This window comes from Pseudomonas sp. NS1(2017), from assembly GCF_002269425.1.
Lineage (GTDB): Bacteria > Pseudomonadota > Gammaproteobacteria > Pseudomonadales > Pseudomonadaceae > Aquipseudomonas > Aquipseudomonas reactans.
In genome coordinates, this window is sequence record NZ_CP022960.1 from 1330110 (window position 1) to 1386548 (window position 56439).

The window sequence follows — 56439 nt, forward strand, 5'->3', positions numbered from 1 at the left end:
GAGTTCGAGTTTGACCTGGGTCAGGAAACGGGTTTTCTTGCCGTTGCTGTCCAGGCAGGTCACTTGGGACTCGGGAAACAGGATGGCCAGGGGAATCCCCGGCATGCCACCGCCACTGCCGACGTCGAGCCAGCGACCGTTTTCGATAAAGGGCATCACGCTCAAGCTGTCGAGCAAGTGACGGGACACCATTTCGTCGGGATCACGCACCGCGGTCAGGTTGTAAGCCTTGTTCCATTTGATCAACAACGCCAAATACCCCAACAGCAGCTCGTGCTGGGTTTCGGTCAAGTCGACGCCCAACTGGCGTGCGCCTGTGGATAACTCTTCTGCGTGTTGCGAGGTGACCAACGAACTCAAGCGCTTTGCTCCAACTGACGGCCCGCGCCGCGTTTTTTCAAATGAATCATCAACAGCGAAATGGCTGCCGGGGTTACGCCCGGGATACGTGAAGCCTGGCCCAATGTCTCGGGACGAGTTATCCCCAGCTTGCTTTGGATTTCTTTCGACAAGCCGGAAATACCGGTGTAGTCGATATCCACAGGCAGCTTGGTGTCTTCACTGGCGCGCAGGCGAGCGATCTCGTCCTGTTGGCGGTCAATGTAACCGGCGTATTTGGTCTTGATTTCGACCTGCTCGGCGACCTGTGGATCTTCCGCGCCCTGGCCGGTCACTTCGACCAGACCAGCGTAGTCGATTTCCGGACGGGACAGCAGGTTGAGCAAGTTGTACTCGTGGGTCAGCGGCGTGCCGAATTTTTCAGCGATCGCGTCGCCTTGTTCAGTGCCAGGGCGAACCCAAGTGCTTTTCAGGCGCTGTTCTTCCAATGCAATGCTTTCGCGTTTTTTGCAGAAGGCTTCCCAACGCACATCATCGACCAGTCCGAGTTCGCGACCTTTTTCGGTCAGGCGCAGGTCCGCGTTGTCTTCACGCAGGATCAAACGGTATTCCGCCCGGGAAGTGAACATCCGGTACGGTTCCTGGGTGCCCAGGGTAATCAGGTCATCGACCAGTACGCCGATATACGCTTCGTCGCGACGCGGGCACCAGCTGTCTTTGCCTTGCGCACGCAATGCTGCGTTGGTCCCGGCCAGCAAACCTTGGGCGCCGGCCTCTTCGTAACCGGTGGTGCCGTTGATTTGGCCTGCGAAGAACAGACCGCCAATCACTTTGGTTTCCAGGCTGTACTTCAGGTCGCGCGGGTCGAAGTAGTCGTATTCGATGGCGTAGCCCGGACGCACGATGTGTGCGTTTTCCATGCCACGGATCGATTGCACTATCTGGATTTGCACGTCGAACGGCAGGGAAGTGGAAATCCCGTTCGGGTACAGCTCATGAGTGGTCAAGCCTTCGGGCTCGATGAAGACTTGGTGGCTTTCCTTGTCGGCAAAGCGGTGGATCTTGTCTTCGATCGACGGGCAATAACGTGGGCCGATGCCTTCGATTACCCCGGAGTACATCGGCGAACGATCGAGGTTCGCGGCGATGATTTCGTGGGTGCGGGCATTGGTGTGGGTAATCCAGCAGCTCACCTGTTTCGGGTGCTGTTCTTTGGAGCCCATGAACGACATGACCGGGATCGGCGTGTCGCCGGCTTGTTCGGTCATCACCGAGAAATCCACAGAACGCCCATCGATACGCGGCGGAGTCCCGGTTTTCAGGCGGCCTACACGCAGCGGTAATTCACGCAGGCGTTTTGCAAGGGCAATCGACGGCGGATCACCAGCGCGACCGCCGGAATAGTTCTGCATACCGATGTGGATAAGTCCGCCGAGGAACGTGCCGGTGGTCAACACCACGGATTCTGCGAAGAAACGCAGGCCCATTTGGGTGACAACACCGCGCACCTGGTCTTGTTCGACGATCAGGTCATCTGCGGCTTGCTGAAATATCCACAGGTTCGGTTGGTTTTCCAGGGTTTCGCGCACAGCAGCCTTGTACAGGATGCGGTCGGCTTGAGCCCGGGTAGCCCTTACGGCTGGGCCTTTGCGGCTGTTGAGCACACGAAACTGAATACCACCCTTATCGGTAGCCATGGCCATCACGCCGCCAAGGGCATCGATTTCCTTGACCAAATGGCTTTTGCCGATCCCACCAATGGCGGGGTTGCAACTCATGGCGCCGAGGGTTTCCACGTTATGCGTCAACAACAGGGTTTTTACCCCCATGCGTGCTGACGCCAGTGCTGCCTCGGTACCGGCATGACCGCCGCCGATGACGATCACTTCAAAACGGGAAGGGAAATCCACCACGCACCTCGTGCCTGCTTATGTAGGTAATCAGGAATTGTCTGTTGAAAGAGTTTTAGAGCTTTGGCGGCAAGTATAGGGACTTAGCCCTTCCTAAAGAACCCTTTGCACAAAATTTAACCAGCTGTGGATGAATCACAGACAATAGAAATTAAAAAGAGAGAAATTTATTAGATCTTTGTTTTTATGTTTATTTCTACGTAGCTATCTTTCTGTGGATAGATCTCTATAGGCCTTTGTTTACGTTGTGTACAGCGATTCAAAAGTCTGTGGTCATGTGCCAATGAGGGGCTTGGATAAGTGCTTTAAGCCTGTGGATTAAACAGGTGCTTATCCACAGGCGGTTTTTTACTCAGGTTTCAGGCCCTGTTATCAACTGGGCACAGAGGCGGTTATTCACAGGGCTTAATCCACAGAAAAGTGCCAACAGACCAAATAACGCCCACGCAAAAGCCGCCACAACCTGGGTGGTCATTCAAAAAATGGATTGGAATGCCCCGAAGTGGGCGAAATAGACAGGCGCGAATGGCCTGTCTATGGGAAACGAGGTGCTATTTACCGATGCAGAAGCTGGAAAAGATCCGCCCAAGCAAATCATCGGAGCTGAATGCACCGGTGATTTCACCCAATAGCTGCTGTGCCTGACGTAAATCTTCAGCCAGCAGTTCCCCTGCGCCCGCCAAAGTCAGCTGTGCCCGGCCGTGCTCCAACGCTGCGCTCGCATGACGCAACGCCTCCAGGTGCCTGCGGCGCGCGCTGAAGCTGCTTTCCGAGGTCTGCTCGTAGCCCATGCAGGCTTTGAGGTGCTCGCGCAGCAGTTCCAGGCCATCCCCCGCTGCTTTAGCGCTCAGGCTGATGGTGACATGGCCATCAGTGCTGGTTTCCATGGCGATGGCTTCACCGGTCAGGTCGGCCTTGTTACGGATCAAGGTGACTTTGGCCGGGTCCGGCCGTTGCTCAAGGAATTCCGGCCACAGTGCAAAAGGATCCACAGCCTCAGGCGCGGTGGCATCGACCACCAACAGCACCCGATCCGCTTCACTGATGGCTTTGAGCGCTCGTTCTACGCCAATCTTTTCTACCTGGTCATCGGTATCGCGCAAGCCAGCGGTGTCGACCACGTGCAGGGGCATACCGTCGATGTGGATATGTTCACGCAAGATATCCCGCGTCGTGCCAGCGATCTCGGTCACGATCGCCGCTTCACGCCCCGCCAGGGCGTTGAGCAGGCTGGATTTGCCGGCATTGGGCCGACCGGCAATTACCACGGTCATGCCATCGCGCAACAAAGCGCCCTGCCCGGCTTCACGCAGTACTGTGGATAACTCATCTCGGACTTTATCCAGCATCGCCAAGACGTGGCCATCGGCGAGAAAGTCGATTTCTTCCTCCGGGAAATCAATCGCCGCCTCCACGTAGATACGCAGGCTGATCAACTGCTCGGTCAAGTTATGCACACGCAGAGAAAATGCGCCCTGCAGCGAGCGCAGTGCGTTGCGTGCCGCCTGTGCAGAACTGGCTTCGATCAAGTCAGCGATGGCTTCGGCCTGGGCCAGGTCGAGTTTGTCGTTCAGGAAGGCGCGTTCACTGAACTCTCCTGGCCGGGCCAAACGACAGCCCAATTGCAAGCAGCGCTGCAGCAACATATCCAGTACAACCGGGCCGCCGTGTCCCTGCAATTCCAGGACATCTTCGCCGGTGAATGAGTTTGGCCCCGGAAAGTAAATCGCCAGCCCCTCATCCAACACACTTTTGTCGGCATCGAGGAAGGGTCCGTAATGGGCATATCGCGGCTTCAACTCGCGGCCGCTGATAGCCTCGGCCGCCTTACCGGCGAGCGGTCCGGAGATACGAACGATACCGACACCGCCGCGACCTTGAGCGGTAGCGACAGCAGCGATGGTTTCACGAGGAGCGCTCATCAGCAGGTTCCAGAACTAAAGTGACGGAAAGCAAAACGCCCCACTAGGGGGCGTCTTGAGTGGTTATCCACAGAGTAAATTATGCAGAGGCTTTTGCGGTAGCCGCTTCGATTTTACGTGTGATGTACCACTGTTGAGAGATCGACAACACGTTGTTGACTACCCAGTACAGCACCAGACCAGCAGGGAACCACAGGAAGAAGAAGGTGAAGATGATTGGCATCATTTTCATTACCTTGGCCTGCATCGGATCCGGCGGAGTCGGGTTCAAACGCTGCTGGATGAACATGGTCGCGCCCATGATGATCGGCAGGATAAAGAACGGGTCTTTGATCGACAGGTCAGTTATCCACAGCATGAACGGTGCCTGGCGCATTTCCACGCTTTCCAGGAGAACCCAGTACAGCGACAGGAACACCGGCATTTGCACAAGAATCGGCAAGCATCCACCCAGCGGGTTGATCTTCTCTTTCTTGTACAGCTCCATCATGGCCTGCGACATTTTCTGCCGATCATCGCCATGTTGTTCTTTCAGCGCCGCCAGTTTCGGTGCTACGGCACGCATGCGCGCCATCGACTTGTAGCTGGCTGCCGACAGTGGGAAGAAGATCCCCTTGATCAGCATGGTCAGGAAGATGATCGAGAAGCCCCAGTTACCCACAATGCTGTGGATATGTTGCAGCAACCAGAAAATCGGCTGGGCGATGAACCACAGGAAGCCGTAATCCACAGTCAGTTCCAGACCTGGGGACAACTCTTTCAGCACAGCCTGGCTTTTTGGGCCGGCGTACAGGGTAGCGCTGGTTTCTGCCTTGGCACCGGGTGCTACGGTCAACGCCGGGCCAGTGAAGCCAATGATGTAGTTGCCTTGGCTGTCCTTGCGGGTTTGAACCAGGTTCGCGTCGCCCTTGCTCGGGATCCAGGCGGTCACAAAGTAGTGTTGCAGCCAGGCTACCCAACCACCTTGAACAGTTTCTTTCAGCGAGCCCTTGTCGATATCTTTCATCGACACTTTTTTGTACGGCTCGTTACTTGTCCACAGGGCGGCGCCCAGGTAAGTCGCGGTGCCGGTGGCAGTGCTGGAAGAAGGATCGGAACTGGCGTCACGCTTGAGCTGGGCAAACAGGTTGCCGCTCCATGGTTTGTCGCTTTCGTTGTCGATCAGGTAAGTGACCTTCAAGTCGTACAGACCACGGGTAAAGCTGAAACGCTTGATGTAGTTGACGCCGTCGAGGCTGAATTTCAGGTCAACGTTCAACTGGTTCTGGCCATCAGCCAGTTGATAAGTCTTCTGTTCGGTCGAATAAACCGGACGACCGGTAGCACGCGCATCCGGACCGTTGGTGCCGGTCAGGCCACTTTGCGCCAGATAAGTACGTTCACCACCGTTATCGAACAGTTGGAACGGAACATCCGGATGGTCTTGGCGACGTGGATACAGCGGCAGTTTCAACTGCGCGATATCACCACCTTGTGGGTCGATAGCCAGGTCGAGCACATCCGTTTTGACATGGATGAGGTCTTTATTGGTGACCACTGGCGTTTCTAAAGGGGCGCTTGTCTCGCCATTCGCGCTGGGAACATCGGCACTCGCGGACGCATTGTTACCCAGCGGGGTGTCCGGAATAGCCGGCGCAGCCTGATTGGTAGCAACATTCTGAGTCGGCAGGGCAGCTTGGCCATAGTCCTGGTTCCACTGAAGAACCATGACGTAGGACACGATTGCCAGGGCGACGATCAGGATCGTGCGTTTAATATCCATGATTACTCGGCCATCGAAGAAGAACGGGAGGTAGGGATAGGTGGAACCGGGTCATAACCACCGGGATTCCACGGATGACAGCGACCTAAACGACGAAAGGTCAGCCAGCCACCGCGCAGAAGACCATGATTTTCTATGGCCTCTAACGCGTAGCAGGAACAACTGGGGTAGAAACGACAGTGGTTGGCCATCAGAGGACTAATGGCATAGCGATAAAACTGGATCGGAACGAGGGCCAGTTTACGCATCGGTACTGTCTACCCCTACAGTTTCGGTGTTGGTCACTGGAGCTGGTTTGTTGGTACGCGCCAGACGTTTCCAGAGCTTGCCGAAATGCTGAATCAATTCGGGGTTTTCTACATCACCCAAGCCTTTGCGCGCGACGATAACAATATCCCAACCAACCAGAGTGTCCTGGTGGAGGCGAAACGATTCGCGCATCAGACGCTTGAGGCGATTGCGCTCAACGGAGAGCTTTACGCTCTTCTTGCCGATCACCAACCCGAGACGGGGGTGATCAAGATCGTTGTTACGCGCAAGGAGCAGGAGATTTTTCCCCGGAACCTTGCCGGTGGGGGAGTCAAAGACTGCCTTGAAATGCCGGGGGGTTAGCAGACGCTTTTCCCGACTGAAGTCCTGACTCACCACCAGTACCGGATTATCAAACTGCCAGACGCGCACGACCTTTGGCGCGGCGACGCGACAGGACAGCACGGCCGTTCTTGGTGGCCATGCGAGCACGGAAGCCGTGGGTACGGGCGCGTTTGATGGTGCTTGGTTGGAAAGTACGTTTCATGGCGTTGTTACCTGGTTCGTCCACAACGGGCCGGAATGGCCCCCGTTTTAAGAGACCGGCGATTCTAGAGAAAGCAAGCCTCTAGGTCAATTTCCAACCAGCTTTTCCTTTAATTAGATATCTACCGCCCATCTGCCTCTTCTATCCGCTCGGCTTTCCCAAGTCAGGGCATAAATATAAAAATAAAGAAGGAAGTTATTTAAAGCTTTTCTGTAAAGCTTATAAAAGCTAGGCAGGCCTTCCTCTGTGGATAACTACCTTGAGGCCTTATTCCACCTGATGTACAGAGAATGACAACACGGGGGAGAAACGGTGCTCTGCCTGTGCTGCGCTGTCGGATAAGCTGTGGGCGAAAGGGGTTGTTATCCACAGGCCAGTTACCCACAGACTTTCGACCCCACTTGTACAACGACCTTAGGTAGGCTTATCCACAGAGCTTATGCACAGACCATTGGTCGCCTTTATTACCGTTAAGACGTTGATTTTGGCCGGCCTGTGATCAAGCTACATGTGGATAAGTGGGCGGCTCGCCGCTACAATGGCGGCTGTTTTTGCCTCACCGGCTTTCAACTTAGGGGATATCCGTGTCAGTGGAACTTTGGCAGCAGTGCGTGGAGCTTTTGCGCGAAGAGCTGCCTGCCCAGCAATTCAACACCTGGATCCGTCCGCTACAGGTCGAAGCCGAAGGCGACGAGTTGCGTGTCTACGCGCCCAATCGTTTTGTTCTCGACTGGGTCAACGAGAAGTACCTGAGCCGCGTTCTCGAATTGCTCGATGAACATGGCAACGGCCTTGCGCCCGTGCTCTCCTTATTAATAGGCAGCAAACGTAGCTCGGCGCCTCGCGCTGCGCCGAATGCGCCACTGGCTGCGGCTGCGTCGCAAGCCCAGGCTACGGCGGCACCTGCTGTCAGTGCGCCGGCGCCTGCACCCTCTAAATCATCTGCGCAAAAAAACGCAGCAGAGAGTGAAGAGCCGTCCCGCGACAGCTTTGACCCGATGGCAGGCGCAGCCTCCCAGCAAGCCCCGGTCCGCGCTGAACAGCGCACCGTGCAGGTCGAAGGCGCGCTCAAGCACACCAGCTACCTGAACCGCACGTTTACCTTCGAGAACTTCGTCGAAGGTAAGTCCAACCAGCTGGCTCGCGCCGCCGCCTGGCAGGTTGCTGACAACCCCAAGCACGGTTACAACCCGCTCTTCCTTTATGGCGGTGTTGGCTTGGGTAAAACTCACTTGATGCATGCTGTGGGTAACCACCTATTAAAGAAGAACCCGAATGCCAAGGTCGTGTACCTGCACTCGGAGCGTTTCGTGGCTGACATGGTCAAGGCCTTGCAGCTCAACGCCATCAACGAGTTCAAGCGGTTCTACCGCTCGGTTGATGCGTTGCTGATCGATGACATTCAATTCTTTGCCCGCAAAGAGCGTTCCCAGGAAGAGTTCTTCCACACCTTTAACGCCCTGCTCGAAGGTGGCCAACAGGTCATCTTGACCAGTGACCGTTATCCGAAAGAAATCGAAGGCCTGGAAGAACGTCTGAAATCTCGCTTCGGCTGGGGCCTGACCGTTGCGGTAGAGCCACCGGAGCTGGAAACCCGCGTTGCAATCCTGATGAAAAAAGCCGACCAGGCCAAGGTGGACTTGCCCCACGATGCGGCGTTCTTCATCGCTCAACGCATCCGCTCCAACGTGCGTGAGTTGGAAGGCGCGCTCAAGCGGGTCATCGCACACTCTCACTTCATGGGCCGCGACATCACCATCGAGCTGATTCGCGAATCCCTGAAGGACTTGCTGGCACTGCAGGACAAACTGGTGAGTGTGGATAACATCCAGCGCACCGTGGCCGAGTACTACAAGATCAAGATTTCCGACTTGCTGTCCAAGCGCCGTTCGCGCTCGGTGGCACGTCCTCGGCAGGTGGCCATGGCGCTCTCCAAAGAGCTGACCAACCACAGCCTGCCGGAAATCGGTGATGTGTTTGGCGGACGCGACCACACTACGGTCTTGCACGCGTGCCGCAAGATCAACGAACTTAAGGAATCCGACGCGGATATTCGCGAGGACTACAAGAACCTGCTGCGTACACTGACCACTTGATGACACCAGCGCAGCTTATTAAGGCAAGGGACTAGACCATGCATTTCACCATTCAACGCGAAGCCCTGTTGAAACCCCTGCAACTGGTCGCAGGCGTCGTCGAGCGCCGACAGACCTTGCCGGTGCTTTCCAACGTATTGCTGGTAGTCGAAGGCCAGCAATTGTCCTTGACCGGTACTGACCTGGAGGTCGAGCTGGTCGGTCGTGTGCAGCTGGAAGAGCCTGCCGAGCCGGGCGAGATCACCGTACCGGCGCGCAAGCTGATGGACATCTGCAAAAGCCTGCCGAACGATGCGCTGATCGACATCAAGGTCGATGATGCGAAGTTGGTGGTCAAGGCCGGCCGCAGCCGTTTCACCCTGTCCACGTTGCCGGCGAATGATTTCCCGACCGTTGAAGAAGGCCCAGGCTCGCTGACCTGCAGCCTGGAGCAGAGCAAACTGCGTCGTTTGATCGAGCGCACCAGCTTCGCCATGGCCCAGCAGGACGTGCGTTACTACCTCAACGGCATGCTGTTGGAAGTGTCGGAAGGCATCATCCGCGCTGTGGCTACCGATGGTCACCGTCTGGCCATGTGCTCGATGCGCGCCGATATCGGTCAACCAGACCGTCACCAGGTCATTGTGCCGCGCAAAGGTATCCTTGAACTGGCACGTCTGCTCACTGAGCCGGAAGGCAACGTCAGCATCGTGTTGGGTCAGCACCACATTCGTGCGACCACCGGCGAGTTCACCTTCACTTCCAAGCTGGTTGACGGCAAGTTCCCGGATTACGAGCGCGTGCTGCCTAAAGGTGGCGACAAGCTGGTACTGGGTGATCGTCAGGCCCTGCGTGAAGCGTTCAGCCGTACCGCGATTCTTTCCAACGAGAAGTACCGTGGTATCCGCCTGCAACTGGCCAACGGTCAGCTGAAAATCCAGGCGAACAACCCGGAGCAGGAAGAAGCGGAAGAAGAAGTGGGCGTCGACTACAACGGCGGCTCCCTGGAAATCGGCTTTAACGTGAGCTACCTTTTGGACGTACTGGGTGTGATGACCACTGAACAGGTTCGCCTGATTCTGTCGGACTCCAACAGCAGCGCCCTGGTGCAGGAATCTGACAACGACGACTCGGCTTACGTTGTCATGCCGATGCGCCTGTAATCATGTTCAGCAGAAGCTAGATGTCCCTCAGTCGCGTCTCGGTCACCGCGGTGCGCAATCTGCACCCGGTGACCTTCTCCCCCTCCCCCCGCATCAATATCCTCCACGGCGCCAACGGCAGTGGCAAAACCAGCGTGCTGGAAGCCATTCACCTGCTGGGGCTCGCCCGATCCTTTCGCAGCGCTCGCTTGTTACCGGTGATTCAGTACGAGCAATTGGCGTGCACTGTGTTTGGCCAAGTCGAACTCGCTGAAGGTGGGCACAGCAGTCTGGGGATATCCCGTGATCGCGGCGGAGAGTTCCAGATTCGCATTGACGGGCAAAATGCACGCAGTGCTGCGCAGTTGGCAGAGATCCTGCCGCTGCAATTGATCAACCCCGACAGTTTCCGTCTGTTGGAAGGTGCACCAAAAATCCGCAGGCAATTCCTCGATTGGGGAGTGTTCCACGTGGAACCGCGTTTCATGGCCACTTGGCAGCGCCTGCAGAAGGCCCTGCGGCAGCGGAACTCATGGCTGCGGCATGGTACACTTGACGCCGCTTCGCAAGCGGCCTGGGACCGGGAACTGTGCCTGGCCAGCGACGAAATAGATGAATACCGCCGTGCCTATATCAAAGCCTTGAAACCAGTCTTTGAGCAGACCTTGAGTGAGTTGCTGGATCTCGAGGGGCTGACGCTGAGTTACTACCGTGGTTGGGATAAAGAACGTGAGCTGAGTGCAGTGCTCGCGACATCCCTGCAGCGTGATCAGCAAATTGGCCATACCCAGGCCGGACCTCAACGGGCTGATTTGCGTCTTAGGTTAGGCGCTCACAATGCCGCGGACATCTTGTCCCGTGGCCAGCAGAAGTTGGTGGTGTGTGCGCTGCGTATCGCCCAGGGCCATCTGGTTAGCCAGGCCCGACGCGGACAATGTATTTATCTGGTGGATGACTTGCCGTCGGAACTCGACGAGCAACACCGCCGCGCGCTATGCCGCTTGTTGGAAGAATTACGCTGCCAGGTGTTTATCACCTGTGTAGACCACGAATTATTGAGGGAAGGCTGGCAGATGGAAACGCCAGTCGCTTTGTTCCACGTGGAACAAGGCCGTATCACCCAGACCCACGACCATCGGGAGTGAAGGCATGAGCGAAGAAAACACGTACGACTCGACCAGCATTAAAGTGCTGAAAGGTTTGGATGCCGTACGCAAACGTCCCGGTATGTACATTGGCGACACTGATGACGGTAGCGGTCTGCACCACATGGTGTTCGAGGTGGTCGACAACTCCATCGACGAAGCTCTGGCCGGTCACTGCGACGACATCAGCATCATCATCCACCCGGATGAATCGATTACCGTGCGCGACAACGGTCGCGGCATCCCGGTAGACGTGCACAAAGAAGAAGGCGTTTCGGCAGCAGAGGTCATTATGACCGTGCTCCACGCCGGCGGTAAGTTCGACGACAACTCCTATAAAGTTTCCGGCGGTTTGCACGGTGTAGGTGTGTCGGTAGTAAACGCCCTTTCCGAAGAGCTGATCCTGACCGTTCGCCGCAGCGGCAAGATCTGGGAACAGACGTACATCCACGGTGTTCCGAAAGAGCCGATGAAAATCGTCGGTGACAGTGAAACCACCGGTACTCAGATTCACTTCAAACCATCGGCTGAAACCTTCAAGAATATCCACTTCAGCTGGGACATCCTGGCCAAGCGGATTCGTGAACTGTCCTTCCTGAACTCCGGCGTGGGTATCGTCCTCAAGGACGAACGCAGCGGCAAGGAAGAGCTGTTCAAATACGAAGGCGGCCTGCGTGCGTTCGTTGAATACCTGAACACCAACAAGACTGCGGTCAACCAGGTGTTCCACTTCAACATTCAGCGTGAAGACGGCATCGGCGTGGAAATCGCCCTGCAGTGGAACGACAGCTTCAACGAGAACCTGTTGTGCTTCACCAATAACATTCCTCAGCGCGACGGTGGTACTCACTTGGTGGGTTTCCGTTCCGCACTGACGCGTAACCTGAACACCTACATCGAAGCCGAAGGCTTGGCCAAGAAGCACAAAGTCGCCACCACCGGTGACGATGCGCGTGAAGGCCTGACCGCGATTATCTCGGTAAAAGTGCCGGATCCCAAGTTCAGCTCCCAGACCAAAGACAAGCTGGTGTCTTCCGAAGTGAAGACTGCCGTGGAACAGGAGATGGGCAAATACTTCTCCGACTTCCTGCTGGAGAACCCGAACGAAGCCAAGCTGGTCGTCGGCAAGATGATCGACGCCGCACGTGCCCGTGAAGCGGCGCGTAAGGCCCGTGAGATGACCCGCCGTAAAGGTGCATTGGACATCGCTGGCCTGCCAGGCAAACTGGCTGACTGTCAGGAGAAGGACCCTGCCCTCTCCGAACTGTACCTGGTGGAAGGTGACTCTGCTGGCGGTTCCGCCAAGCAGGGTCGTAACCGTCGCACCCAGGCCATCCTGCCGTTGAAAGGTAAGATCCTCAACGTCGAGAAGGCTCGCTTCGACAAGATGATTTCTTCCCAGGAAGTCGGCACCTTGATCACGGCATTGGGCTGCGGTATTGGCCGTGACGAGTACAACATCGACAAACTGCGTTACCACAACATCATCATCATGACCGATGCTGACGTCGACGGTTCGCACATCCGTACCCTGCTGCTGACCTTCTTCTTCCGTCAGTTGCCGGAGCTGATCGAGCGTGGCTACATCTACATCGCTCAGCCGCCGTTGTACAAAGTGAAAAAGGGCAAGCAAGAGCAGTACATCAAAGACGACGACGCCATGGAAGAGTACATGACGCAGTCGGCCCTTGAAGATGCCAGCCTGCACTTGAACGACGAAGCGCCGGGTATCTCCGGTGAGTCGCTGGAACGTCTGGTAAACGACTTCCGCATGGTGATGAAGACCCTCAAGCGTCTGTCGCGCCTGTACCCTCAGGAACTGACCGAGCACTTCATCTACCTGCCGGCCGTCAGCCTGGAACAGTTGGGTGATCATGCAGCAATGCAGGATTGGCTGGCTCAGTACGAAGTGCGCCTGCGTACTGTCGAGAAGTCTGGCCTAGTGTACAAAGCCAGCCTGCGTGAAGACCGTGAACGTAACGTCTGGCTGCCAGAGGTCGAGCTGATCTCCCATGGCCTGTCGAACTACGTCACCTTCAACCGCGACTTCTTCGGCAGCAACGATTACAAAACCGTGGTGACCCTGGGCGCACAACTGAGCACCCTGTTGGACGACGGCGCTTATATTCAGCGTGGCGAACGCAAGAAGCAGGTCAAGGAATTCAAGGAAGCCCTTGATTGGCTGATGGCGGAAAGCACCAAGCGCCACACCATCCAGCGATACAAAGGTCTGGGTGAAATGAACCCGGATCAACTGTGGGAAACCACCATGGACCCAGCCCAGCGTCGCATGCTGCGCGTGACCATCGAAGACGCCATTGGCGCGGACCAGATCTTCAACACTCTGATGGGTGATGCGGTCGAGCCTCGTCGTGACTTCATCGAAAGCAATGCCCTGGCGGTTTCCAACCTGGACTTCTGATCCCGGTAAGCCTGCCAAACTAAAAAGGCCAACGCTTAGCGTTGGCCTTTTTTATTGGGTGAAAATCAGCGAATTTGAAAATGCTCCACGTGGAACATCAGCGTAATCAGCCTTGAGAAGCTGCCGCTACACTCTCCAATCGATACCCATACCCATAGATCGTCAGCAACTGCCAACCCCGATCCGCTGTCAGCCCCAGCTTGTTTCGTAGCCGGTAGATATGCGTATCCAGCGGCCGTGAAGACACCATTTCTTCATGGGTCCAGAACCGCTCGTAGAGGTATTCGCGAGAAAGGGGGCGTGCCAGGTTGGCAAACAGACAGCTAGCCAAACGGTACTCACGCTCCGTGAGGTTGATCGGTTTACCCGCGCGGGTCACGGTCAATTCAGCATCATCAAAGGTCAAGTCATTGAAACTCTGCACTTCGTGGGTGGCAGACTTTTGCAGTCCATGCCGACGCAGAACCGCCGTGACCCGTGCTTTCAGTTCATTAGGACGGAAAGGTTTGCTGACGTAATCATCGGCGCCACTGTTGAGCGCGGTGACGATGTCGCTCTCGGCATCACGGCTGGTGAGCATGATGACGGCGGGCGGCGACTCCATGTGTTCGCGGGTCCATCGCAGCAATGCGATCCCTGTGATGTCCGGCAATTGCCAGTCGAGTATCAGCAGGTCGAAGGTTTCCCGGCGCAGTTGGCGGAGCAGGTCTTCTCCACGTTCGAAGCAATGCAGGGACCAGGGCTGTTCGGTGGTGCTGGGGATTTGTCGCAGTGTCTGTTCCACCCGGCGCAGTTCGGCGGGCTCGTCATCCAGTATTGCGACACGCATGGGTGGGTCCTTTCATTTGAAGAGAGCGGCAGCCGTCGGCCAGTGTTTGAATCTGAAGAATTGTGCGCAGATTCATCGACCCCTCGGATCTCTCTATACGCTGGGATCAATGAGCGATTAACCCATTGAAAGTCCTCGATACCAATGTGGGAAAGATACCGGCTCCTGACGCTGAGGAAAAGGATCAGCCGACGCATGCGCTGCCGTAAACTCTTGTGCACTGATGTCCGATACCCGCTGGGATTGGCGGCGCCCCCACCGACAGAGCCTTTATGAACATCCAGCAGAAAACTTTTCCAGCATGCCGAAAATGAGCTTCACTGGGCTCAAAGCCTCGTTCTTCACGTGCGCTTGTCGGCTTACGACGAAAACGGCCTTGAGGGAGAAACCGGGGTCTATGACATCTTCTACTACCCACCCACTGCTCAGGTGCGTTGACCGATGATGCTCTGGGGCAAGGCCGAGAAACGCCAACCCACCCATGCTCAGCGCTTGTTCCACGGACTGGTGCGCGAGTGGTTGTGGATAGGTTTGCTGCTGCTGCCTATCACCGCCTACCTGTCGCTGAGCCCTGGCCTTGCCTTGAATAATCCGTTGTACGACAGCCTGCGTCGCCTCACGCCACTGCCAGTCGATCCGCGTGTCTTGCTGGTGACGATAGATGACTCCAGCCTGAAAAAGCTCGGCCGATGGCCTTGGCCACGCAGCGTGCACGCCGACCTGATCGACCGCCTGAGCGCCGCGCAACCCGCAGGCATTTTGTTCGATGTGATCTTCAGTGAGCCTGGAGATCCTGCCAATGACAAACGCCTGGCCGAGTCGGTCTGTAACGCTGGCAATGTCTTGCTGCCTCTGGTGCGTGAAGGGGCTGCGAACTATAGCCAGCCGGACACGCAGGTGATGCCCCTGCTCAAATGCGCCAAAGGCTTGGGCCACATCAATGTTGAAGCGGACAGCGATGGCGTGGTCCGCAGCCTCTACCTGCGTGAAGGTCCGGCCGAGGCCACGGCGCCGCAATTGGCCTGGTTGGCCTATGAGATGAGTGGCGAGTTGTCTGAAATGCCGGGCGAGCCTCTGCAATCGCTCACTGAACACTGGCATCGGGAACACGCTATTCGCATCCCGTTTATTGCCACCCATACCCATTTTCCCAGCGTGTCCTACGCCAGCGTACTGCGCGGTGAAGTCGCTCCCGAGCAATTGCGTGGTCGTCTGATTCTAGTGGGGTCGACTGCATCCGGTATGGGCGATCGTTTCGTCACACCTGTGTCTTCGACGATTGGCACCACGGCAGGCGTAGAGATCCAGGCCAACGTGCTGAATGGCTTGCTTCAAGGCCGCAGCATCGTTGATCTGCCGGGCTGGCTCGCGGCCTTGATGGCGACCTCGTTGGTGGCATTGCTACTGGGCCTGCTGCTCTATCGCCCACGCTATGCGTTATGGATGACGTTGGGATGCATGGCCGTCGCATTACTCGGTTCCCTGGCCCTGTTGCGCCTGGGGCACTGGTGGTCGCCTGCGGCCTGCCTGATTGGCTTGCTGCTCAGTTACCTGATCTGGAACTGGCGCCGCCTCAGTGTGATCCTCGCCTACTTCGGCTGGGAACTGGCACGTCTGGACAACGAACCCAAAGTCCTGCCCGAACGCCGCCGTGCACCCGCCAGTAAAGGCGACGTGCTGCAGGCGCGTATCTTTGCCCTGGAGCAAGCTGTAAGCCGTACGCGTGACACACGGCGCTTTATGGCCGATGGCCTGGAGTGCCTGCCGGTGGCGACGCTGATTACCGATCCCAAGGGCAATATCCTGCTGGCCAACCGCATTGCGCGGGAAGTGTTCGGTAATGAGCTGGTTACCCATAACCTGCTGGAGCAGCTGGCCGATCTGGGCTACCCGCCGCTGCACAATGGCGTGCGCCCTGCCCTATCAGTGCTGGAGCTTGTGGAATTCCGAGACATCCACCAACGCAGCCTGCGCATGGAGCTTGCGCCCCTGCTGCCGGCTGAAGGCGACGTCGCCCTTGGTTGGTTGCTGAGCCTGACGGATTTGAGTAAGGAGCGCGAAGCGCAGCAACACCGCGAGACGATGTTGCGGTTCCTCTCTCACGACCTGCGCGCCCCCCATTCAGCGATCCTTGCGCTGCTGGATGTGCATAACGGTGAATCCCCGGTTTTTGCCCAGATCGAACAGCAGGTTCGCCGGGCCTTGGGCCTCACCGAATCCTTCGTGCAACTGGCGAAAGCCGAGGCTGACGGTTACCAGTTCCAGCCGACGCTGTTTGCCATGCTGGTCATGGATGCCTTTGACCAAGTGGCGCTGATTGCCCAGCTCAAGGGGATTCATCTGGTTCACGACTTGGACGAGGCCGATGAAGGCATGGTGTCGGCTGATCAGTCACTGCTCACACGGGCGTTGTTCAATGTGCTGGAGAACGCCATCAAGTATTCACCTTCCGGGACGACCGTGAGGTTGAGGCACAGCAGCGCAGAAGGCTGGTTGGAATGCCGTATCAGTGACCAGGGCCCGGGGATTGCTGCAGAGGACCTGCCGGAGCTGTTCAGCCAGTACCGTCGCTTCGACTCGGCTCAAGGCAGCGAAGGCCTGGGGTTGGGGCTGACGATGGTCAAGGCCGTGGTAGAGCGTCACGGTGGTCACATCGGTTGCGAAAGTGTGGTGGGTAAAGGCACCACATTCAGCATTCGACTGCCGTTGCTGGAAGACTGAAAAACGTACTTTATGCTGTGCATAAAAAACCGGTCGCAAGGACCGGTTTTTTTATGCGGAAAAAACTTATGCACCTTTTTCGCGATTTTATGAGTTTGGGAAATATGTAGGTAAATCAGCTTCTTATAAGACAAAAAAGCTGATTCGCCAACAAACCGTACACAGGTTATCCACAGATGCTCAGATGACCGGCGTGTCGACTACAACCGGCTCCGGCGGCAGCGAACCCATGGCCCGTTGCTGGGCTTCATTCCACGCCTGGGCACGGTCATTCAACGCGGCGATGGCGCGGGGTCCTTCACCTTCAGCGTACATCGGTTCGCCAATCACCACGGTAATGGTGCCTTCGCGTTTAGCCCAGCCGGTCTTTGGCCAGAACTTGCCGGCGTTATGCGCAATTGGCAGCACCGGCAGATGCGCGTTGACCGCCAATGCCGTACCACCGCGTGAGAATTTACCTACCGTGCCGTAGGGCACACGTGTGCCTTCGGGGAAGATCAGCACCCAAACACCATCCTTGAGCAGCTCGTCGCCCTTCTTGGCCACGTGCTTGAGCGCGGCCTTGGGGTTATCACGGTCGATGGCGATCGGACGCAGCATGGCCATGGCCCAGCCGAAGAACGGCACGTACAACAGCTCACGCTTGAGCACCTGGCTCAGCGGCGAGAAGTACGCCGACAGGAAGAACGTCTCCCAGGTGCTCTGGTGGTTCGACAGAATCACGCAAGGCTGGTCCGGGACATTTTCCGCACCCTTGACCTCGAAACGGATGTTCAGGAACACCTTGGTCAGCCACAACGCGCAGCGGCACCAATAGACGTTGATAAAGCGATAGCGCGCCTTGAATGGCAAAAAGGGCGCAATAAAAAAGCTCAGGGTGCACCAGAGAAACGAACTGGTGCCCAGCAGCAGGTAAAAGAAAAAGGTTCTGATGGCCTGCAAAATCGACATGGCGGCATTTACCGTTGCGGGACACGGCCCGCCTGCTAAAAGCGCACTCCCGAGCAATCCTTGTTCAGGAAGTCGAGGGTGGCTAGTTGTTGATAAGTTCTGCGGCAACGGCCGCCAGATCGTCAAAAATCAAGGTGCCTACCGGCAGGTTTTTCGCCTGGGTCTTTTCGCCTTTTCCGGTCTTAACCAAAACTGGCTGAGAGTCGACGGCTTTGGCCGCCTCCAGGTCACCGAGGCTGTCCCCGACGAACCATATCCCAGCTAACGGCACCTTGTAATGTTCTGCAATGGTTTTCAACATGCCCGGCTTGGGTTTGCGGCAATCGCAACCCTCATCCGGCCCGTGGGGGCAATACACCACCAACCCCACCTCACCGCCCTGCCCGGCCACCAACGTGCGCAAGCGCGCGTGCATGGCGTCCAGGGTGTCGATGTCGTAGTAACCACGGGCGATGCCGGACTGGTTGGTGGCGATGGCCACCGTCCAGCCGGCTTTGCTCAACTGCGCGATGGCCTCGATCGAGCCGGGCAGTGGAATCCACTCCTCGACCGACTTGATGTAAGCGTCGGAGTCGTAATTGATCACCCCGTCCCGATCGAGAATCAGCAGTTTCAACATGGTCAGCTCAGCGTCGAAATGTCAGCGATATTGACGAACAGACCGCGCAGGCGCGCCAGCATGGCGTAGCGGTTTTTGCGCACGCCAGCATCTTCGGCATTGATCATCACGGCTTCGAAGAACGCATCCACCGGGTCACGCAAGGTGGCCAGGCGCGCGAGCGCTTCGGCGTAGTTGCGCTCGGCGATCAGCGGTTTCACTGCCGTCTCCGCTTTGGCAATGGCCGAGTTCAGCGAGAACTCCTTGGCATCGGCAAACAGACCAGGGTCGACGTCAGCATTGCCAAGGCCTTCGGCCTTGCTCAGCAGGTTCGACACACGCTTGTTCACGGCGGCCAGGGCGTCGGCTTCCGGCAGTTTGCGGAAGGCCTGCACGGCTTGTACGCGCTGGTCGAAGTCCAGCGCCGAACCCGGTTGCAGGGCACGTACCGCGAGGTACACCGACACGTCCACGCCTTCGTCTTCGTAACGCGCACGCAGGCGGTCGAACACGAACTCCAGCACTTGCTCGGCCAGGCCGGCTTGCTTGACCTTGGCACCGAACTGGCCGACGGCAAACACCACGGCCTGGGTCAGGTCGAGGTCCAGCTTCTTGTCGATCAGGATACGCAGCACACCCAGGGCCGCACGGCGCAGGGCATAGGGGTCTTTGCTGCCGGTGGGCAACATGCCGATACCGAAGATACCCACAAGGGTATCCAGCTTGTCGGCGATGGCCACGGCTGCACCGGTCAGGGTGGTCGGCAGTTCAGCGCCGGCACCGCGTGGCATGTACTGCTCGTTCAGCGCCAAGGCAACATCGTCTGGCTCGCCGTCGTTGAGGGCGTAGTAGTAGCCGGCAACACCTTGCATCTCCGGGAACTCGCCGACCATCTCGGTCGCCAGGTCGCACTTGGACAGCAGGCCCGCACGCGCAGCCCAGGCCGAATCGCCACCAATGCGTGGCGCAATGTAGGCGGCCAGTTTGGAAACACGTACGGCTTTGTCGTAGACGCTGCCGAGTTTTTCCTGGAACACCACGTTCTGCAGGCGCAGGTTGAAGTCTTCCAGCTTCTGCTTCTTGTCTTGCTTGAAGAAGAACTCGGCGTCAGTCAGGCGCGGGCGAACGACTTTCTCGTTACCGGCGATGATCTGCTGCGGGTCCTTGCTTTCGATGTTGGCCACGGTGATGAAACGCGGCAGCAACTTGCCGTCCACGTCCAGCAGGCAGAAATACTTCTGGTTGTCCTGCATGGTGGTGATCAGCGCTTCTTGCGGCACGTCGAGGAAGCGCTCTTCGAACGAACACACCAACGGCACCGGCCATTCAACCAGCGCGGTCACTTCGTCGAGCAGGCTTGGCGGCACGATGGCAGTGCCTTCCTGCAGGCGGGCCAGCTCTTCGGTACGCTTGCTGATCAGCTCGCGACGCTCGTTGGCATCGGCCAGCACGTAAGCAGCACGCAGGTCGGCGGCGTAGTTGGCCGGCGAGGTGATGCGTACAGCTTCAGGGTGATGGAAGCGGTGACCACGGGAATCACGACCGGCTTTCTGGGCAAGGAGGGTGCAATCGATGACTTGGTCACCGAGCAGCATCACCAGCCATTGGGTCGGACGTACGAACTCTTCCTTGCGAGCGCCCCAGCGCATGCGCTTCGGGATCGGCAGGTCGTTCAACGAGTCTTCAACGATGGTCGGCAACAGGCTGGCGGTCGGCTTGCCGGTGATGACCTGGCTGAAACGCAGTTTCGGGCCGCTCTGGTCGATCTCGCTCAGCTCGACGCCACACTTCTTGGCAAAACCAAGGGCGGCTTGAGTCGGATTGCCTTCGGCATCGAAAGCGGCCTGGCGCGGTGGGCCGTCGAGGTTGATGTTGCGATCCGGCTGCTGGGTTTCCAGCGCGGTCAGCAACACGGCCAGGCGACGCGGCGCGGCGTAGACTTTTTTCGCGGCGAATTTCAGGCCAGCGCTGTGCAGGCCTTTTTCGATACCAGCCAGGAACGCATCGGCCAGGGTGTTCAGTGCCTTGGGTGGCAGCTCTTCGGTGCCCAGTTCAACCAGGAAATCTTGAGCACTCATTGTGCAGCCTCCAGCTTAGCCAACACTTCATCACGCAGGTCCGGGGTTGCCATCGGGAAGCCCAGCTTGGCGCGAGCCAGCAGGTAGGCTTGGGCGACGGAACGCGCCAGGGTGCGTACACGCAGGATGTATTGCTGGCGCGCGGTGACCGAGATGGCACGGCGGGCATCCAGCAGGTTGAAGGTATGGGAGGCCTTCAACACCATTTCGTAGCTTGGCAACGGCAGCGGCTGGTCGAGTTCGATCAGGCGCTTGGCTTCGCTTTCATAGAAGTCGAACAGTTCGAACAGCTTGTCGACGTTGGCGTGTTCGAAGTTGTAGGTGGACTGCTCCACCTCGTTCTGGTGGAACACGTCGCCGTAGGTCACTTTGCCGAACGGGCCGTCAGCCCACACCAGGTCGTAGACCGAGTCAACGCCTTGCAGGTACATGGCCAGGCGCTCGAGGCCGTAGGTGATTTCGCCGGTGACCGGGTAGCACTCGATGCCGCCCGCTTGCTGGAAGTAAGTGAACTGCGTGACTTCCATGCCGTTGAGCCAGACTTCCCAGCCCAGGCCCCAGGCGCCTAGCGTTGGCGATTCCCAGTTGTCTTCGACAAAACGGATGTCATGGACCAGTGGGTCCAGGCCAACATGCTTGAGCGAGCCCAGGTACAGTTCCTGGAAGTTGTCCGGGTTCGGCTTCAGTACCACCTGGAACTGGTAGTAGTGCTGCAGACGGTTCGGGTTTTCGCCGTAGCGGCCGTCAGTCGGGCGACGACTGGGCTGCACATAAGCGGCGTTCCAGGTTTCCGGGCCAATGGCCCGCAGGAATGTAGCGGTGTGGAAAGTGCCGGCGCCTACTTCCATATCGTAGGGCTGAAGTACCACACAACCTTGCTCGGCCCAGTATTGCTGGAGGGCGAGGATCAAGTCTTGGAAGGTACGCACGGCTGGCGTAGGCTGGCTCACGAAATTCACCTGTTACTTGGGCTGCGATTTAAAGAGCGGGAGTATACCCGATTCGGCCGCGCCACCATCCCCTGGAGCCTTATGCCACGCTGCTTTTGGTGTTCTGAAGATCCGCTGTACATGGCATATCACGATCAGGAGTGGGGAACGCCGCTGCGCGATGCGCAGGGCTTGTTCGAGTTGCTTTTGCTCGAAGGGTTCCAGGCGGGCCTTTCCTGGATCACCGTTTTACGCAAACGCGAGCATTATCGAAAGGTCTTGTTTGGTTTTGATGCTCAGCGGTTGGCGCGGTTGACCGATGCTGAGATCGAAGCGCTGATGCAGGATCCGGGCATTGTGCGCAATCGCCTGAAGCTCAACGCCACCCGCCGCAATGCCGCTGCCTGGCTGGCGCTAGAGGATCCGGTGGAGTTGCTCTGGTCCTTTGTGGGCGGCACACCCAAGGTCAATCATTTCAAGGGCCGCAGCGAAGTGCCGGCGATTACACCCGAGGCTGAAGCCATGAGCAAAGCCCTGAAGAAAGCCGGTTTCACCTTTGTCGGGCCGACCATTTGCTACGCGTTCATGCAGGCCTCGGGCATGGTCATGGACCACACTCAAGACTGCGACCGTTACGCGGACTTGGTCAACGCCGGTTAGAATGCCGGCTTTGCGCACCACACACGATCAGGAGTGACCTGTGGAAAAGTTGAAAGGCGCCTTGCTGGTAGGCGCTCTCCGGTTGTTTGCCCTGCTGCCCTGGCGCGCTGTCCAGGCCGTCGGCACGGCAATTGGCTGGATCATGTGGAAAACCCCCAACCGCTCCCGCGACACGGTGCGGATCAACCTGTCCAAATGCTTTCCGGATATGAACCCAGCCGAGCGCGAAGCGCTGGTCGGGCGCAGCCTGATGGACATCGGCAAGTCCCTGACCGAAAGCGCCTGCGCCTGGATCTGGCCGGCCCAGCGTTCCATTGATCTGGTGCGAGAAGTCGAAGGCCTGGAAGTGCTGCACGAAGCCCTGGCCTCGGGCAAAGGCGTGGTCGGCATCACCAGCCACCTGGGCAACTGGGAAGTGCTGAACCACTTCTATTGCAGCCAATGCAAACCGATCATTTTCTACCGCCCGCCCAAACTCAAGGCGGTGGACGAATTGCTGCGCAAGCAGCGCGTGCAACTGGGCAACCGCGTGGCGGCGTCGACCAAGGAAGGCATCCTCAGCGTGATCAAGGAAGTGCGCAAGGGCGGCCAGGTGGGCATCCCGGCGGATCCTGAGCCGGCGGAATCCGCAGGGATCTTCGTGCCGTTCTTTGCCACCCAGGCGCTGACCAGCAAGTTCGTGCCGAACATGCTCGCGGGCCACAAGGCCGTCGGCGTGTTCCTGCATGCGCTGCGGCTGCCGGATGGTTCGGGTTACAAAGTGATCCTGGAAGCGGCGCCGGAAGACATGTACAGCACCGACACTGCTACGTCCTGTGCGGCGATGAGCAAGGTGGTGGAGCGGTATGTTGGTGCTTATCCGAGCCAGTACATGTGGAGCATGAAGCGCTTCAAGAAACGCCCGCCGGGTGAAGCGCGGTGGTACTGACGGCTACCCGCACACTGTAGGAGCGAGCTTGCTCGCGAAGATCTCTAACGATAACGCGTACACGCATGAATGCTCGCGGTGCTTTTGAGTTCTTCGCGAGCAAGCTCGCTCCTACAGTTGTTTTTCCAACTTCTTGAGAAATACGGTCATCTCTTTTTCGGCCTGTTTGTCGCCATGGGCCTTGGCCGCTTCGATGCCCTTCTCCCACGCCAGCCGCGCAGCCGCACGATCTTCCAGCCCCAACTGTGCCTTACCCAACAACTTCCACGCCGCCGAATACTTCGGATCGAACTCGACGCACTTCTGCAGATGCTCCGCCGCCTTGGCGTTGTCCTTCAAGTCCAGGTAACCCTTGCCTAAACCAAAGCGCAGCAGGGAGTTATCCACACCCTTGGCGAGCATTTTTTCCAGGGATTCGAGCATGCAGGCGTACTCCGCGTAATCAGAAAAAGCTCAGGCCCACGTGGAACAACTTCTCCACATCGCGGATATGTTTCTTGTCCACCAGAAACAGAATCACATGGTCCCCGGTTTCGATCACCGTATCGTCGTGGGCAATGATCACCTCTTCGTCACGAATGATCGCACCAATGGTGGTGCCAGGCGGCAAGCCGATATCGCGGATGGCCTTGCCGATCACTTTGCTCGACTTCGAGTCGCCATGGGCAATCGCCTCGATAGCCTCCGCCGCACCCCGGCGCAGGGAGTGCACGCTGACGATATCGCCACGACGCACGTGGGCCAGCAAGGTGCCGATGGTCGCCAACTGCGGGCTGATGGCGATGTCGATATCGCCACCCTGGATCAGGTCCACATAAGCCGGGTTGTTGATGATGGTCATCACCTTCTTCGCGCCCAGCCGCTTGGCCAGCAACGACGACATGATGTTGGCTTCATCATCGTTGGTCAGGGCCAGGAAGATATCCGCGTCGGCGATGTTCTCTTCCATCAGCAGGTCGCGGTCCGAGGCACTGCCTTGCAGTACGACGGTGCTGTCGAGGGTGTCGGACAAATGCCGGCAACGTGCCGGGCTCATCTCGATGATCTTCACCTGATAGCGGCTTTCGATGGCTTCGGCCAAACGTTCGCCGATCTGCCCGCCGCCGGCGATGACGATGCGTTTGTAGGTCTCGTCTAGGCGGCGCATTTCGCTCATGACGGCACGAATATTCGCTTTGGCGGCGATGAAAAACACTTCGTCGTCGGCCTCGATCACGGTATCGCCCTGGGGCAGTATCGGGCGGTCGCGCCGGAAAATCGCCGCGACGCGGGTTTCCACATTGGGCATGTGCTCACGCAACTGACGCAGTTGCTGGCCCACCAGCGGGCCGCCGTAATAGGCCTTTACCGCGACCAGTTGCGCCTTGCCGCCGGCAAAGTCGATCACCTGCAAGGCGCCCGGAATTTCGATCAGGCGCTTGATGTAGTGGGTCACCACTTGTTCCGGGCTGATCAGCACGTCGACGGGAATCGCGTCGTTGTCGAACAGACCGGCGCGGGTCAGGTAGGCCGCTTCGCGTACACGGGCGATCTTGGTCGGGGTATGGAACAGGGTGTGGGCGACCTGGCAGGCGACCATGTTGGTTTCGTCGCTGTTGGTCACGGCCACCAGCATATCGGCATCGTCGGCTCCCGCCTGGCGCAGCACTGTCGGGAACGACGCGCGGCCCTGCACCGTGCGGATGTCCAGGCGGTCGCCGAGGTTGCGCAGGCGCTCGCTGTCGGTGTCGACCACAGTGATGTCGTTGGCTTCGCTGGCCAAATGTTCGGCCAGCGTACCGCCCACCTGCCCTGCTCCAAGGATGATGATTTTCATCCAGTCACTCCCATAAACCCATTCAGCCGCGCGCGGCGGCGATCTTGATCAGTTTGGCGTAGTAGAAGCCATCGTGTCCGCCTTCTTGCGCGAGCAACTGGCGACCGTGGGGCTGCTTGATGCCGGCCGTGGTGGCGAGGTCCAGCTCCCGGGCGCCGCTGGTGCGGGCGAGGAAGGCTTCGATCACCTCGGTGTTTTCCGTCGGCAAGGTGGAACAGGTGGCGTAGAGCAGGATGCCGCCGACGTCCAGGGTCGGCCACAGCGCGTCGAGCAGCTCGCCTTGCAGCACGGCCAGGGCGGCGATGTCGTCGGGTTGGCGAGTGAGCTTGATGTCCGGGTGGCGGCGGATCACGCCGGTGGCGGAACAGGGTGCATCGAGCAGGATGCGCTGGAACGGCTTGCCGTCCCACCAGGTGGCGGTGTCACGGCCGTCGGCGGCGATCAGCTCGGCGCTGAGGCCCAGACGAGCAAGGTTCTCCCGCACGCGCACCAGACGCTTGGCCTCCAGGTCGACAGCGACGACACCGGCCAGGTCTTTTTCGACTTCCAGGATGTGACAGGTCTTACCGCCTGGCGCGCAGCACGCGTCGAGCACGCGCTGGCCCGGCGCCAGGTCGAGCAGGTCGGCGGCCAGTTGAGCGGCTTCATCCTGCACGCTGATCCAGCCTTCGGCAAAGCCCGGCAGGCTGCGCACATCAATGGCGGCTTCAAGCACGATGCCGTCGACGCTGTACACACATGGCGTGGCGTTGATGCCGGCGTCGGTGAGCAATTGCAGGTAGGCGTCACGGCTGCGATGACGACGGTTGACCCGCAGGATCATCGGCGGGTGCGCATTGTTCGCTGCGCAGATGGCTTCCCATTGCTCCGGCCAGAAGGCTTTCAGGGACTTTTGCAGCCAGCGCGGGTGGGCGGTGCGCACCACCGGGTCATGTTCCAGCTCGGCCAGCAGCGCTTCGCTTTCGCGCTGGGCGCGGCGCAGCACGGCGTTGAGCAGCGCCTTGGCCCAAGGTTTTTTCAGCTTGTCGGCGCAACCGACCGTTTCGCCGATAGCAGCGTGGGCGGGCACGCGGGTGTAGAGCAGTTGATAGAGGCCCACCAGCAGCAGCGCCTCGACATCCGCATCGGCCGCCTTGAACGGCTTTTGCAGTAGTTTGGTTGCCAGTGCCGACAAACGCGGCTGCCAGCGTGCTGTGCCAAAGGCCAGGTCCTGGGTGAAACCGCGATCGCGGTCTTCGACCTTGTCCAACTGAGTCGGCAACGAACTGTTCAGCGAAGCCTTGCCTTGGAGGACGGCAGCGAGAGCCTTGGCGGCGGCCAGACGTGGGTTCATTGGGCAGCCCCGAGGAGAGTACCCACGGCAAATTTCTCACGACGGCTGTTGAACAAATCGCTGAAATTCAGCGCCTTGCCACCGGGCAATTGCAGGCGAGTCAGGCACAGTGCCTGTTCACCGCAGGCGACCAACAGGCCGTCCTTGCTGGCGCCGATGATCTCACCGGGAGCGCCTTTGCCCTCGGCCAAGGTGGCAGCCAACACTTTCAAGGCTTCGCCGTTGAGCGTGCTATGGCAGATCGGCCACGGGTTGAAGGCGCGCACCAGGCGCTCCAGCTCCACGGCCGGGCGGCTCCAGTCGATGCGCGCTTCGTCTTTGTTGAGTTTGTGGGCATAGGTGGCGAGGCTGTCGTCCTGCACTTCGCCTTCCAGGGTGCCGGCAGCCAGGCCGGCGATGGCCTGGATCACGGCGGGCGGGCCCAGTTCGGCAAGGCGGTCGTGCAGGCTGCCACCGGTGTCTTCGCCGGTGATCGGGGTGGTGACCTTGAGCAGCATCGGGCCGGTGTCCAGCCCTGCTTCCATGCGCATCACGGTCACGCCGCTTTCGCTGTCACCGGCTTCCACGGCGCGCTGGATCGGCGCCGCACCCCGCCAGCGTGGCAGCAACGAGGCATGGCTGTTGATGCAACCCAGGCGCGGAATATCCAGCACCGCTTGCGGCAGGATCAAGCCGTAGGCCACGACCACCAACAGGTCCGGCTTCAGCGCCGCCAGTTCGGCCTGGGCCTCGGCATTACGCAGGGTCGGCGGTTGCAGCACGGGAATGTTGTGCTCCAGCGCCAGTTGCTTGACCGGGCTCGGCATCAGTTTTTGCCCACGACCGGCCGGGCGATCCGGCTGGGTGTACACCGCGACGATGTCATAAGGGCTGGCAAGCAGGGCCTTGAGGTGTTCGGCGGCAAATTCAGGCGTGCCGGCAAAAACAATGCGCAGTGGCTCGGTCATGGGAGGTCTCGGTTAAAAGCAGTCACAAAAGAAAAAGGCTTGCCGCAGCAAGCCTTTGGAAGGGGGCATCAAGCTTGCTGGCGATGCTTTTTTTCCAGCTTCTTCTTGATCCGGTCGCGCTTGAGCGTGGACAGGTAATCGACAAACAGCTTGCCGTTGAGGTGGTCGCATTCGTGCTGGATGCACACTGCGAGCAGGCCTTCGGCAATCAGCTCAAATGGCTTGCCGTCGCGGTCCAGGGCCTTGATCTTCACGCGCAGCGGGCGTTCGACGTTCTCGTAGAACTCCGGCACGGAGAGGCAGCCTTCCTGGTATTCGCCCATCTCGTCGGTCAGCGGTTCGAACTCCGGGTTGATGTACACCATCGGTTCGCTGCGATCTTCCGACAGGTCCATGACCACGACGCGCTGATGCACGTTGACCTGGGTCGCGGCGAGGCCGATACCCGGGGCTTCATACATTGTTTCAAACATGTCATCGACCAACTGACGAACCTTGTCGTCCACTACGGCCACCGGTTTGGCGATCGTGCGCAGGCGCGAGTCGGGGAATTCGAGGATGTTCAAAATAGCCATAAGCGTAATTGCTGCACATGTGAGGTAGAGGCAAATCGGCGTTGGGATGGACCCAGACAGCCGGTGTGAAACCCTTAAAAGCCGCGAAGGCCAAGGCATTTCACGCGAACGCACATAATAAAGGAGATTCACCCCATGAGGAAATCGCTACTCGTCTTGCTGCTATGGGCCCCGTTTTCCATGGCCCTGCTGCCCCAGCCCGTCCAGCGGCTGGAACAACCGACGCAACAGGCTATCCAGCGCTTCCTGCTGCATAACCGCATCCTTGATACACCCCACGACCTGGACAATGCGCCGTACATCGTTGCTGCCGAGGCTGGTCGCGTGCTCGGCGCCAATGGCGAGCGGGTGTTTGCCAGGGGCGATCTGGACCCCTCCCAGCCCAACTACGGCATATTCCGGCGTGGCAAGGTCTACACCGACCCGCAGACCCGAGAGCTGTTGGGGATCAACGCCGACGACATCGGCACCGCCCGTTTTGTCACCGCAGGCGACCTCACCACCCTGGCTGTGCAGCGTGTCACCCAAGAGGTGCGTCCCGGTGACCGCCTGTTGCGTGCACAACCTCCCGCCGATCCAGCAGCCCTTGCGGTCTCGCCAACCACGCCCTTTATCAAAGGGCAGATCATCGATATCCCCAGAGGCGTGACCCAGATCGGCGTGTTGGATGCCGTAACCCTGGACAAAGGCCGTCGTGACGGCCTGGTTGAAGGCCAACTGCTCAGCGTGATCAAGGCCGGTGCCACCGTCCGCGAGACCCTCACGGGCGCTCCGACAAAACTTCCGGATGAACACGCAGGCACCCTGCTGGTGTTTCGTACGTACGAAAAACTCAGTTACGGCCTGGTCCTCAAGGCCTCACGCCCACTGGCAGTGATGGACCGTTTCGAGACTGCCCATCAAACACAATAAATAGCCTGCTAAATAAGTTACCAACAGAGTTATCCACAGCTTGTTCCGGTCAAGGATGATCAGATGTATCCGACAAACAACCATGAAATATCTCCGTCAGAACTGGAAGCGCGTCTACGCTTGCACAGGCTGCCGGAATTGGGTCCGAAGCGTTTTCGCTTGTTGATCGAAGCGTTCGGCTCTGCCTCAAAAGCCATCAGTGCGCCTGCCAGCGCCTGGCGTTCTCTGGGGCTGCCGGCCATCAGCGCTGATGCCCGGCGCAGTCATGAAATCCGCGACGGCGCGAGTGCGGCATTGGCCTGGTTGGCCTGTCCGGCCCAGCATTTGCTGATGTGGGACCAGCCGGACTACCCCGCGCTGCTTGCCCAGATCGATGACGCTCCGCCGCTGTTATTCGTCGCCGGTGACCCTGCAATCCTGGAAAAACCGCAACTGGCGATGGTGGGTAGTCGTCGTGCATCGCGCCCCGGCATGGACACGGCGGCAGCATTTTCGCGCAGTCTGGCGAGCGCCGGTTTTGTCATCACCAGTGGCCTTGCGTTAGGCATTGACGGCGCAGCCCATCAGGCGGCATTGGATGTGGGTGGCCAGACAATCGGTGTGCTCGGCACCGGGCTGGAAAATTTTTATCCACAGCGCCATCGGCGGCTGGCAGCGGCGATGATTGAGCAAGGCAGCGCCGTGGTTTCCGAATTTCCCCTGGATGCGCCGCCCCAGGCGAGTAACTTTCCCCGACGCAATCGGATCATCAGTGGCCTGTCTCTGGGTGTACTGGTGGTGGAAGCCAGCATGGCCAGCGGATCGCTGATCACAGCGAAACTGGCGGCGGAGCAAGGGCGCGAGGTGTATGCGATTCCGGGTTCCATCCATCATCCCGGCGCCAAGGGCTGTCATCAGTTGATCCGTGATGGTGCGGTGCTGGTGGAGACTATCGAACACATCCTGGAAGGTTTGCGTGGTTGGCAGGCGTTGTCACGCCCTACCCCGATGCCTGTTGTCCATCCGTTGGTGGCACTGCTGCACGCGGCGCCGCACACCAGTGAAGCCTTGGCGATTGCCAGTGGGCGCCCGCTGTCCCAGGTGCTGGCGAGCCTTACGGAGCTTGAGCTGGAAGGCCAGGTCATCTGCGAAAGCGGGCGCTGGCTTGCACGCTGCTAGGTTTTGTAAAGAAGATCGGTAAACTGCGCAGAGCTTTAGTCTGGAGAGTGAACAATGGTCAACCGGTGGCGTGTGCTGGAAACCGCACGAGAAATTCGCGCAGGCGCGGTGATTGCCTATCCAACCGAAGCGGTTTGGGGCTTGGGCTGCGATCCGTGGAACGAAGAAGCAGTAGACCGTTTGCTCGCCATCAAGAACCGTTCGGTGGACAAGGGCCTGATCCTGGTGGCGGACAACATCCGTCAGTTCGACTTTCTGTTCGAAGACTTCCCGCAGGACTGGATCGACCGCATGGCCAGTACCTGGCCAGGTCCGAATACCTGGCTGGTGCCCCATCAGGATTTGTTGCCGGAATGGGTCACGGGTGTGCACGACACCGTGGCGCTGCGGGTGACTGACCATCCGCTGGTGCGGGACTTGTGCTCGCTGGTTGGGCCTTTGATTTCAACCTCGGCCAACCCGCAGGGTCGCCCGGCGGCTCGCACGCGGATTCGCGTGGAGCAATACTTCCGTGGCCAGGTGGATCTGGTGCTGGGTGGCGCCCTGGGTGGGCGCAAGAACCCGAGCCTGATTCGTGATCTGGTGACCGGCGAAGTGGTGCGGCCTTCTTGAGACCTCGCCGGCAAGCCGGCTCCTACGGGGATTGTGTGCTTTCTGTAGGAGCCGGCTTGCCGGCGATAGCACCCTGAAGCCTTACGGCAACAGAATGGTCGACCCTGTCGTCCGCCGCCCCGACAACTCCGTCTGCGCCTTCGCCGCCTCCGCCAGCGCATACCGCTGGTTGATATCAATACGAACCTTGCCGCTCTTGATCATCGAGAACAGGTCATCCGCCATCGCCTGCAGGTTCCGCGGGTTGTTGGCGTAGGTCGCCAGGGTCGGCCGGGTGACGTACAGCGAGCCCTTGGCCGCCAGGATCCCCAGGTTCACCCCATCCACCGCGCCCGACGCATTGCCGAAACTCACCACCAGCCCTCGTGGCGCCACGCTGTCCAGCGAGGTCAGCCAGGTGTCCTTGCCGACGCCGTCGTACACCACCGGGACTTTTTTGCCGTCGGTCAATTCCAGCACGCGTTGTGCGACGTCTTCCTTGCTGTAGTCGATGGTTTCCCAGGCGCCGAGGGATTTGGCCAATGCGGCTTTTTCCGACGAGCTGACCGTACCGATCAGCTTCACGCCCAGTGCCTTGGCCCATTGGCAGGCCAGGGAGCCCACGCCACCGGCTGCGGCGTGGAACAGGATGGTTTCGCCGCCCTTCAGCTCATAGGTCTGGCGCAGCAGGTACTGCACGGTCAGGCCCTTGAGCATGGCACCCGCAGCTTGTTCGAAGCTGATGTCGTCCGGCAGGTGCACCAGGTTGGCGGCGGGCAACACATGCAGTTGGCTGTAAGCGCCCAACGGGCCACTGCCGTAGGCCACACGGTCGCCGACCTTGAATTGAGTGACTTCGCTGCCGACCGCGTCGACCACCCCAGCGCCCTCTGCGCCCAACCCCGATGGCAACGCGGGCGGCGCATACAGGCCACTGCGGAAATAGGTGTCGATGAAGTTCAGGCCAATCGCCTCATTACGCACGCGAACCTGCTGCGGGCCGGGCTCTGCCGGCGTGTAGTCCACAAACTCAAGTACTTCGGGGCCGCCATGGGCGCTGAACTGGATACGTTTGGCCATCTGCACTTCTCCTGGGTTCGAATCGCGTAGCCCCCTATCGGACTCCTAAGCTTGATCTTCGTCAACTGCGGCGCAACCGGGTGCAGTGGTATCCTGTGCGCCCATTTGCCGCCGACGCCCAATGGCCTCGCGTAGCTTTGCCCGATTCAAGGTGATGCCATGACTACCCGCACCGAGGCTGTAAAGGCCTACCTGCTTGACCTGCAAGACCGCATTTGCAGCGCCCTGGAAACCTTCGAGACGGACACTCGCTTTATCGAAGACGCCTGGACCCGGCCTGCCGGCGGCGGCGGACGCACCCGTGTGATCGAAAACGGTTCGGTGATCGAAAAAGGCGGCGTCAACTTTTCCCACGTGTTTGGCAGCGGTCTCCCACCATCCGCCAGTGCGCATCGGCCTGAGCTGGCCGGCCGTGGCTTTGAGGCCCTGGGTGTGTCGCTGGTGATCCACCCGCACAACCCACACGTACCGACTTCCCACGCCAACGTGCGCTTTTTCATCGCTGAAAAAGAAGGCGAAGAGCCGGTGTGGTGGTTCGGCGGTGGTTTCGACCTCACGCCTTACTATGGCAACGACGAAGACTGCATCCACTGGCACCGCGTGGCCGAGCAGGCCTGTGCGCCGTTCGGCCCGGACGTGTATTCGCGCTACAAAGCCTGGTGCGACACCTACTTCCGCATCAAGCATCGCAACGAACCACGCGGCATCGGCGGCCTGTTCTTCGATGATCTGAACGAATGGGACTTCGACACCTGCTTCGCCTTCATCCGCGCCATCGGCGACGCCTACATCGACGCCTACTTGCCGATCGTGCAGCGCCGCAAGGCCACCGCCTACACCGAGCTGCAGCGCGAATTCCAGGAGTTCCGTCGCGGCCGCTACGTTGAATTCAATCTGGTCTACGACCGTGGCACCCTGTTTGGCCTGCAATCGGGCGGGCGTACCGAGTCGATCCTGATGTCGCTGCCGCCGCAGGTGCGCTGGAGCTACGACTGGAAGGCCGAGGCCGGCAGCGAAGAAGCGCGTCTCACCGACTACTTCCTGCAAGACCGTGACTGGCTGGGCCTTACCGCGCCCAAGGCGGCTGTCTGATGGACCGCTATGTCGTGTTCGGCAATCCCATTGGCCACAGCAAGTCGCCGCTGATCCATCGCATGTTCGCCGAGCAGACCGGCGAGCAACTGGACTACAGCACCTTGCTGGCGCCGCTGGAGGATTTCACCAGCTATGCCCGTGAGTTTTTTCAACAAGGCCGTGGCGCCAACGTCACCGTACCGTTCAAGGAAGACGCCTACCGCTTGGCCAACACCTTGACCGAACGCGCCCAACGCGCGGGCGCGGTGAACACACTGAGCAAGCTGGGCGATGGCAGTCTGTTGGGCGACAACACCGACGGCGCTGGTCTGGTGCGCGACCTGACGGTCAACGCCGGGTTGAGCCTGCAAGGCAAACGCATCCTGTTGTTGGGCGCCGGAGGCGCGGTGCGCGGCGCATTGGAACCGTTGTTGGCCGAACAGCCCGCTTCGTTGATCATCGCCAACCGAACCGTGGAAAAGGCCGAAATGCTCGCTGAGTTGTTCGACGACCTAGGCCCGGTGTCCGCCAGTGGTTTCGATTGGTTGCGTGAGCCGGTGGACGTGATCATCAACGCCACCTCCGCCAGCCTGTCAGGCGATGTACCGCCGATTGCGGGCAGCCTGATCGAGCCAGGCAAGACGTTTTGCTACGACATGATGTACGCCAAGGAACCGACCGCGTTTTGCCGCTGGGCCACCGAACAAGGCGCAGCCGTGGCGATGGATGGCCTGGGCATGCTGGTGGAACAGGCAGCGGAAGCGTTCTTCCTGTGGCGCGGTGTGCGCCCGGATTCGGCGCCGGTGCTGGCGGAACTGCGTCGACAACTGGCGCTGTAGTCACTCCTGGAACTGGATGGGGCATTGGTCGGCTCCTTCCAGTTTGCGCAACTCCTCCAACACCTGCGGCCTGGCCTGGCGCAATGTCAGACTGCGCCCCAACCCGCGCAAACGCCGCGCTTCCTGGTGCAGCATCTCCACCCCGGAATAGTCGATAAAGTTGATCTGCTGCGCCTCGATCACCACCCGTTCGCCCTGCAGGCTTTGCAGGCGTACTTGCAGGTAGTGGCTGGCGCCGAAAAAGATCGAACCGCCCACCCGCAGCACATCCTCATCACCATCGCGCCATTGCTGAACCCGTGGCTGCGAGGTGCGCTTGAGGTAGAAAAACAGCGACGCCAGCACCCCGGCGTAAATCGCCGTTTGCAGCTCTAGCAGTAGGGTGGCGACGCAGGTCAGGCTCATCACCACGAACTCGGCGCGACTGACGCGGAATAACGCGCGAATGCCGCGACGGTCCACCAAACCCCAACTGATCAGCAAGATGCTCGCGGCCATGCTCGGGATCGGAATATGGGCGATCAATGCCGCGCCAAACAGCGCAAACAGTGCCACCCACAACGCGGAAAACACGCCCGCCAGCGGCGAACAGGCGCCCGCCTCGTAGCTGAGGCCGGAGCGTGTGAACGAACCGGCTGACAAATACCCGGAGAAAAATCCGCCAACGATGTTGGATAAACCCTGCGCCCGCACTTCCTGGTTGGCATCGAGCAATTGCTGCGAACGCGCCGACAGCGAGCGGGCAATCGACAGGCTGGTCACCAGCCCCAACATACCCACCGCCACGGCGCTCGGCAGCAGGCGCAGGATCACGTCCAGGTCCATCGGCAACGGGCTGAACGGCGGCAGTTTGCCGATAAACGAACTGACCAGCGCCACATGCCCGAACATCGCCGGCCACAGCCACGCCACCAGGCTACCCAGCGCCAAGGCGATCAACAGGGTCGGCCAGCGCGGTACGAGGTACTTGAGCAGTGCACCCACCAGCAGCGTGCCGAGTCCGAGGATGAGTGAGGCATGATCCCATTCGCCGCTGTGATGGATCAGTGCCAGCAGACTATTGATCGCCGTGGCCTGGCTCGGCAAATCCAGCCCCAGCAGATTGGGCAGTTGCCCGAGCGCAATCACCACGGCGGCACCCAGGGTGAAACCGAGCACCACTGAATGGGAGACAAAATTCACCAGCGCGCCAAAACGCAGCATGCCCAGTAGCCACTGGAAAACCCCGGCGAGGAAGGTGAGCAACAGGATCAGGGTGATGTAGTCCTGCGAGCCCGGCACGGCCAGCGGGCTGACGCTGGCGTAGAGCACAATGGAAATCGCCGCCGTGGGGCCGCAGATCAGGTGCCAGGAGGAACCCCAGAGGCAGGCGATCAGCACCGGGATGATTGCGGCGTACAGGCCGTATTCGGGTGGGAGACCGGCGATCAGCGCGTAGGCAATTGACTGTGGCAAGGCGAGAACCGCACCACTGAGGCCCACCATCGCATCCCGGCCAACACTGGCGCGGCTCTGGCGCGGGAGCCAGGCGAGGAAAGGGAAAAGTGTATGGCGGTTGGGCCGGGGCATCGGGCTGCTCGAAATACTGTAGGAGCTGGCTTGCCAGCGAAGATGGGTAACGATAACGCGGGTTGTCTGAAAAAACGCGGCGTTTTCGAGTGCTTCGCCGGCAAGCCGGCTCCTACAGGGGGTGATGTTGCATTCAGAGTTTGGCTTTTACGGCCGCCAGCGCGTCCTTGCCATCCACGGTCTTCACGCCCTCCAGCCACTTATCCAATACCGCCGGGTTGGCCTTGATCCACGCCTTGGCCGCATCGGCATTGCTGACCTTGTTGTTGGCCACCTCGGCCATGATGCTGTTCTCCATCTCCTGGGTAAAACTCAGGTTGGTCAGCAGTTTTCCGACGTTCGGGCAGGCCTGTGCGTAGTCCTTGCGGGTCAAGGTATACACGCTGCCGGTGTCACCAAAATATTTCTCGCCGCCCTTGAGGTAGTGCATTTTCAACTGCACGTTCATTGGGTGCGGGGTCCAGCCGAGGAAGGTCACGAATTTCTGCTTCTTAACGGCGCGCGACACTTCGGCGAGCATCGCCTGTTCGCTGGACTCCACCAACTTCCACTGGCCGAGTGAGAAGTCGTTTTTCTTGATGATGTCCTGCAAGGAGATATTCGCCGGCGCGCCGGAGCCGATGCCGTAGATCTTCTTGTCGAACTTGTCGGCAAATTTGTTCAGGTCGGCAAAGTCATGCACCCCGGCGTCCCACACATAGTCCGGCACGGCGAGGGTGAACTCAGTGCCGTCGAGGTTCTTCGCCAGTTGCACCACGTCGCCATTGGCCACGAACTTGTCATAGAAACCCTGCTGCGCTGGCATCCAGTTGCCCAGGAACACGTCCACCTGGCCATCCTTGAGCCCGCCAAAGGTGATTGGCACCGCCAGGGTGTCGACCTTGGGTTTGTAGCCCATGCCCGTCAGCAGAAAACCGGTGATGGCATTGGTGGCCGCGATGTCGCTCCAGCCCGGATCGGCCATCTTTACCGTTTCACAACTGGCGTCTGCATAAACATTGGCGCTTCCCAGCGCCAGGAGCCCCAGCATCACAGTTAACTTTTGCATGGCCTTCCCTCAGTGTTATTGGTTTTGGCAGGGTTGTGGATAACGTGCCTTGCGCTCCAGGTCGTCGAGGTCGATATGGTTGCGCATGTATTGCTGACTGGCGTCCACCAGTGGCTGGTGATCCCAGCTCTTCAGCTTGCCCTGGGTCAGTGCTTCAAACACCAGACGGCGGCGGCGTTGGCTGGCGAGCACCTGTTGGTGGATCGCCGGGATGTCCCATTTGGCCCGCGCCTCGTCCAGGAAGGCTGCAAACAGTGCCCGGTGTTGCGGCGACTGGCTGAGGTCTTCCTGCTCCCGTGGGTCGTTGCGTACATCGAACAGTAGACAAGGGTCGTCTTCGCTGTAGATGAATTTGTAGGCGCCCCGGCGAATCATCATCAGCGGGCTGATGGTGCCTTCGGCCATGTACTCGCCAAACACTTCGTCGTGCCCGCCCTGCCCTTGCAAGTGCGGGACCAGCGAGCGGCCGTCCAGTGGCAGGCGCGGGTCCAGCTCGCCGCCGGCCAGTTCCACCAGGGTCGGCAGCAGGTCGGCGGTGGACACGGCTTTACTCACGCGGCCTGCCGCGAACTGCCCCGGCGCACTGACTAGCAGCGGCACGCGGGCGGCCATTTCAAACCAGTGCATTTTGTACCAGAGGCCACGTTCGCCGAGCATGTCGCCGTGGTCGCCGGAGAACACGATGATGGTGTCGTCGGCCAGGCCGGTGTCTTCCAGGGTCTGCAGCAGCTTGCCGACATTGCTGTCGATGTAGCTGCACGCGCCGAAGTAGGCACGGCGTGCATCGCGGATCTTATCCACAGGCAGCGGCTTGTCCCACAGGTCGTAGACCTTGAGCAGGCGCTGGGAGTGTGGGTCGAGATCGCCTTGCGCAGGGGTCGTAGGCAAAGGGATGTCGGCATCGTCGTACAGGTCCCAGAACGGTTTGGGAATGGTGTACGGGTCGTGAGGGTGAGTCATCGATACCGTCAGGCAGAACGGCTGGTCGCCGTCCTCGCGGATATGGTCGAACAGGTATTGCTGGGCCTTGAACACCACCTCTTCGTCGAAATCCAGCTGGTTGGTGCGCACACACGGCCCGGCCTGCAGCACCGACGACATGTTGTGATACCAGGTGGGGCGCACATCCGGCTCATCCCAGTTCACCGCCCAGCCATAGTCGGCGGGGTAGATGTCGCTGGTCAGGCGTTCTTCGTAGCCATGCAACTGGTCGGGGCCGCAGAAGTGCATCTTGCCCGACAGCGCGGTGCGGTAGCCGAGGCGGCGCAGGTAGTGCGCGTAGGTCGGCACATCGGCGGGGAAATCGGCGGCGTTGTCGTAGGCGCCGATCTTGCTCGGCAACTGGCCGCTGACGAGGGTGAAACGCGACGGCGCGCACAACGGGCTGTTGCAATAGGCGGCATCGAACACCACGCCTTGTGCGGCGAGGCGGCTCAAGTTCGGTAGTTTGATAGGCGAAGAACCGTAGAACGGAAGCATCGGCGCGGCCATTTGATCGGCCATGATGAAAAGAATGTTCTTGCGCTTCATGATCTATCGGCATTCCATAGGCGGTGTTTATGCCAATGAGCATGCAGCCCACGAAAATTGGGGTAAAGCCCATGAAAAGCAATGTCTAGGATAAGCACAGCTTATGTATGAAGCCCTTGGTGACCTGTCCCTCGATTTGCTGCGCGCTTTCGAAGCCGCCGCACGTCATCGCAGCTTTACCGCCGCTGCGGTGGAACTGGGCACCACCCAGCCGGCCATCAGCCAACAGATCAAGCGCCTGGAAGAACAGTTGGCTATCCGCCTGTTTGATCGCATCTACCGGGGGATCGAACTGACCGACGCCGGCGCCCTGCTGTTCGAGCATGTGCAAGGTGGTTTGCAAGGCATCAACCAGGGCTTGAGCCTGATCACCCAGCAGGATCAGCATGAAGTGTTGCAAGTCGCCACCGACTTCGCCTTCGCCGCCTATTGGCTGATGCCGCGCCTGCATCGATTTCACCAGGCCAACCCCCAAGTTGATGTGAGCCTGGTGACCAGCGAGCGCAATCACGCCACTTTGCGCAGCGATATCGACGTGGCGGTGTTGTTTGGCGACGGCCGTTTCAAGCAGGGCGACAGCCTGTGGCTGTTCAACGAGGAAGTGTTCCCGGTGTGCAGCCCTCAGTGGCTCAAGGAACAGGCCACGCCGCTGACTGTGCAGAATTTGCACGATTTCCCGCTGCTGCACCTGCGTCAGGAAAACAACAGCCAGTGGTTCGACTGGAGCGGTGTGTTTCGCGAACTGGGCATCGCCAGCGTACCAACGCCGGGCCAACTGCGTTTCGACAACTACACCCTACTCATTCAGGCGGCGATCGCCGGCCAGGGCGTGGCCATCGGCTGGCGGCACCTTGTGGATAACCTGCTGGAACAGGGCTGGTTGTGCCGGCCGGTCAGCGACACGGTGATCTCGCGCTTTGGCTATTACGTGGTGCAACCCCAGCGCAAACGTCGGGGGCAGTTGGTCGAGCGCTTCGTCGACTGGCTGGTGGCAGAACAAGCCAGCAGCGCCCAGTCGCTGACCGGGCTGGCCCTGCCGTCCATTGCGGTCTAGCATCGGGCGCATATTGGATCCGGAGTCCGCCATGCAACGTATCAAGGGCTACCACGCCCATATCTACTTCGACGCCAGCACGATCGAACAGGCGCGCAGCCTGTGCGAAGACGCCGCCAAACTCTTCCCACTGCGCATGGGCCGTGTGCACGAACGACCGGTGGGCCCGCACCCGGATTGGAGCTGCCAGCTGGCGTTCGATCCTGAGTACATCGGTGTGGTGCTGCCGTGGTTGGTGATCCATCGCAACGGGCTGGTGGTGTTCCTGCACCCCGAAACCGGTGATGACCTGAAGGACCACACTGACTATGCCGTCTGGATGGGGGCGATGCGGGAGCTGAACTTGTCAGCCTTTTCTTAAGTTAAGTCCCTAAATATGGGATTGATATTTATATATTGAGACTTTCGTACCCGTAGGTTTATATTCGCTGCATCCGCTCAGAACTCAGGTGAAGCGATGCAGGCGCAATTGATCGCGCTCGATTGGGGGACCAGCTCCCTTCGTGCTTACAAACTCGGCCCCGCAGGCACAGTGCTGGAACAGCGCTCGCTGGCGTGGGGCATCATGCATTTGCCCAGCGAGCCCCGGGACATTGCCGGCGTGCGTTGCAGCAACGGCTTCGAGTTGGCGTTCGACGCGGCGTGCGGGGATTGGCTCGACGCCCAACCGGGGTTACCGGTAATTGCCTGTGGGATGGTCGGCAGCGCCCAGGGCTGGAGCGAAGCGGCCTATCGCAATACCCCGGTCGATGTCGCCAGCCTCGGCCAGGCGCTGCACCAAGTGCACAGCCTGCGCGGCGTGGACGTGCACATCGTGCCAGGCGTGATCGAGCAGGTCGGCTTGCCCAACGTAATGCGCGGCGAAGAAACCCAGGTGCTGGGCGTTCTGCAAGGGCTGGGCGCCGATGTGTTGATCGGCCTGCCGGGCAGCCATTCCAAGTGGGTCGAGGTGGTCGACGGCTGCATCACGCACTTCGATACCTTCATGACAGGGGAGCTGTTTGCGGTGTTGAGCAAACACAGCATCCTTGGACGTACTCAGCTGCCGTCCGAACAATTCCAGGTCGAAGCCTTCGACCGAGGCGTGCACGTGGCGCTTTACGAAGACGGCCAGCGCGGCGTGCTGTCCACCTTGTTCAGTGCCCGCACCCTGGGGCTCACCGGCGAACTCGCCCCTGAGCAGCAACCCGATTACCTGTCCGGCTTGCTTATCGGCCATGAACTCGCCGGTCTGCCCGACAGCGCCAAACACAAGCCGATCATCCTGGTCGGCGCCGCGCCCCTTTGCGCCCGCTATCAACGCGCCCTCGCCCTCTGCGGCTTTGCCCACGTCAGCCTGGCGCAGGAAGCCACCGAGCGCGGCCTGTGGCAACTGGCCGTGGCGGCCGGGCTCACTCAACCTGTATTGGAGGCCTGACATGCTCAAGCAAGCACTCGCGCAAAACGGTTTGATCGCCATCCTGCGCGGCATTCGCCCGGACGAAGCCCAGGCTGTCGGCCAGGTGCTGTACCAGGCGGGGTTTCGGGTGATCGAAGTCCCGCTGAATTCGCCTGATCCCTACACCAGTATCCGCACCCTGCGCGACAGTTTGCCCGCCGATTGCCTGATCGGTGCTGGCACGGTGTTGACGCCGGAGCAGGTTGAGCAAGTGAAGGCGGCCGGCGGCCAAGTGATCGTCATGCCCCACAGCGATGCCAAGGTGTTGCGTGCTGCGAAAGCCGCAGGCCTGTTTCTGTCGCCGGGCGTGGCTACGCCGACCGAAGCCTTCGCGGCACTGGCCGAAGGCGCCGACGTGCTGAAGCTGTTCCCCGCCGAGCAAATGGGCCCTTCGGTGATCAAGGCGTGGCTGGCGGTATTGCCGGCTGGCACCTTGCTGCTGCCGGTGGGAGGCATCACCCCGGACAACATGCAGGTGTTCACCGACGCCGGCGCCAAAGGTTTCGGGCTGGGTTCCGGGTTGTTCAAACCGGGTATGACCGTGGATCAGGTAGCGAGCCGCGCCCAGGCTTATGTCGCCGCCTGGAAAGCCCTTAGCTGAATCAAGTTTCGCGCCTACCGGCGCCGCATCTATAAGAGAGATAACAGATGAAAATCACCAAACTGACGACCTTTATCGTCCCACCGCGCTGGTGCTTCCTGAAAGTCGAGACCGACCAGGGCGTGACCGGCTGGGGTGAGCCTGTTGTAGAAGGCCGCGCCCACACCGTGGCCGCTGCCGTCGAAGAATTGTCCGACTACCTGATCGGCAAAGACCCACGCAATATCGAAGACATCTGGACCGTGCTCTATCGCGGCGGCTTCTACCGCGGCGGCGCCGTGCACATGAGCGCCCTCGCCGGCATCGACCAGGCGTTGTGGGACATCAAGGGCAAGGCGCTCGGTGTGTCCGTCAGCGACTTGCTCGGCGGCCAAGTGCGCGACAAGATCCGCGTTTACTCGTGGATCGGCGGCGACCGCCCCGCAGGCACCGCCCGCGCCGCCAAAGAGGCAGTGGCCCGTGGCTTCACCGCGGTGAAGATGAACGGCACCGAAGAACTGCAGTTCGTCGACAGCTTTGAAAAAGTCGACCTGGCCCTGGCCAACGTCGCCGCCGTACGGGATGCGGTGGGACCCAATGTCGGCATCGGCGTCGACTTCCATGGCCGGGTGCACAAGCCCATGGCCAAGGTGCTGATGAAGGAACTCGACCCGTACAAATTGATGTTCATCGAAGAGCCGGTGCTCAGCGAGAACTACGAAGCGCTGAAAGAGCTGGCACCGCTGACCAGCACGCCGATTGCCCTGGGCGAGCGCCTGTTCTCGCGTTGGGATTTCAAGCGTGTGCTCAGCGAAGGCTACGTCGACATCATCCAGCCGGATGCGTCCCATGCCGGTGGCATCACCGAAACCCGCAAGATCGCCAACATGGCCGAAGCCTACGACGTGGCCCTGGCCCTGCACTGCCCGCTGGGCCCGATTGCCCTGGCGGCGTGCCTGCAATTGGACGCGGTCTGCTACAACGCGTTTATCCAGGAGCAAAGCCTGGGCATTCACTACAACGAGAGCAATGACCTGCTCGATTACGTGCGCGACCCGGGCGTGTTCGACTATGACCAGGGCTTTGTGAAGATCCCCAACGGGCCGGGCCTGGGCATCGAGATCAATGAGGAATACGTGATCGAACGCGCGGCCATCGGCCACCGCTGGCGCAACCCGATCTGGCGCCACGCCGACGGCAGCTTCGCCGAGTGGTAAGCACCCTGTAGGAGCCGGGCTGCCGGCTCCTGCAAGCCCTCAATAAACATAAGAAGAGGCAACCCCCCATGCACCCTGAATCCTTCACCGGGCAGGCTTCTTTAGTCACGCCTACCCGAAAGCGCTTCTTCATCATGGTGTTGCTGTTTATCACCGTGGTCATCAACTACCTCGACCGCAGCAACCTGTCCATCGCCGCTCCGGCCCTGACCAGCGAACTGGGGATCGACCCGGTGCACGTCGGGCTGATTTTCTCCGCGTTCGGCTGGACCTATGCCGCCATGCAGATCCCCGGCGGCTGGCTGGTGGACCGCGTGCCGCCGCGCATCCTCTACACGGCGGCACTGCTGTTGTGGTCCATCGCCACCGTCATGCTTGGCTTCGCCGCCAGCTTTATCGCGCTGTTCGTGTTGCGCATGGCGGTGGGCGCGTTGGAAGCGCCGGCCTACCCGATCAACAGCCGCGTGGTCACCACCTGGTTCCCTGAGCGTGAGCGCGCTACGGCGATTGGCGTTTATACCTCCGGGCAGTTTGTTGGGCTGGCATTCCTCACGCCGGTACTGGCGTGGCTGCAACATGCGTTTGGCTGGCACATGGTGTTTGTGGTGACCGGTGGCGTCGGCATCCTGTGGGCGGCGATCTGGTATGCGGTGTACCGCGAGCCGAAGGATTTCAAAAGCGCGAACGCTGCTGAAATCGAGCTGATCCGTGAAGGTGGCGGCCTGGTAGACATGCAGGAAAAAGCCGCCAAGGCGCCGTTCAGCTGGATCGACCTGGGCATCGTGTTGAGCAAGCGCAAGCTGTGGGGCATCTACCTGGGGCAGTTCTGCCTCAACTCCACGCTGTGGTTCTTTCTGACGTGGTTCCCGACTTATCTGGTGAAGTATCGCGGCATGGATTTCATCAAGTCCGGCTTGCTGGCGTCGTTGCCATTCCTGGCGGCGTTTGTGGGCGTGCTGTGTTCCGGGATCTTTTCCGATTGGTTGATTCGTCGCGGCGCGTCGGTGGGGTTTGCGCGCAAGTTGCCGATCATCGGCGGGCTGCTGATCTCCACGGCGATCATCGGTGCCAACTATGTGGATTCGACGGTGTGGGTGATTGCGTTCCTGGCGGTGGCGTTCTTTGGTAATGGGTTGGCGTCGATTACCTGGTCGCTGGTGTCGACCCTTGCACCGGCCCGCCTGTTGGGGTTGACCGGTGGGGTGTTCAACTTCATCGGCAACCTGTCGGCGATTGCCACGCCGATCGTGATTGGCTTTCTAGCCAGTGGCGATTCGTTTGCGCCGGCGATTACCTATATCGCGGTGCTGGCGTTGCTCGGGGCGCTTTCCTATGTGTTGCTGGTGGGTAAGGTCGAACGGATCGAGTTGTAAGAAAAGCGGGCGACCTTGGGGTCGCCCTTTTTTTGGATTACGGCACCGACATCTCGTTGCGAAACACGTTGTGCGGGTCCCAGCGTAGTTTGGTATCCCTCAAGCGGCGCTCGATGACAGTGTTGGGGAAGAAAATCCCATACCAGGACGGGTTTTTTGGATTGGCGGGGTCGCCCCCCAGGTGCGTCATGTCGAGGTCGGGGTAATTGATGTAGCAGCCCTCGAACTCGGGATTGACCGGCACACCCTTATCATTGGCGAAAGCCTTGAAAAACAGCCCCTGGATCCAGCGCGCGTGGGCCTGGTCCGCCGCCTCGCTGGCCCCGCGCCAATAACATTGCGGTTGCCACTTCAAATAGGAAGAGCGCTGCGCCGCCGAGGTTTCGCGGCGCACGGCCGGGTCTGGCTCATTAATGCGCCCACCGAAGGATTGGATCTGGATCAGGCTTTGGGTCAGGTGGTTATCGGGGTCATCCAAGGTCAGGGTGTCCCAGATGGCCTGCAGTACCTGCGGGGTGAACACGCCTTTCTGGTAGGCCGACTTATAGCGCCCACGCTGGTTATCTCCCGAGCCATTCAAGGTCTGCTGGCACACCAGCCAGTCCAGGTGCTGGGTGGCGTCTTGGGCAGATGCTAGCGAGTTGATGGTGCGCCCGGTGGCGCTGCCGCGTGGCAGATGGGTCACGTAAAACGGCACCAGCGACTCGCTGGCAGGCAGTGCAATGGCTGTGAGCATTTTGCTGACGAAATCGTCGAAGTACGTCCGGTCGTCCGACGCTCCGTCCTTGTCCACATAGTGAATACCCAAAGTCACATTGCCGGTGTGCTGGTGGCGCATTTCCAGCTTGGTCGCCAGGCCCCAGGTGTCCGGGTTGCTTTGATTGTCGGCGAACCAGGCTTGGTAGGCCGCTAGCAGGTTGTCGAGAGCGGTCTTGGTTAACACGGACCAATCCCATTCCAGCACCAACCACAGCACTTCCGTGGGGGCGTCCGGCAATGTCTTGAAGTAATAGCTGGTGATGATGCCGAACTGCCCGCCCCCTGCCCCGCAGCAGGCGGCGAACAGGTTGAGCTCGTCGGGGTCGGTGCTGTGGCGTGATACGTGTACCGGTATCAAACCGTTGCCCTGGGCGTTGGGAACTAGCATATCGACGCCATCCAGCCAGTCGCATACCAAACCGTGTTTGCGCGACAGCAAACCGTAGCCGCCTCCGCAAATATGCCCGCCCAGTCCGACCGAATAACACGAGCCGCCGGGCAAGGTCTTGTTGGCCAGCTTGTACAGCGCAACATAGGCGTCCCAGTTCTGGCCACCGGATTCCAGGCGAACGGTGTAGCGCTCGGGCTGGCTGGGGATCAACGTGGAACCGATGTGCCCGTTGGCATCGTAGGTCAGGTGGTTCATCGGACTGATGTCCAAGATCGACAATACTTCATTGGGACTGCCGGGCATCTTGTTGGAGACAAAGCCTTCGTAGCAATGGCCGCCGCTGCGCACCGTGATCCGGCCATTGGGAACAGCCAATGCTTGGGCAGCGGCGTCGATAACGTCCTGAGGGCTGTGGCAGATATAGATGCGGTCGGCCCCATTGGGCGATGACTCACCCTGCACATTGCCCAGGGGCCAGCGCAGATTGAAACCCTTTTGCAGCGTTGAATGACGACGGTCAGAGGGGGTAATGAGATCAAATGCCATGATGTACTCCTGGGAGCCAAGGATGACTTCTGATGCGGCTAACTTAACGACCGTAGGGCAAGGAATACTAGGCTTGCGGGGAGGTTAGACGGCAATAGGCATGAGGTGGTCAAGGGGTGACGGGATGTCACCCCTCAAGCCTAGTGCAAGAAATCAGTTCAGCACGCCATCGAGGATTTCATAAACAATGCCGGTGCCTACGGCGATCAATACCACGTCCGGTCCCGAACGGCGCCATTCATAACCGGGATACACCGGCAGGCGCTCCAAGGCGCGGCGGTCGAGGCGCTCGCCGTAGTAGCCCCGGGGCAGCGGCTGGCCACGCACCAGGCGTACATTCGGCGGTGGCGGTGCGCCACGGGCGAACTGGCCGTGGTTATCGTGGATGATCTGGCGGACCGGGCCGAAATCCTGGGGCGGGCCGCCGCGACGGTTGTCCTGCGGGTCGCGATGGTCGTCGCCGCGTTGTTCGTGCTGGCCCTGTGGGCCGCCACGGTCCGGGCCACCTTGGTCATAAGGCGCGGCCTGCACCAGGGCGCTGGCGCCAAGCACCAGCACGCCAAGGCTGGCAATCACGGTTTTGGGCATTTTCATCGGGTATTCCTCAGGGCACGCAAACAAAAAAGGGATTTCGAACGCGGTTCGAAATCCCTTGGTCTTGCTGTTTAGGCCGTGCCCGGGCGGGTTGATTCCTCTGTATCAGGAACTTTACCTACTGCTTACGGGGCCCTTACTTACGAGCGTTACGCACGCCTTCCGACAATGCCGCACACAGGCTCAACACGCCGTCGATGGCTTGCTGGTCATTCTTGGCATTGGCGATATGGTCGATCAGTGCCGAGCCTACGACCACACCGTCAGCCAGGCGGGCGATGGCCGCCGCTTGTTCCGGCGTGCGGATACCAAAACCGATGCTGATCGGCAGGTCGGTATGGCGGCGCAGGCGGGTTACGGCCTCTTCAACGTGTTCCAGGGTCGCAGCGCCGGCGCCGGTTACACCGGCCACCGACACGTAGTACACAAAGCCGGAGCTGCCGTTGAGCACGGTCGGCAGACGCACGTCATCGGTGGTCGGCGTGGTCAGGCGGATAAAGTCGATGCCTGCGGCTTGGGCCGGGTCGCACAGCTCGCCGTTATGTTCAGGTGGCATGTCGACCACGATCAGGCCGTCCACGCCGGCTTCCTTGGCGTCGGCGATGAACTGCGGCACGCCGTATTTGTGGATCGGGTTGAAGTAGCCCATTAACACCAGCGGCGTGTCGTTGTTGTCTTGGCGGAATTCGCGGACCATCTGCAGGGTTTTCACCAGGTTTTGCTTGGCGTTCAACGCGCGAATGTTGGCCAGCTGGATCGCCGGGCCGTCGGCCATCGGATCGGTGAAGGGCATGCCCAACTCGATCACGTCGGCGCCGGCGGCTGGTAAGCCTTTGAGGATCGCCAGCGAGGTGTCGTAGCCAGGGTCGCCAGCGGTAACGAAGGTCACCAGGGCGGCGCGATTCTGTTCTTTAAGCTGTGCGAAGCGGGTTTGCAGGCGGCTCATCAGTGTTTCTCCTGCTGAGAGGTTTCCATGTGGTGCATCACGGTCTGCATGTCTTTGTCGCCACGGCCGGACAGGTTGACCACCATCAGGTGATCCTTCGGCAGGGCCGGTGCGCGTTTGAACACTTCGGCCAAGGCGTGGGCGCTTTCCAGGGCAGGAATGATCCCTTCCAGGCGGCAGCATTTGTGGAAGGCATCGAGGGCTTCGTCGTCGGTCACCGAGGTGTACTGAACGCGACCGATGTCATGCAACCACGCGTGTTCCGGGCCGATGCCGGGGTAATCCAGGCCAGCGGAGATCGAATGGGCGTCGATGATCTGGCCGTCGTCATCCTGCAGCAGGAACGTACGGTTGCCGTGCAGTACGCCGGGTACACCACCGTTGAGGCTGGCGGCATGCTTGCCGGTCTCGATGCCGTGGCCGGCGGCTTCAACGCCGATGATTTCGACACTGGTGTCGTCCAGGAACGGGTGGAACAGGCCCATGGCGTTGGAACCACCGCCGATGCACGCCACCAGGCTGTCCGGCAGGCGGCCTTCTTGGGCTTGCAACTGGTCGCGGGTTTCCTTGCCGATCACGGCCTGGAAGTCGCGCACCATCGCCGGGTACGGGTGCGGGCCGGCCACGGTGCCGATCAGGTAGAAGGTGCTGTCGACGTTGGTCACCCAGTCACGCAGGGCTTCGTTCATGGCGTCTTTCAGGGTGCCGGTGCCGGCGACCACCGGGATCACTTCGGCGCCCAGCAGCTTCATGCGGAACACGTTGGCTTGCTGGCGCTCGATGTCGGTGGTGCCCATGTAGATCACGCATTGCAGGCCGAAGCGCGCCGCCACGGTGGCAGTGGCCACACCGTGCATGCCGGCGCCGGTTTCGGCGATGATGCGCTTCTTGCCCATGCGCCGGGCCAGCAGGATCTGGCCGATGCAGTTGTTGATCTTGTGCGCGCCGGTGTGGTTCAGCTCTTCGCGCTTGAGGTAGATCTTGGCGCCGCCGCAGAATTCGGTCAGGCGTTCGGCGAAGTACAGCGGGCTTGGACGACCGACGTAGTCACGCTGGAAGTAGGCCAATTCCTCTTTGAATGCAGGATCTTCCTTGGCCGCTTCGTATTCGCGGGCCAGGTCGAGGATCAACGGCATCAGGGTTTCAGCGACGTAGCGGCCGCCGAACGCGCCAAACAGGCCGTTGGCGTCAGGGCCGTTGCGTAGATCGGTCTGGGACTGAGTCATGGGACGCTCCAGGAAAGAATCGGTGTGGGAAACAATGAGAGCCACTCTACCCCTGACGCCCTATGCTGAAAACCGATAAGATCGCCGCAACCTGTCAGGAAAACTCACAGATGAGCCGAGACCTTCCGCCCCTCAATGCCCTGCGTGCCTTTGAAGCGACTGCGCGATTGAATAGCGTCAGTCAGGCCGCCGAGCAATTGCACGTGACCCACGGTGCCGTCAGCCGGCAGTTGAAGGTGCTGGAGGAGCATTTGGGTATCAGCTTGTTCGTCAAAGAAGGTCGCGGCCTTAAACTCACAGATGCAGGCGTCCGGCTACGGGATGCCAGCGCCGAGGCCTTCGAGCGCCTGAGGGATGTGTGTGCCGAGCTGACCCAGGCCAGCGCCGATGCGCCTTTTGTACTCGGCTGTTCGGGCAGCCTGCTGGCGCGCTGGTTGATCCCGCGCCTGGGCCGCTTGAACGCCGACTTGCCGCACCTGCGCTTGCACCTGTCGGCGGGTGATGGGGATCTGGACCCGCGCCGCCCAGGCCTGGATGCGCTTTTGGTGTTCGCTGAACCGCCATGGCCGGCGGATATGCAGGTGTATGAGCTGGCCAGTGAACGCATCGGCCCGGTGATGAGCCCGCGCTTTGCCGGCTATGATCGCTTGCGCGAGGCGCCCGCCGAGGCCTTGTGTGGTGAAAAGCTGTTGCACACCACGTCACGCCCGCAAGCCTGGCCCAGTTGGGCGGCGCAGCACGGCATCGAGCCCGGCGCGTTGAAACACGGCCAGGGGTTTGAGCATTTATATTATTTACTGGAGGCGGCAGTGGCAGGATTGGGTGTAGCCATCGCCCCGCAGCCGCTGGTGGCCGAGGACTTGCGTGCGGGTCGCCTGGTGGCACCGTGGGGTTTCAGCGAAACCCCGGCGCACCTGGCGCTGTGGCTGCCCAAGCGCGCCGCAGACGGGCGCGCCGGGCAACTGGCGCAATGGTTCAAGGCTGAGCTACTGCGGGAACCGGTTTAATCGCCGCGTTTGCACAGCAGGTAAGCCGCGAGCAGGCCCAGTGCACCGACGGCGACGCCGGCTGTAGTCCATGGGTGCTCTTGTGCGTAGTCCCGGGTTGCAACACCGGTTTCGCGGATTTTGACTTTGCTTTCTTCGTAGGCGTCGCTGATCAGGTGGCGGGAGTGCTTTAGGGCATTCTCGGCATTGCTTTTCAGGGCCTTCAAGGTTTTGCGCGACTCGTCGGATGCATCGTCCTTGAGACTTTCCAGAGATTTGAGCAGGCTCGAAATCTCGGCTTCCATGCTTTCCAGCGACGCTTTGCGTAAAGAAGTGTTGGCCATGTGGACTCTCCTGAAGTGATTGAGTGGCGTGTGTAGATACCGACTGCGGCCGTTTCAGAAAGTGCAGTAAATCTGAACTTTCGGGTACGAACAGTCGCCAGAAGCAGTACGAACATTGACTGCTACGCTTGCTGAACGACCCTTAGGAGAACTGCCATGAGTGATCATCACACCTACAAGAAAGTTGAACTGGTGGGCTCGTCCACCTCCAGCATTGAAGACGCCATCAACAATGCGCTGGCCGAGGCCAACAAGAGCATCAAGCATCTGGAATGGTTCGAGGTGACTGAAACCCGTGGTCACATCAAGGACGGCAAGGCCGCGCACTTCCAGGTCACCCTCAAGGTGGGGTTCCGAATTGCCAGTAGTTGATCGCATCGGTTGAACTTGCTGACTGGCCGATTGCCATAACCTGCGCTACAACCAATGGGTGCCGATGCCACAAGCGTCGGCACGCTCTTTTCGATCAGCGCAAGGAAAGTAACGGATGAAGAAGTTCCTGTTAGCGGTAGGTTTGTTGAGCATTGCAGGCACGGCCCTGGCGGCGGGCAAGCCTTGTGAAGAGCTCAAAAGCGAAATTGCAGCGAAAATCGACGCCAAGGGCGCTACGGGTTATTCGCTGGAAGTGGTGGATAAAGGCGCTGCGCCGAGCGATCACACAGTGGTCGGCACCTGCGAGGGTGGCACCAAGGAAATTGCCTACAAGCGCGGTTAATCCCGTGTTGCAGACATAAAAAACCGACGCGCTGCGTCGGTTTTTTTTCGCCTGAAAGTTTTAGCCCTTCATCACCTGCGCCAGCAGCTCGTAGGAATGAATCCGGTCGGCGTGTTCGTACAGGTCGCAAGTAAAGATCAACTCGTCGGCGCCGGTCTGCTCGATCAGCACTTCCAGTTTGGCGCGGATCTTCGCCGGGCTGCCTACCATGGCCAGGCCCAGGAAGCTGCCGACCGCGTCTTTTTCATGGGGCAACCACAGGCCGTCCATGGTTTTTACCGGCGGGCGCTGCACCAGGCTTTGCCCGCGCATGAGGGCGAGGATGCGTTGGTAGACCGAAGTTGCCAAGTAATCAGCCTGCTCGTCGGTATCCGCCGCCACCAAGGGAATGCCGAGCATCACGTAGGGTTTATCCAGCACGGCTGAAGGTTTGAAGTGATTGCGGTACACGCGAATCGCCTCATGCATCAGGCGTGGTGCGAAATGCGAGGCGAAGGCGTAGGGCAAACCGCGTTCGCCTGCCAGCTGTGCACTGAACAAGCTGGAGCCGAGCAGCCACACCGGCACATTGGTGCCCGTGCCAGGCACGGCGATGATCCGTTGGTCGGGGGTGCGTGGGCCCAGGTAGGCCATCAGCTCGGCCACGTCTTCCGGGAATTCATCGGCGCTGCCGGAGCGCTCACGGCGCAGGGCGCGGGCGGTCATCTGGTCGGAGCCAGGGGCGCGGCCCAGGCCCAGGTCGATACGACCGGGGTAGAGGCTCTCCAGGGTGCCGAACTGTTCGGCAATTACCAGCGGCGCATGGTTGGGCAGCATTACACCGCCGGAACCGACGCGAATCGTCGAAGTGCCACCTGCCAGGTAGCCCAGCAGCACCGAAGTGGCCGAACTGGCGATACCGTCCATATTGTGGTGCTCGGCCACCCAGAAACGGTTGTAGCCGAATTTTTCCACGTGCTGGGCCAGGTCCAGGGAATTGCGCAGCGACTGCGCCGGGCTGCCATTGGCGCGCACGGGCACCAGGTCGAGGGTTGAAAACTTTACGTCGGACAGCGATTTCATAAGCCTGCTTCTCCTAGGGGGCCGCAGGCTTTTTAGACGAACCAAAACCTGCCGCTTCATGTGCATACCCATGCAATAAGGGCATATACCCGAGATTCAATAGCACGCCAGGAAAATTCCTACTGTATTGCTAGGTTTCTCCTACATGATGAACTTTGCCAGTCCGACTACTCTCAGAACCCTTACTGACGCAAAACCACCGTTCGAGGAGACCGCTATGAGTATCGTGAAAAAAGCATCCGCACATTGGGAAGGTGACCTGAAGACGGGCCTGGGTTCCATTTCCACGGAAACCGGCGTCCTACGTGAAGCGCCCTACGGCTTCAAGGCGCGTTTCGAGGGGGGCAAGGGCACCAACCCGGAAGAACTGATCGGTGCGGCCCACGCCGGCTGTTTCTCCATGGCCTTCTCCATGATTCTCGGCGATGCCGGGCTCAAGGCTGACAGCATCGACACCCAGGCCGAAGTGACCCTGGACCAGGTGGACGGTGGTTTTGCGATCACCGCCGTGCACCTGATCCTCAAGGCCAAGATTCCCGGCGCAAGCCAGGCGCAGTTCGATGAATTGAGTAAAAAAGCCAAGGAAGGGTGCCCGGTGTCCAAGGTGCTGAATGCGAAAATCAGCCTGGATGCCACGCTGGTCGGCTAAGCCTTCTACTTCAGGAGCGAGCAGGCTCGCTCCTGAAGCCCCAAATATGATCGAATAGCCTGCAGCCTAAGCGCACATCCGTGCGCAGTGCATTCAGGGAGCTTCACACATGAAACGTTTTGCCTTGGCAATCATCTGCGGTGTATTGGCCACTTCGGCCGTGGCCGCGCCAAAAGATTGTGAAGAGCTCAGGAAAGAGATTGAAGTGAAGATCCAGGCCAAGGCGATTCCTTCGTACACCCTGGAAATCATCACCGCCGAAGAAGCCAAGAATCACGACAGTGCGATGATTGTCGGTTCGTGCGAAAACGGCACCAAGCGCATCATCTACCAGAAAAACAACGACTGATCAGATGCAGTTGACGCTGCGTTCTTCTGCGAGCAACTGACGCGCCGAGTCATACAGCCGGATATTCGGCGTGAAGGCCAACGAGCGCCCTTCTAGCACGTAACGCTGGCCGGCCTGGAAGTGGTCATATTCCAGGGTCATGAAGCAGGTGCGATACATCATCTGGCTAAGCCCACCCAATCCGCCGCCGGCCGGGACTTCAAAGTCGAAGCGCACCATCAATTCGTGATGGCCGGGCGGGAATTGGAAGTAACGCCCGTCCTCCAGGTTTTTGCCGTCCAAACGCTGCGCCATCACCAGCTTGGACCCCGGCGTCGGCGTGGTGAAGTCGACCCAGGCTTGTTGCGGATCCTTCGGTGGCACTGGCGTTGTGGTGCAGGCACCGAGGAACAGGGCGGCAACGGGAAGCAAGAGCTGGCGCATGGCAGGCACTCAATGGAAGGAAGTATTGAGCCTGGCGCCGATGGCAACAGACTCCCTATGAGTATAAACACGTCATGCCATGGAAAAATTCCGCACAGGCGCGATAGTCTGGCGGGCAAATTACCCAGGAGCGGTCGGGGCATGGTCAGGCGTTTTCTTCCAGGGGTGATGGTCTTGCTGCTCAGCGGCTGCTCCAGCGTGAGTTATTACAGCCAGTTGGCCAGCGGCCAATGGCAATTGCTGCGGGCCCGAGAGCCGGTGGCGCAGGTCATTGCCGACTCTTCCCGCCCGCCGCTGTTACGCGAACACCTGGTGCAATCACAAAAAGCACGCACGTTCGCCAGTGAGCATTTGCACCTGCCTGACAACCAGAGCTACAGGTTGTATGCCGATATCGGTCGGCCCTATGTGGTCTGGAATGTGTTTGCCACGCAGGAATTTTCCCTGTCCCCCGAAACCCATTGCTTCCCCATTGCCGGTTGTGTGGCTTATCGCGGCTATTACAACCAAGGTGCGGCGCGTGGTGAGGCGGCGTTGTTGAAGCAGCGCGGCATGGACGTGTCGATCGGCGGCGTCGAGGCCTATTCTACTTTGGGCTGGTTCAACGACCCGATCATGAATTCGATGATGAACTGGGGCGATGAGCGCTTGGCCACGCTGATCTTCCACGAGCTGGCGCACCAGCGGTTTTATGTAAAGGACGACACCGAGTTCAACGAGTCGTTTGCCAATTTCGTCGAGCAGGAAGGCACACGGCAATGGCGTGCTGCGCGGGGTTTGGCGCCGCAGAGCCTGTCGACGTCGAAGCAGCGTGATCAGTTTATCCAGTTGGTTCTCGATACCCGGCAACGTTTGGAAAGGCTCTACGCCCAACCGTTGGCCGCTGATGCGATGCGCCAGGCCAAGGCGGCCGAGTTCGAGCGTTTGCGTAGCGAGTATCGGCAATTGCGCGATAGCCAGTGGGGCGGGGATAAACGTTATGACGCGTGGATCAACCAGCCCATGAACAACGCACGGTTGTTGCCGTTCGGTCTGTATGACCAGTGGGTGCCGGCGTTTGCGGCGCTGTTTGCGCGGGAAAATGGGGATTGGGTGAGGTTTTATAAGGCGGTGGAAACGATGGGCGGGTTGCCAGTGGAGCAGCGTAGAGCAGCGTTGAAACAGCTAGAGGGTGTTGGTCTTTAGGGCCTCTTCGCGAGCAAGCCCGCTCCCACAATTGACCGATTTCCAGCATGAGAATGCGGTCGAATGTGGGAGCGGGCTTGCTCGCGAAGGCTATTTCAGCTGCGCTGCATAAACGCCTGATGCATTTCGGCCAACGTCTGAAAATGCCAAGTCGGCGCCTCGGCATTCAGTTCTTCAAAACTGCCAAACCCATACCCCACCGCTGCCGAATCCAGCCCGTTGCTGCGTGCGCCGATCAGGTCATGCTTGCGGTCACCAATCATCAGGGTGGTAGCCGGGTCCAGGCCTTCCTCGCTCATCAGGTGGGCGATCAGTTCGACCTTGTTGGTGCGCGTACCGTCCAGTTCGCTGCCGTAGATCACCTTGAAGTGCTTGGCGAAATCGAAGTGCCGCGCGATCTCGCGGGCGAATACCCAAGGCTTGGAGGTGGCGACGTAGAGCTGGCGCCCCTGGCCGCTCAAGTCCTCCAGCAACGGCATTACGCCGTCGAACACGCGGTTCTCATACAGGCCGGTCACCTTGAAGCGCTCACGGTAGAAATTCACTGCCTCCCAGGCCTTGGCTTCATCAAAACCGTAGAACTGCATGAACGCTTGCAGCAGCGGCGGGCCGATAAAGTGTTCCAGCTGGGTCAGGTCGGGCTCGTCGATCCCCAGTTTGCCGAGGGCATATTGGATCGAGCGAGTAATGCCTTCGCGCGGGTCGGTGAGGGTGCCGTCCAGGTCGAACAGCACGGTTTGGTAATTCATTGATCGAATCCTTCAGCCAGGTGCAGGTCTTTGAGCTTCACGTAGTTCGCCGCGCTGTAGGTGAAAAAGGCGCGTTCCTTGTCAGTCAGCGGGCGGATTTGTTTAACCGGGCTGCCCACGTACAGGAAGCCGCTTTCGAGTTTCTTGCCTGGCGGCACCAGGCTGCCGGCGCCGATGATCACGTCGTCTTCCACCACGGCGCCGTCCATCACGATGCTGCCCATGCCGATCAGGATGCGGTTGCCCACGGTGCAGCCATGCAGCATGACTTTGTGGGCGATGGTCACGTCGTCGCCGATCAGCAGCGGGAAGCCATCCGGATTGAAGGGCCCTGCGTGGGTGATGTGCAGCACGCAGCCATCCTGCACGCTGGTGCGCGCACCGATGCGGATGCGGTGCATGTCGCCGCGGATCACGGTCAGCGGCCAGACCGAGCTGTCGGCGCCGATTTCAACATCGCCGATCACCACCGCCGAAATATCGACAAAAGCCCCGGCGCTCAGGGCTGGCGTGTGGTTCTGATAGGTGCGAAGGGTCACGATAGCCTCTCTCTCTTCTGCTGATAGCTGCGGTGGACGTTGATTGTAATTAAGATGGCCCCATCTTTGTTCTTACATGTTTCTTCAGCCAAGGTGCCAACCGTGAGCGCGAACAACCCGCTTCTGCAGTCCTACGACCTGCCGCCGTTCTCGGCGATCCGTGCCGAGCACGTCCAGCCGGCCATCGAACAGATCCTCGCCGACAACCGTGTCGCCATCGAAGGCATCCTGCAAAGCCAGGGGAAAAATCCGACGTGGGCCGGCCTGGTCCTGGCCATGGATGAACTGAATGACCGCCTGGGCGCCGCCTGGAGCCCGGTCAGCCACCTCAACGCCGTGTGCAACAGCGCTGAACTGCGCGAAGCCTACGAAAGTTGCCTGCCGGCGTTGAGCGCCTACTCCACCGAGATGGGCCAGAACCGCGAGCTGTTCCAGGCCTTCGAAGCCCTGGCCAACAGCCCGGAAGCCGCCGGTTTCGATGTGGCGCAGAAAACTATCCTGGAACACTCGCTGCGTGACTTCCGCCTGTCCGGCATCGATCTGCCGCCCGAGCAGCAAAAGCGCTACGCCGAAGTGCAGAGCAAACTGTCCGAGCTGGGCAGCAAATTTTCCAACCAGTTGCTGGACGCCACCCAGGCCTGGACCAAACACGTCACCGACGAAGCCACCCTCGCCGGCCTGACCGATTCGGCCAAGGCGCAAATGGCTGCCGCCGCCCAGGCCAAAAGCCTCGACGGCTGGTTGATCACCCTGGAATTCCCAAGCTACTACGCGGTGATGACCTACGCCCAGGACCGCGCCCTGCGTGAAGAAGTCTACGCGGCTTACTGCACCCGTGCGTCGGATCAAGGCCCGAATGCCGGTCAGAACGATAACGGCCCGGTGATGGAACAGATCCTCGACCTGCGTCAGGAGCTGGCCAAGCTGCTGGGTTATGCGTCGTTCTCCGAACTGAGTCTGGCCACCAAAATGGCCGAGTCCAGCGACCAGGTGCTGAGCTTCCTGCGCGACCTGGCCAAGCGCAGCAAGCCGTTTGCCGCCCAGGACCTGCAACAGCTCAAGGCCTACGCCGCCGAACAAGGCTGCGCCGAGCTGCAAAGCTGGGACAGTGGTTTCTACGGCGAAAAACTCCGTGAGCAACGCTACAGCGTGTCCCAGGAAGCCCTGCGCGCGTACTTCCCGATCGACAAAGTGCTCGGCGGCCTGTTCGCCATTGTGCAGCGCCTGTACGGCATCGAAATCGCCGAGCAAAAAGGCTTCGACACCTGGCACCCGGATGTCCGCCTGTTTGAAATCAAGGAAAACGGCCAGCACGTGGGCCGCTTCTTCTTCGACCTCTACGCCCGCGCCAACAAGCGTGGCGGCGCGTGGATGGACGGTGCGCGCGACCGTCGCCGCAAAATCGACGGCGTGCTGCAAAGCCCGGTGGCCAACCTGGTGTGCAACTTCACCCCGGCCGACAGCGGCAAGCCTGCCCTGCTGACCCACGATGAAGTGACCACCCTGTTCCACGAGTTTGGCCACGGCCTGCATCACCTGCTGACCCGCGTTGAACACGCGGGTGTGTCCGGCATCAACGGCGTGGCCTGGGATGCGGTGGAATTGCCGAGCCAGTTCATGGAGAACTGGTGCTGG

The 56439-nt window shown here is 59.9% G+C and carries 55 protein-coding genes and 1 pseudogene (2 of these 56 running past the window's edge); 26 read left to right on the top strand and 30 right to left on the bottom strand.

Going from position 1 to position 56439, the window contains the following annotated elements; all coding sequences use genetic code 11:
- The 7 genes from rsmG to rpmH form a co-directional block, all read right to left on the bottom strand.
- On the bottom strand, positions 1-360 hold the 5' portion of the coding sequence (gene rsmG / locus CI807_RS06415; RefSeq protein ID WP_033900490.1) for a 16S rRNA (guanine(527)-N(7))-methyltransferase RsmG. 285 nt of this gene lie to the left of the window's left edge; the window shows 360 of its 645 coding nt (coding positions 1-360); the start codon lies at positions 358-360; its stop codon lies off the left edge, out of view.
- Positions 357-2249, bottom strand: coding sequence for a tRNA uridine-5-carboxymethylaminomethyl(34) synthesis enzyme MnmG (gene mnmG / locus CI807_RS06420; RefSeq protein ID WP_068937761.1), 1893 nt, complete (start codon positions 2247-2249; stop codon positions 357-359). Before mnmG ends, rsmG begins: the two co-directional genes overlap by 4 nt.
- A 551-nt stretch (positions 2250-2800) precedes the next feature.
- Positions 2801-4171, bottom strand: coding sequence for a tRNA uridine-5-carboxymethylaminomethyl(34) synthesis GTPase MnmE (gene mnmE / locus CI807_RS06425; RefSeq protein ID WP_095014086.1), 1371 nt, complete (start codon positions 4169-4171; stop codon positions 2801-2803).
- A 79-nt stretch (positions 4172-4250) separates the two neighbouring features.
- Positions 4251-5933, bottom strand: a complete 1683-nt coding sequence (yidC, locus tag CI807_RS06430) for a membrane protein insertase YidC (protein ID WP_016978719.1) — start codon at positions 5931-5933, stop codon at positions 4251-4253.
- Positions 5934-5935: 2 nt separating this feature from the next.
- Positions 5936-6181, bottom strand: a complete 246-nt coding sequence (gene yidD / locus CI807_RS06435; protein ID WP_003213574.1) for a membrane protein insertion efficiency factor YidD — start codon at positions 6179-6181, stop codon at positions 5936-5938.
- Positions 6174-6578, bottom strand: coding sequence for a ribonuclease P protein component (gene rnpA / locus CI807_RS06440; RefSeq protein WP_218239533.1), 405 nt, complete (start codon positions 6576-6578; stop codon positions 6174-6176). The genes yidD and rnpA overlap by 8 nt, the downstream gene beginning before the upstream one ends.
- A gap of 16 nt (positions 6579-6594) precedes the next feature.
- Positions 6595-6729 carry a 50S ribosomal protein L34 gene (gene rpmH / locus CI807_RS06445; protein ID WP_003213577.1) on the bottom strand — a complete coding sequence of 45 codons (135 nt, stop codon included), beginning with the start codon at positions 6727-6729 and terminating at the stop codon, positions 6595-6597.
- Between the two features lie 584 nt (positions 6730-7313).
- Here rpmH and dnaA point away from each other — a divergent pair.
- From dnaA to gyrB, 4 genes are read left to right on the top strand one after another with little or no spacing between them, the layout of a single operon-like run.
- On the top strand, positions 7314-8825 hold the full coding sequence (gene dnaA / locus CI807_RS06450) for a chromosomal replication initiator protein DnaA (RefSeq protein WP_095014088.1): 1512 nt from the start codon (positions 7314-7316) through the stop codon (positions 8823-8825).
- A 38-nt stretch (positions 8826-8863) separates the two neighbouring features.
- Entirely contained in the window at positions 8864-9967 is a 1104-nt protein-coding gene (dnaN, locus tag CI807_RS06455) for a DNA polymerase III subunit beta (RefSeq protein WP_016970682.1), read from the top strand.
- Between the two features lie 20 nt (positions 9968-9987).
- On the top strand, positions 9988-11091 hold the full coding sequence (recF, locus tag CI807_RS06460; protein WP_095014089.1) for a DNA replication/repair protein RecF: 1104 nt from the start codon (positions 9988-9990) through the stop codon (positions 11089-11091).
- A gap of 4 nt (positions 11092-11095) precedes the next feature.
- Entirely contained in the window at positions 11096-13513 is a 2418-nt protein-coding gene (gene gyrB, locus CI807_RS06465) for a DNA topoisomerase (ATP-hydrolyzing) subunit B (RefSeq protein ID WP_016978723.1), read from the top strand.
- A gap of 106 nt (positions 13514-13619) precedes the next feature.
- Here gyrB and CI807_RS06470 read toward each other — a convergent pair whose 3' ends face one another.
- Complete coding sequence (locus tag CI807_RS06470; RefSeq protein WP_095014090.1) at positions 13620-14342, bottom strand: response regulator transcription factor; 723 nt, start codon at positions 14340-14342, stop codon at positions 13620-13622.
- Positions 14343-14599: 257 nt separating this feature from the next.
- On the opposite strand from CI807_RS06470, the pseudogene CI807_RS31720 reads away from it, so the two are divergent.
- Positions 14600-14780: pseudogene (locus tag CI807_RS31720) on the top strand (hypothetical protein); the annotation flags it as partial.
- 3 nt (positions 14781-14783) lie between these two features.
- The gene (locus CI807_RS06480) at positions 14784-17063 is read left to right on the top strand and encodes a CHASE2 domain-containing protein (protein ID WP_095014091.1); all 2280 of its coding nucleotides are present in this window, start codon (positions 14784-14786) and stop codon (positions 17061-17063) included.
- 180 nt (positions 17064-17243) lie between these two features.
- On the opposite strand, the gene CI807_RS06485 is transcribed toward CI807_RS06480, so the two are convergent.
- The 4 genes from CI807_RS06485 to glyQ form a co-directional block, all read right to left on the bottom strand.
- Complete coding sequence (locus CI807_RS06485) at positions 17244-18014, bottom strand: 1-acyl-sn-glycerol-3-phosphate acyltransferase (protein WP_016978726.1); 771 nt, start codon at positions 18012-18014, stop codon at positions 17244-17246.
- An 82-nt stretch (positions 18015-18096) separates the two neighbouring features.
- A complete protein-coding gene (gene gmhB, locus CI807_RS06490; RefSeq protein WP_177409563.1) occupies positions 18097-18633 on the bottom strand; it encodes a D-glycero-beta-D-manno-heptose 1,7-bisphosphate 7-phosphatase in 537 nt (178 codons plus the stop codon).
- 2 nt (positions 18634-18635) lie between these two features.
- A complete protein-coding gene (glyS, locus tag CI807_RS06495) occupies positions 18636-20690 on the bottom strand; it encodes a glycine--tRNA ligase subunit beta (RefSeq protein ID WP_095014092.1) in 2055 nt (684 codons plus the stop codon).
- On the bottom strand, positions 20687-21640 hold the full coding sequence (glyQ, locus tag CI807_RS06500) for a glycine--tRNA ligase subunit alpha (RefSeq protein ID WP_003187265.1): 954 nt from the start codon (positions 21638-21640) through the stop codon (positions 20687-20689). The genes glyS and glyQ overlap by 4 nt, the downstream gene beginning before the upstream one ends.
- Positions 21641-21721: 81 nt before the next feature.
- Here glyQ and CI807_RS06505 point away from each other — a divergent pair, with 81 nt between their 5' ends.
- Both CI807_RS06505 and CI807_RS06510 read left to right on the top strand, forming a co-directional pair.
- A complete protein-coding gene (locus CI807_RS06505) occupies positions 21722-22279 on the top strand; it encodes a DNA-3-methyladenine glycosylase I (protein WP_095014093.1) in 558 nt (185 codons plus the stop codon).
- Between the two features lie 40 nt (positions 22280-22319).
- Entirely contained in the window at positions 22320-23207 is an 888-nt protein-coding gene (locus CI807_RS06510; RefSeq protein WP_095014094.1) for a lysophospholipid acyltransferase, read from the top strand.
- A gap of 111 nt (positions 23208-23318) precedes the next feature.
- Here the strand turns inward: CI807_RS06510 and CI807_RS06515 are convergent, their stop codons facing one another.
- The 5 genes from CI807_RS06515 to def all read right to left on the bottom strand — a co-directional run bounded on the left by CI807_RS06515 (position 23319) and on the right by def (position 27878).
- The gene (locus tag CI807_RS06515) at positions 23319-23630 is read right to left on the bottom strand and encodes a lipopolysaccharide assembly protein LapB (RefSeq protein WP_095014095.1); all 312 of its coding nucleotides are present in this window, start codon (positions 23628-23630) and stop codon (positions 23319-23321) included.
- Positions 23631-23649: 19 nt separating this feature from the next.
- Positions 23650-25023, bottom strand: a complete 1374-nt coding sequence (gene trkA, locus CI807_RS06520) for a Trk system potassium transporter TrkA (protein ID WP_010207735.1) — start codon at positions 25021-25023, stop codon at positions 23650-23652.
- A gap of 22 nt (positions 25024-25045) precedes the next feature.
- Positions 25046-26356, bottom strand: a complete 1311-nt coding sequence (rsmB, locus tag CI807_RS06525) for a 16S rRNA (cytosine(967)-C(5))-methyltransferase RsmB (RefSeq protein WP_095014096.1) — start codon at positions 26354-26356, stop codon at positions 25046-25048.
- Positions 26353-27303 carry a methionyl-tRNA formyltransferase gene (gene fmt, locus CI807_RS06530; RefSeq protein ID WP_095014097.1) on the bottom strand — a complete coding sequence of 317 codons (951 nt, stop codon included), beginning with the start codon at positions 27301-27303 and terminating at the stop codon, positions 26353-26355. Before fmt ends, rsmB begins: the two co-directional genes overlap by 4 nt.
- Before the next feature lie 68 nt (positions 27304-27371).
- A complete protein-coding gene (gene def, locus CI807_RS06535) occupies positions 27372-27878 on the bottom strand; it encodes a peptide deformylase (protein WP_016978734.1) in 507 nt (168 codons plus the stop codon).
- Between the two features lie 135 nt (positions 27879-28013).
- Between def and CI807_RS06540 the strand changes: the two genes are divergently transcribed.
- The 3 genes from CI807_RS06540 to CI807_RS06550 all read left to right on the top strand — a co-directional run bounded on the left by CI807_RS06540 (position 28014) and on the right by CI807_RS06550 (position 30560).
- On the top strand, positions 28014-28790 hold the full coding sequence (locus CI807_RS06540) for a peptidoglycan-binding protein (protein WP_095014098.1): 777 nt from the start codon (positions 28014-28016) through the stop codon (positions 28788-28790).
- A 63-nt stretch (positions 28791-28853) separates the two neighbouring features.
- Positions 28854-29948, top strand: a complete 1095-nt coding sequence (gene dprA, locus CI807_RS06545; protein WP_095014099.1) for a DNA-processing protein DprA — start codon at positions 28854-28856, stop codon at positions 29946-29948.
- Between the two features lie 54 nt (positions 29949-30002).
- Complete coding sequence (locus tag CI807_RS06550) at positions 30003-30560, top strand: L-threonylcarbamoyladenylate synthase (RefSeq protein WP_003170728.1); 558 nt, start codon at positions 30003-30005, stop codon at positions 30558-30560.
- A gap of 81 nt (positions 30561-30641) precedes the next feature.
- Here CI807_RS06550 and CI807_RS06555 read toward each other — a convergent pair whose 3' ends face one another.
- Positions 30642-31619, bottom strand: coding sequence for a quinone oxidoreductase (locus CI807_RS06555; protein ID WP_095014100.1), 978 nt, complete (start codon positions 31617-31619; stop codon positions 30642-30644).
- A gap of 159 nt (positions 31620-31778) precedes the next feature.
- Here CI807_RS06555 and hemF point away from each other — a divergent pair, with 159 nt between their 5' ends.
- Positions 31779-32711 (top strand): oxygen-dependent coproporphyrinogen oxidase, encoded by a 933-nt coding sequence (gene hemF, locus CI807_RS06560; RefSeq protein ID WP_095014101.1) that lies wholly within the window; start codon positions 31779-31781, stop codon positions 32709-32711.
- Positions 32711-33532, top strand: coding sequence for a shikimate dehydrogenase (gene aroE, locus CI807_RS06565; protein WP_095014102.1), 822 nt, complete (start codon positions 32711-32713; stop codon positions 33530-33532). Before hemF ends, aroE begins: the two co-directional genes overlap by 1 nt.
- Here aroE and CI807_RS06570 read toward each other — a convergent pair whose 3' ends face one another.
- The 3 genes from CI807_RS06570 to betC all read right to left on the bottom strand — a co-directional run bounded on the left by CI807_RS06570 (position 33533) and on the right by betC (position 37679).
- Entirely contained in the window at positions 33533-35101 is a 1569-nt protein-coding gene (locus CI807_RS06570) for a SulP family inorganic anion transporter (protein ID WP_095014103.1), read from the bottom strand. It lies immediately after the preceding gene.
- 133 nt (positions 35102-35234) lie between these two features.
- On the bottom strand, positions 35235-36149 hold the full coding sequence (gene choX, locus CI807_RS06575) for a choline ABC transporter substrate-binding protein (RefSeq protein ID WP_095014104.1): 915 nt from the start codon (positions 36147-36149) through the stop codon (positions 35235-35237).
- 15 nt (positions 36150-36164) lie between these two features.
- Positions 36165-37679, bottom strand: a complete 1515-nt coding sequence (gene betC, locus CI807_RS06580; RefSeq protein ID WP_095014105.1) for a choline-sulfatase — start codon at positions 37677-37679, stop codon at positions 36165-36167.
- Between the two features lie 103 nt (positions 37680-37782).
- Between betC and CI807_RS06585 the strand changes: the two genes are divergently transcribed.
- From CI807_RS06585 to CI807_RS06610, 6 genes are all read left to right on the top strand, one after another.
- Positions 37783-38733: a LysR family transcriptional regulator gene (locus CI807_RS06585; RefSeq protein WP_095014106.1), complete on the top strand. Its 951-nt coding sequence runs from the start codon at positions 37783-37785 to the stop codon at positions 38731-38733.
- Between the two features lie 31 nt (positions 38734-38764).
- Complete coding sequence (locus CI807_RS06590; RefSeq protein WP_025999921.1) at positions 38765-39094, top strand: DOPA 4,5-dioxygenase family protein; 330 nt, start codon at positions 38765-38767, stop codon at positions 39092-39094.
- A 96-nt stretch (positions 39095-39190) separates the two neighbouring features.
- Positions 39191-40150, top strand: coding sequence for a 2-dehydro-3-deoxygalactonokinase (locus CI807_RS06595; RefSeq protein ID WP_095014107.1), 960 nt, complete (start codon positions 39191-39193; stop codon positions 40148-40150).
- A gap of 1 nt (position 40151) precedes the next feature.
- A complete protein-coding gene (locus tag CI807_RS06600; RefSeq protein ID WP_016978746.1) occupies positions 40152-40772 on the top strand; it encodes a 2-dehydro-3-deoxy-6-phosphogalactonate aldolase in 621 nt (206 codons plus the stop codon).
- Positions 40773-40819: 47 nt separating this feature from the next.
- On the top strand, positions 40820-41968 hold the full coding sequence (gene dgoD / locus CI807_RS06605; protein ID WP_095014108.1) for a galactonate dehydratase: 1149 nt from the start codon (positions 40820-40822) through the stop codon (positions 41966-41968).
- A 68-nt stretch (positions 41969-42036) separates the two neighbouring features.
- The gene (locus CI807_RS06610) at positions 42037-43341 is read left to right on the top strand and encodes an MFS transporter (RefSeq protein ID WP_095014109.1); all 1305 of its coding nucleotides are present in this window, start codon (positions 42037-42039) and stop codon (positions 43339-43341) included.
- Between the two features lie 37 nt (positions 43342-43378).
- Here CI807_RS06610 and CI807_RS06615 read toward each other — a convergent pair whose 3' ends face one another.
- From CI807_RS06615 to trpB, 4 genes are all read right to left on the bottom strand, one after another.
- The gene (locus CI807_RS06615; protein ID WP_095014110.1) at positions 43379-45037 is read right to left on the bottom strand and encodes an FAD-binding protein; all 1659 of its coding nucleotides are present in this window, start codon (positions 45035-45037) and stop codon (positions 43379-43381) included.
- Positions 45038-45190: 153 nt separating this feature from the next.
- The gene (locus tag CI807_RS06620) at positions 45191-45631 is read right to left on the bottom strand and encodes an anti-virulence regulator CigR family protein (protein ID WP_095014111.1); all 441 of its coding nucleotides are present in this window, start codon (positions 45629-45631) and stop codon (positions 45191-45193) included.
- 136 nt (positions 45632-45767) lie between these two features.
- Entirely contained in the window at positions 45768-46577 is an 810-nt protein-coding gene (trpA, locus tag CI807_RS06625; RefSeq protein WP_016978750.1) for a tryptophan synthase subunit alpha, read from the bottom strand.
- Complete coding sequence (trpB, locus tag CI807_RS06630) at positions 46577-47803, bottom strand: tryptophan synthase subunit beta (protein WP_095014112.1); 1227 nt, start codon at positions 47801-47803, stop codon at positions 46577-46579. The genes trpA and trpB overlap by 1 nt, the downstream gene beginning before the upstream one ends.
- 110 nt (positions 47804-47913) lie before the next feature.
- On the opposite strand from trpB, the gene CI807_RS06635 reads away from it, so the two are divergent.
- Entirely contained in the window at positions 47914-48810 is an 897-nt protein-coding gene (locus CI807_RS06635) for a LysR family transcriptional regulator (protein WP_095017512.1), read from the top strand.
- Here the strand turns inward: CI807_RS06635 and CI807_RS06640 are convergent.
- Positions 48807-49133, bottom strand: coding sequence for a YqjD family protein (locus CI807_RS06640; protein WP_003170746.1), 327 nt, complete (start codon positions 49131-49133; stop codon positions 48807-48809). The genes CI807_RS06635 and CI807_RS06640 overlap by 4 nt on opposite strands.
- A gap of 156 nt (positions 49134-49289) precedes the next feature.
- Here CI807_RS06640 and CI807_RS06645 point away from each other — a divergent pair, with 156 nt between their 5' ends.
- Together CI807_RS06645 and CI807_RS06650 are read left to right on the top strand one after the other, a co-directional pair.
- Positions 49290-49505, top strand: coding sequence for a dodecin (locus CI807_RS06645; protein ID WP_007953919.1), 216 nt, complete (start codon positions 49290-49292; stop codon positions 49503-49505).
- Positions 49506-49620: 115 nt separating this feature from the next.
- The gene (locus CI807_RS06650) at positions 49621-49848 is read left to right on the top strand and encodes a DUF1161 domain-containing protein (protein WP_095014113.1); all 228 of its coding nucleotides are present in this window, start codon (positions 49621-49623) and stop codon (positions 49846-49848) included.
- 60 nt (positions 49849-49908) lie between these two features.
- Here the strand turns inward: CI807_RS06650 and CI807_RS06655 are convergent, their stop codons facing one another.
- Positions 49909-50910, bottom strand: coding sequence for an LLM class flavin-dependent oxidoreductase (locus CI807_RS06655; RefSeq protein WP_028618620.1), 1002 nt, complete (start codon positions 50908-50910; stop codon positions 49909-49911).
- A 217-nt stretch (positions 50911-51127) separates the two neighbouring features.
- Between CI807_RS06655 and CI807_RS06660 the strand changes: the two genes are divergently transcribed.
- Both CI807_RS06660 and CI807_RS06665 read left to right on the top strand, forming a co-directional pair.
- Complete coding sequence (locus CI807_RS06660) at positions 51128-51559, top strand: OsmC family protein (protein WP_038851085.1); 432 nt, start codon at positions 51128-51130, stop codon at positions 51557-51559.
- Positions 51560-51668: 109 nt separating this feature from the next.
- Positions 51669-51908: a DUF1161 domain-containing protein gene (locus CI807_RS06665; RefSeq protein ID WP_016969660.1), complete on the top strand. Its 240-nt coding sequence runs from the start codon at positions 51669-51671 to the stop codon at positions 51906-51908.
- Here the strand turns inward: CI807_RS06665 and CI807_RS06670 are convergent, their stop codons facing one another.
- A complete protein-coding gene (locus CI807_RS06670; protein ID WP_095014114.1) occupies positions 51909-52331 on the bottom strand; it encodes a hypothetical protein in 423 nt (140 codons plus the stop codon). It lies immediately after the preceding gene.
- A gap of 141 nt (positions 52332-52472) precedes the next feature.
- On the opposite strand from CI807_RS06670, the gene CI807_RS06675 reads away from it, so the two are divergent.
- Positions 52473-53516: an aminopeptidase gene (locus CI807_RS06675; protein WP_095014115.1), complete on the top strand. Its 1044-nt coding sequence runs from the start codon at positions 52473-52475 to the stop codon at positions 53514-53516.
- A 95-nt stretch (positions 53517-53611) separates the two neighbouring features.
- On the opposite strand, the gene CI807_RS06680 is transcribed toward CI807_RS06675, so the two are convergent.
- Together CI807_RS06680 and CI807_RS06685 are read right to left on the bottom strand one after the other, a co-directional pair.
- Complete coding sequence (locus tag CI807_RS06680; RefSeq protein ID WP_095014116.1) at positions 53612-54265, bottom strand: HAD family hydrolase; 654 nt, start codon at positions 54263-54265, stop codon at positions 53612-53614.
- Positions 54262-54804, bottom strand: coding sequence for a gamma carbonic anhydrase family protein (locus CI807_RS06685; protein ID WP_095014117.1), 543 nt, complete (start codon positions 54802-54804; stop codon positions 54262-54264). The genes CI807_RS06680 and CI807_RS06685 overlap by 4 nt, the downstream gene beginning before the upstream one ends.
- Positions 54805-54858: 54 nt before the next feature.
- Between CI807_RS06685 and prlC the strand changes: the two genes are divergently transcribed.
- A protein-coding gene (prlC, locus tag CI807_RS06690; protein ID WP_177409564.1) for an oligopeptidase A crosses the window boundary here: on the top strand, positions 54859-56439 show its 5' portion. It continues 519 nt past the right edge of the window; only the first 1581 of its 2100 coding nucleotides appear in the window; its start codon is at positions 54859-54861; its stop codon lies off the right edge, out of view.

Coding starts and splice junctions, on each gene's coding strand:
- CI807_RS06550 (WP_003170728.1), top strand. CDS start 30,003: ATGGTCAACCGGTGGCGTGTGCTGGAAACCGCACGAGAAATTCGCGCA.
- rpmH (WP_003213577.1), bottom strand. CDS start 6,729: ATGAAACGTACTTTCCAACCAAGCACCATCAAACGCGCCCGTACCCAC.
- CI807_RS06675 (WP_095014115.1), top strand. CDS start 52,473: ATGGTCAGGCGTTTTCTTCCAGGGGTGATGGTCTTGCTGCTCAGCGGC.
- glyS (WP_095014092.1), bottom strand. CDS start 20,690: ATGAGTGCTCAAGATTTCCTGGTTGAACTGGGCACCGAAGAGCTGCCA.
- yidC (WP_016978719.1), bottom strand. CDS start 5,933: ATGGATATTAAACGCACGATCCTGATCGTCGCCCTGGCAATCGTGTCC.
- fmt (WP_095014097.1), bottom strand. CDS start 27,303: ATGACCGAGCCACTGCGCATTGTTTTTGCCGGCACGCCTGAATTTGCC.
- CI807_RS06655 (WP_028618620.1), bottom strand. CDS start 50,910: ATGAAATCGCTGTCCGACGTAAAGTTTTCAACCCTCGACCTGGTGCCC.
- choX (WP_095014104.1), bottom strand. CDS start 36,149: ATGCAAAAGTTAACTGTGATGCTGGGGCTCCTGGCGCTGGGAAGCGCC.
- trpA (WP_016978750.1), bottom strand. CDS start 46,577: ATGAGCCGCCTGCAAACCCGCTTCGCACAGCTTAAAGAACAGAATCGC.
- CI807_RS06590 (WP_025999921.1), top strand. CDS start 38,765: ATGCAACGTATCAAGGGCTACCACGCCCATATCTACTTCGACGCCAGC.
- CI807_RS06610 (WP_095014109.1), top strand. CDS start 42,037: ATGCACCCTGAATCCTTCACCGGGCAGGCTTCTTTAGTCACGCCTACC.
- dnaN (WP_016970682.1), top strand. CDS start 8,864: ATGCATTTCACCATTCAACGCGAAGCCCTGTTGAAACCCCTGCAACTG.
- gmhB (WP_177409563.1), bottom strand. CDS start 18,633: ATGTTGAAACTGCTGATTCTCGATCGGGACGGGGTGATCAATTACGAC.
- CI807_RS06485 (WP_016978726.1), bottom strand. CDS start 18,014: ATGTCGATTTTGCAGGCCATCAGAACCTTTTTCTTTTACCTGCTGCTG.
- CI807_RS06650 (WP_095014113.1), top strand. CDS start 49,621: ATGAAGAAGTTCCTGTTAGCGGTAGGTTTGTTGAGCATTGCAGGCACG.
- CI807_RS06600 (WP_016978746.1), top strand. CDS start 40,152: ATGCTCAAGCAAGCACTCGCGCAAAACGGTTTGATCGCCATCCTGCGC.
- trkA (WP_010207735.1), bottom strand. CDS start 25,023: ATGAAAATCATCATCCTTGGAGCAGGGCAGGTGGGCGGTACGCTGGCC.
- CI807_RS06540 (WP_095014098.1), top strand. CDS start 28,014: ATGAGGAAATCGCTACTCGTCTTGCTGCTATGGGCCCCGTTTTCCATG.
- CI807_RS06640 (WP_003170746.1), bottom strand. CDS start 49,133: ATGGCCAACACTTCTTTACGCAAAGCGTCGCTGGAAAGCATGGAAGCC.
- rsmB (WP_095014096.1), bottom strand. CDS start 26,356: ATGAACCCACGTCTGGCCGCCGCCAAGGCTCTCGCTGCCGTCCTCCAA.
- CI807_RS06620 (WP_095014111.1), bottom strand. CDS start 45,631: ATGAAAATGCCCAAAACCGTGATTGCCAGCCTTGGCGTGCTGGTGCTT.
- CI807_RS06470 (WP_095014090.1), bottom strand. CDS start 14,342: ATGCGTGTCGCAATACTGGATGACGAGCCCGCCGAACTGCGCCGGGTG.
- dprA (WP_095014099.1), top strand. CDS start 28,854: ATGTATCCGACAAACAACCATGAAATATCTCCGTCAGAACTGGAAGCG.
- CI807_RS06585 (WP_095014106.1), top strand. CDS start 37,783: ATGTATGAAGCCCTTGGTGACCTGTCCCTCGATTTGCTGCGCGCTTTC.
- CI807_RS06515 (WP_095014095.1), bottom strand. CDS start 23,630: ATGCTCGAATCCCTGGAAAAAATGCTCGCCAAGGGTGTGGATAACTCC.
- CI807_RS06670 (WP_095014114.1), bottom strand. CDS start 52,331: ATGCGCCAGCTCTTGCTTCCCGTTGCCGCCCTGTTCCTCGGTGCCTGC.
- betC (WP_095014105.1), bottom strand. CDS start 37,679: ATGAAGCGCAAGAACATTCTTTTCATCATGGCCGATCAAATGGCCGCG.
- def (WP_016978734.1), bottom strand. CDS start 27,878: ATGGCTATTTTGAACATCCTCGAATTCCCCGACTCGCGCCTGCGCACG.
- CI807_RS06505 (WP_095014093.1), top strand. CDS start 21,722: ATGCCACGCTGCTTTTGGTGTTCTGAAGATCCGCTGTACATGGCATAT.
- gyrB (WP_016978723.1), top strand. CDS start 11,096: ATGAGCGAAGAAAACACGTACGACTCGACCAGCATTAAAGTGCTGAAA.
- dgoD (WP_095014108.1), top strand. CDS start 40,820: ATGAAAATCACCAAACTGACGACCTTTATCGTCCCACCGCGCTGGTGC.
- recF (WP_095014089.1), top strand. CDS start 9,988: ATGTCCCTCAGTCGCGTCTCGGTCACCGCGGTGCGCAATCTGCACCCG.
- CI807_RS06635 (WP_095017512.1), top strand. CDS start 47,914: ATGAGCCGAGACCTTCCGCCCCTCAATGCCCTGCGTGCCTTTGAAGCG.
- CI807_RS06660 (WP_038851085.1), top strand. CDS start 51,128: ATGAGTATCGTGAAAAAAGCATCCGCACATTGGGAAGGTGACCTGAAG.
- CI807_RS06680 (WP_095014116.1), bottom strand. CDS start 54,265: ATGAATTACCAAACCGTGCTGTTCGACCTGGACGGCACCCTCACCGAC.
- hemF (WP_095014101.1), top strand. CDS start 31,779: ATGACTACCCGCACCGAGGCTGTAAAGGCCTACCTGCTTGACCTGCAA.
- aroE (WP_095014102.1), top strand. CDS start 32,711: ATGGACCGCTATGTCGTGTTCGGCAATCCCATTGGCCACAGCAAGTCG.
- CI807_RS06615 (WP_095014110.1), bottom strand. CDS start 45,037: ATGGCATTTGATCTCATTACCCCCTCTGACCGTCGTCATTCAACGCTG.
- CI807_RS06555 (WP_095014100.1), bottom strand. CDS start 31,619: ATGGCCAAACGTATCCAGTTCAGCGCCCATGGCGGCCCCGAAGTACTT.
- CI807_RS06480 (WP_095014091.1), top strand. CDS start 14,784: ATGATGCTCTGGGGCAAGGCCGAGAAACGCCAACCCACCCATGCTCAG.
- mnmE (WP_095014086.1), bottom strand. CDS start 4,171: ATGAGCGCTCCTCGTGAAACCATCGCTGCTGTCGCTACCGCTCAAGGT.
- CI807_RS06570 (WP_095014103.1), bottom strand. CDS start 35,101: ATGCCCCGGCCCAACCGCCATACACTTTTCCCTTTCCTCGCCTGGCTC.
- yidD (WP_003213574.1), bottom strand. CDS start 6,181: ATGCGTAAACTGGCCCTCGTTCCGATCCAGTTTTATCGCTATGCCATT.
- CI807_RS06665 (WP_016969660.1), top strand. CDS start 51,669: ATGAAACGTTTTGCCTTGGCAATCATCTGCGGTGTATTGGCCACTTCG.
- CI807_RS06645 (WP_007953919.1), top strand. CDS start 49,290: ATGAGTGATCATCACACCTACAAGAAAGTTGAACTGGTGGGCTCGTCC.
- CI807_RS06595 (WP_095014107.1), top strand. CDS start 39,191: ATGCAGGCGCAATTGATCGCGCTCGATTGGGGGACCAGCTCCCTTCGT.
- trpB (WP_095014112.1), bottom strand. CDS start 47,803: ATGACTCAGTCCCAGACCGATCTACGCAACGGCCCTGACGCCAACGGC.